This window comes from Candidatus Sphingomonas phytovorans (assembly GCA_029202385.1).
Lineage (GTDB): Bacteria > Pseudomonadota > Alphaproteobacteria > Sphingomonadales > Sphingomonadaceae > Sphingomonas > Sphingomonas phytovorans.
This window is the reverse complement of record CP119314.1, coordinates 4,515,001-4,572,671: the sequence shown is the minus strand read 5'-3', so window position 1 is coordinate 4,572,671 and position 57,671 is coordinate 4,515,001. Positions and strand designations below refer to the sequence as shown.

General features: G+C 65.7%; 37 protein-coding genes, 1 tRNA gene and 2 rRNA genes (1 of these 40 running past the window's edge). 17 read left to right on the top strand and 23 right to left on the bottom strand.

The window, feature by feature from the left end; all coding sequences use genetic code 11:
• From P0Y59_21120 to P0Y59_21085, 8 genes are all read right to left on the bottom strand, one after another.
• Positions 1–281 carry the beginning of an SGNH/GDSL hydrolase family protein gene (locus P0Y59_21120; GenBank protein ID WEK02646.1) on the bottom strand. Its footprint begins 949 nt before the window's first position, so only the first 281 of its 1,230 coding nucleotides appear in the window; the start codon lies at positions 279–281; the stop codon falls past the left edge of the window.
• A gap of 19 nt (positions 282–300) precedes the next feature.
• Positions 301–1,416: an endo-1,4-beta-xylanase gene (locus P0Y59_21115; protein WEJ99391.1), complete on the bottom strand. Its 1,116-nt coding sequence runs from the start codon at positions 1,414–1,416 to the stop codon at positions 301–303.
• Positions 1,413–2,879, bottom strand: a complete 1,467-nt coding sequence (locus P0Y59_21110; GenBank protein ID WEJ99390.1) for a mannitol dehydrogenase family protein — start codon at positions 2,877–2,879, stop codon at positions 1,413–1,415. The genes P0Y59_21115 and P0Y59_21110 overlap by 4 nt, the downstream gene beginning before the upstream one ends.
• Before the next feature lie 91 nt (positions 2,880–2,970).
• Positions 2,971–4,383 (bottom strand): glucuronate isomerase, encoded by a 1,413-nt coding sequence (uxaC, locus tag P0Y59_21105; GenBank protein WEJ99389.1) that lies wholly within the window; start codon positions 4,381–4,383, stop codon positions 2,971–2,973.
• The gene (locus tag P0Y59_21100; GenBank protein ID WEJ99388.1) at positions 4,380–5,726 is read right to left on the bottom strand and encodes an MFS transporter; all 1,347 of its coding nucleotides are present in this window, start codon (positions 5,724–5,726) and stop codon (positions 4,380–4,382) included. The genes uxaC and P0Y59_21100 overlap by 4 nt, the downstream gene beginning before the upstream one ends.
• A 22-nt stretch (positions 5,727–5,748) precedes the next feature.
• The gene (locus tag P0Y59_21095) at positions 5,749–6,960 is read right to left on the bottom strand and encodes a D-galactonate dehydratase family protein (GenBank protein WEJ99387.1); all 1,212 of its coding nucleotides are present in this window, start codon (positions 6,958–6,960) and stop codon (positions 5,749–5,751) included.
• 11 nt (positions 6,961–6,971) lie between these two features.
• Entirely contained in the window at positions 6,972–9,314 is a 2,343-nt protein-coding gene (locus tag P0Y59_21090; GenBank protein WEK02645.1) for a glycoside hydrolase family 3 N-terminal domain-containing protein, read from the bottom strand.
• Positions 9,315–9,340: 26 nt separating this feature from the next.
• Positions 9,341–11,743 carry a glycoside hydrolase family 3 N-terminal domain-containing protein gene (locus P0Y59_21085; GenBank protein WEJ99386.1) on the bottom strand — a complete coding sequence of 801 codons (2,403 nt, stop codon included), beginning with the start codon at positions 11,741–11,743 and terminating at the stop codon, positions 9,341–9,343.
• A 149-nt stretch (positions 11,744–11,892) separates the two neighbouring features.
• Between P0Y59_21085 and P0Y59_21080 the strand changes: the two genes are divergently transcribed.
• From P0Y59_21080 to P0Y59_21070, 3 genes are all read left to right on the top strand, one after another.
• Positions 11,893–14,052, top strand: a complete 2,160-nt coding sequence (locus P0Y59_21080; protein WEJ99385.1) for an alpha-glucuronidase family glycosyl hydrolase — start codon at positions 11,893–11,895, stop codon at positions 14,050–14,052.
• A 154-nt stretch (positions 14,053–14,206) separates the two neighbouring features.
• Positions 14,207–17,347 carry a TonB-dependent receptor gene (locus P0Y59_21075; protein WEJ99384.1) on the top strand — a complete coding sequence of 1,047 codons (3,141 nt, stop codon included), beginning with the start codon at positions 14,207–14,209 and terminating at the stop codon, positions 17,345–17,347.
• A 198-nt stretch (positions 17,348–17,545) separates the two neighbouring features.
• On the top strand, positions 17,546–18,622 hold the full coding sequence (locus P0Y59_21070; protein WEJ99383.1) for a LacI family DNA-binding transcriptional regulator: 1,077 nt from the start codon (positions 17,546–17,548) through the stop codon (positions 18,620–18,622).
• Positions 18,623–18,657: 35 nt separating this feature from the next.
• Here the strand turns inward: P0Y59_21070 and P0Y59_21065 are convergent, their stop codons facing one another.
• Positions 18,658–19,350 (bottom strand): DUF4336 domain-containing protein, encoded by a 693-nt coding sequence (locus P0Y59_21065; GenBank protein ID WEJ99382.1) that lies wholly within the window; start codon positions 19,348–19,350, stop codon positions 18,658–18,660.
• Between the two features lie 155 nt (positions 19,351–19,505).
• Between P0Y59_21065 and P0Y59_21060 the strand changes: the two genes are divergently transcribed.
• The 3 genes from P0Y59_21060 to P0Y59_21050 all read left to right on the top strand — a co-directional run bounded on the left by P0Y59_21060 (position 19,506) and on the right by P0Y59_21050 (position 25,951).
• The gene (locus tag P0Y59_21060; protein ID WEJ99381.1) at positions 19,506–21,284 is read left to right on the top strand and encodes a dihydroxy-acid dehydratase family protein; all 1,779 of its coding nucleotides are present in this window, start codon (positions 19,506–19,508) and stop codon (positions 21,282–21,284) included.
• 209 nt (positions 21,285–21,493) lie between these two features.
• On the top strand, positions 21,494–23,119 hold the full coding sequence (locus P0Y59_21055; GenBank protein WEK02644.1) for a glycoside hydrolase family 43 protein: 1,626 nt from the start codon (positions 21,494–21,496) through the stop codon (positions 23,117–23,119).
• 690 nt (positions 23,120–23,809) lie between these two features.
• Positions 23,810–25,951, top strand: coding sequence for a TonB-dependent siderophore receptor (locus tag P0Y59_21050; GenBank protein ID WEJ99380.1), 2,142 nt, complete (start codon positions 23,810–23,812; stop codon positions 25,949–25,951).
• A gap of 114 nt (positions 25,952–26,065) precedes the next feature.
• Here P0Y59_21050 and P0Y59_21045 read toward each other — a convergent pair whose 3' ends face one another.
• Positions 26,066–27,541, bottom strand: a complete 1,476-nt coding sequence (locus tag P0Y59_21045; protein WEJ99379.1) for an MFS transporter — start codon at positions 27,539–27,541, stop codon at positions 26,066–26,068.
• A gap of 110 nt (positions 27,542–27,651) precedes the next feature.
• Between P0Y59_21045 and soxR the strand changes: the two genes are divergently transcribed.
• Entirely contained in the window at positions 27,652–28,107 is a 456-nt protein-coding gene (gene soxR, locus P0Y59_21040) for a redox-sensitive transcriptional activator SoxR (GenBank protein ID WEJ99378.1), read from the top strand.
• A gap of 16 nt (positions 28,108–28,123) precedes the next feature.
• Here soxR and P0Y59_21035 read toward each other — a convergent pair whose 3' ends face one another.
• The 6 genes from P0Y59_21035 to P0Y59_21010 form a co-directional block, all read right to left on the bottom strand.
• Complete coding sequence (locus P0Y59_21035; GenBank protein WEJ99377.1) at positions 28,124–28,972, bottom strand: aldose 1-epimerase; 849 nt, start codon at positions 28,970–28,972, stop codon at positions 28,124–28,126.
• Position 28,973: 1 nt separating this feature from the next.
• A complete protein-coding gene (locus tag P0Y59_21030) occupies positions 28,974–30,380 on the bottom strand; it encodes a sugar porter family MFS transporter (protein ID WEJ99376.1) in 1,407 nt (468 codons plus the stop codon).
• Positions 30,381–30,416: 36 nt separating this feature from the next.
• Positions 30,417–31,319: an SMP-30/gluconolactonase/LRE family protein gene (locus P0Y59_21025; GenBank protein ID WEK02643.1), complete on the bottom strand. Its 903-nt coding sequence runs from the start codon at positions 31,317–31,319 to the stop codon at positions 30,417–30,419.
• Positions 31,303–32,103 carry an SDR family NAD(P)-dependent oxidoreductase gene (locus P0Y59_21020; protein ID WEK02642.1) on the bottom strand — a complete coding sequence of 267 codons (801 nt, stop codon included), beginning with the start codon at positions 32,101–32,103 and terminating at the stop codon, positions 31,303–31,305. Before P0Y59_21020 ends, P0Y59_21025 begins: the two co-directional genes overlap by 17 nt.
• Positions 32,104–32,117: 14 nt before the next feature.
• A complete protein-coding gene (locus tag P0Y59_21015) occupies positions 32,118–33,272 on the bottom strand; it encodes a fumarylacetoacetate hydrolase family protein (GenBank protein ID WEJ99375.1) in 1,155 nt (384 codons plus the stop codon).
• Between the two features lie 114 nt (positions 33,273–33,386).
• The gene (locus P0Y59_21010; protein ID WEJ99374.1) at positions 33,387–34,313 is read right to left on the bottom strand and encodes a crotonase/enoyl-CoA hydratase family protein; all 927 of its coding nucleotides are present in this window, start codon (positions 34,311–34,313) and stop codon (positions 33,387–33,389) included.
• Between the two features lie 135 nt (positions 34,314–34,448).
• On the opposite strand from P0Y59_21010, the gene P0Y59_21005 reads away from it, so the two are divergent.
• Entirely contained in the window at positions 34,449–36,923 is a 2,475-nt protein-coding gene (locus tag P0Y59_21005) for a DegT/DnrJ/EryC1/StrS family aminotransferase (GenBank protein ID WEK02641.1), read from the top strand.
• Positions 36,920–37,987 (top strand): glycosyltransferase family A protein, encoded by a 1,068-nt coding sequence (locus P0Y59_21000; GenBank protein WEJ99373.1) that lies wholly within the window; start codon positions 36,920–36,922, stop codon positions 37,985–37,987. The genes P0Y59_21005 and P0Y59_21000 overlap by 4 nt, the downstream gene beginning before the upstream one ends.
• A gap of 9 nt (positions 37,988–37,996) precedes the next feature.
• Here the strand turns inward: P0Y59_21000 and P0Y59_20995 are convergent, their stop codons facing one another.
• From P0Y59_20995 to P0Y59_20985, 3 genes are read right to left on the bottom strand one after another with little or no spacing between them, the layout of a single operon-like run.
• Complete coding sequence (locus P0Y59_20995) at positions 37,997–38,905, bottom strand: PEP-CTERM sorting domain-containing protein (GenBank protein WEK02640.1); 909 nt, start codon at positions 38,903–38,905, stop codon at positions 37,997–37,999.
• A gap of 17 nt (positions 38,906–38,922) precedes the next feature.
• Positions 38,923–42,018, bottom strand: coding sequence for a TonB-dependent receptor (locus P0Y59_20990; GenBank protein WEJ99372.1), 3,096 nt, complete (start codon positions 42,016–42,018; stop codon positions 38,923–38,925).
• An 18-nt stretch (positions 42,019–42,036) separates the two neighbouring features.
• Complete coding sequence (locus P0Y59_20985) at positions 42,037–43,383, bottom strand: dicarboxylate/amino acid:cation symporter (protein ID WEJ99371.1); 1,347 nt, start codon at positions 43,381–43,383, stop codon at positions 42,037–42,039.
• Positions 43,384–43,601: 218 nt separating this feature from the next.
• Between P0Y59_20985 and P0Y59_20980 the strand changes: the two genes are divergently transcribed.
• From P0Y59_20980 to P0Y59_20960, 5 genes are all read left to right on the top strand, one after another.
• Positions 43,602–45,389 (top strand): ATP-binding protein, encoded by a 1,788-nt coding sequence (locus P0Y59_20980; GenBank protein WEJ99370.1) that lies wholly within the window; start codon positions 43,602–43,604, stop codon positions 45,387–45,389.
• Complete coding sequence (locus P0Y59_20975; protein ID WEJ99369.1) at positions 45,389–46,768, top strand: sigma-54 dependent transcriptional regulator; 1,380 nt, start codon at positions 45,389–45,391, stop codon at positions 46,766–46,768. The genes P0Y59_20980 and P0Y59_20975 overlap by 1 nt, the downstream gene beginning before the upstream one ends.
• Before the next feature lie 297 nt (positions 46,769–47,065).
• Positions 47,066–49,768 carry a TonB-dependent receptor gene (locus P0Y59_20970; GenBank protein ID WEJ99368.1) on the top strand — a complete coding sequence of 901 codons (2,703 nt, stop codon included), beginning with the start codon at positions 47,066–47,068 and terminating at the stop codon, positions 49,766–49,768.
• Positions 49,769–49,779: 11 nt separating this feature from the next.
• Positions 49,780–50,490 carry a hypothetical protein gene (locus P0Y59_20965; protein WEJ99367.1) on the top strand — a complete coding sequence of 237 codons (711 nt, stop codon included), beginning with the start codon at positions 49,780–49,782 and terminating at the stop codon, positions 50,488–50,490.
• A complete protein-coding gene (locus P0Y59_20960; GenBank protein WEJ99366.1) occupies positions 50,436–51,206 on the top strand; it encodes a PepSY domain-containing protein in 771 nt (256 codons plus the stop codon). The genes P0Y59_20965 and P0Y59_20960 overlap by 55 nt, the downstream gene beginning before the upstream one ends.
• A gap of 7 nt (positions 51,207–51,213) precedes the next feature.
• On the opposite strand, the gene hutC is transcribed toward P0Y59_20960, so the two are convergent.
• Positions 51,214–52,011 carry a histidine utilization repressor gene (gene hutC, locus P0Y59_20955; GenBank protein ID WEJ99365.1) on the bottom strand — a complete coding sequence of 266 codons (798 nt, stop codon included), beginning with the start codon at positions 52,009–52,011 and terminating at the stop codon, positions 51,214–51,216.
• A 246-nt stretch (positions 52,012–52,257) separates the two neighbouring features.
• On the opposite strand from hutC, the gene P0Y59_20950 reads away from it, so the two are divergent.
• The 3 genes from P0Y59_20950 to P0Y59_20940 all read left to right on the top strand — a co-directional run bounded on the left by P0Y59_20950 (position 52,258) and on the right by P0Y59_20940 (position 54,004).
• Positions 52,258–53,037 (top strand): sulfite exporter TauE/SafE family protein, encoded by a 780-nt coding sequence (locus tag P0Y59_20950; GenBank protein ID WEJ99364.1) that lies wholly within the window; start codon positions 52,258–52,260, stop codon positions 53,035–53,037.
• Positions 53,038–53,080: 43 nt separating this feature from the next.
• Positions 53,081–53,281: a hypothetical protein gene (locus P0Y59_20945; protein ID WEJ99363.1), complete on the top strand. Its 201-nt coding sequence runs from the start codon at positions 53,081–53,083 to the stop codon at positions 53,279–53,281.
• 288 nt (positions 53,282–53,569) lie between these two features.
• Positions 53,570–54,004 carry a hypothetical protein gene (locus P0Y59_20940; GenBank protein WEJ99362.1) on the top strand — a complete coding sequence of 145 codons (435 nt, stop codon included), beginning with the start codon at positions 53,570–53,572 and terminating at the stop codon, positions 54,002–54,004.
• A gap of 115 nt (positions 54,005–54,119) precedes the next feature.
• Here the strand turns inward: P0Y59_20940 and P0Y59_20935 are convergent.
• The 3 genes from P0Y59_20935 to P0Y59_20925 all read right to left on the bottom strand — a co-directional run bounded on the left by P0Y59_20935 (position 54,120) and on the right by P0Y59_20925 (position 57,396).
• Positions 54,120–54,196 (bottom strand) — tRNA-Met (locus tag P0Y59_20935).
• Positions 54,197–54,287: 91 nt separating this feature from the next.
• A 5S ribosomal RNA gene (gene rrf / locus P0Y59_20930) occupies positions 54,288–54,402 on the bottom strand.
• 196 nt (positions 54,403–54,598) lie between these two features.
• Positions 54,599–57,396 (bottom strand): 23S ribosomal RNA (locus P0Y59_20925).
• Positions 57,397–57,671: the final 275 nt, after the last annotated feature.

Sequence of the window (57,671 nt, the reverse complement as noted above, 5' to 3'; positions counted from 1 at the left end):
ATGCTGCCCGCCGACAGCGCGACATGCGCCGCATCGATGCGCAGCGGTTCGGTGCCGAACGCGTTCGACAGCATCACCCGGATCTGTGGTCCCCCGGCACTGACCCGCACCACCTGGCGCAGCGTCGCGTCCCTGAGATCGGCTTCGGGCAGCGCATTGTTCGGTTCGGGAATCTGTTGCGACGAGGCCCAGCTCCGCAGCCAGGTTTCGCGCGCTGCCGGCGCCGCCGGGCCAGCCACCGTCACGCACAACAAGGATGCGGCGATCGCGCGCGTGATCATGCTCATCGGCCAAACCCTCCTATCGTATCGCCGCCGCGGCCAGCGCGGCCGCGACCGCCGTGCGAAGCGGCCTTGGCTCGTAGTTCATGCCGTACGGGCAGCAGCGCTTCGCCAACCCGTCGGGACGCGGCGTAAGGCCCTGCAGCCAGCTATATTTGTCGGAGATTCCCCAGAACAGCACGGTATCGAGCTGCGGATAGGCGAGCAGGGAATCGAGAAAGGCCCTGGCATAATCCGCCACGGCGCGGTCGCGGGTCGCGATGTCGGTCGACAACAGCTTGTCGTTCACGTCCATCTCGGTGACGACCAGCTTCAGCCCCATGCCGGTGACCGCATCGAGGAAATCGCGCCACGCCTTTTCGTCGCGTGTGCCGAACGGGGCACCCGCGCCCTGCCCCGGCGCGCCGATATGCGACTGGATGCCCAGCGCATCGACCGGGGTGCCACGCTTCTTCAGGGCTTCGAGCAGCTTGAGCACGCCGCTGCGATGGAGGTCGTTGCCTGGCTCCCAGCTCATATAATCGTTATAGACGAGCTGCATGTGCGGCGCCGCGGCGCGAGCGGTGCGGAAGGCGAGGTCGATGACATTCTCCGCGCCGAGCGGGGCGGTCAGCACAGTCTCGCGCAGGCCGCCGGTCTTCTCGTCGACCGCCTCGTTGACCACGTCGAAGCTCGGCAGCACCCCGGCATAGCGGCCAGCCACGGTCGAGACATGCTCGGTCAGCAGGCGCTCCGCCTCGGCGCGCGGGTTGGGGCCGAAATCATGCTCGACCAGCCATTTCGGATAGCGCTCGGTCTTCTGCCACAGCAAGGTATGCCCGCGCACGCCGAGCCCGACCAATGTCGCCCAGGCGATCAGCGCGTCGGCGGCGCGGAAATCGAAGGTCTTCGCGTCCGGGCGGACCGCCTGCCATTTCAGTTCATTCTCCGGCACGATCAGCCCGCACTGCGCCGCCACCAGCGCACGATAGCGGGGATCGCGCAGGCCCTTGCCGCCCAGGCAGGTCCCGAAGCGGACACCGCGCGCCTTGCCGATCGCGTCGAGCCCGGGCGACGCGGCCAGCGCACTCCCCGGCACGAGCAGGGCGGCCGCCGCCGCGGCGCCGATCGCCTCACGCCGTGTCAGGTCGGTCATGCAAAGGCCTCCACCGTGGCGCGCGCGCCGGTCGCGGCGAGTGCCGCCAGATGCCGCGTGAGCGTGGTGCGGAACACCGCGTCGGCAGCAAGTGCGGGCGGGAAGATCGCATCGATCGACAGCAGCGCGGCCACCTGCGCCTCAGCTTCGGCCACGCCATCGAGCCGCGCGGCGGTGACGGCGGCCAGTGGATCGTCAACCACATGGGCGGCCCCGCTATCGTCGCGCCCGCCCTGCCAGCGCATCCAGGCCGCGACCGCCAGCGCCAGCGCGTCGACGTCCAGCCCCTTGGCCCGCCGTGCCGCGATCGGCGCGAGCAGGCGCTGCGGCAGCTTCTGCGATCCGTCCATCGCGATCTGGCGGGTGCGGTGCTGGAGCGCGGGATTGGTGAAGCGCTGCATCAGCGCGCTGCGATAGGCAGCAACATCCAGCCCGGGCGGTGGCGACAAGGTGACCTCGGCCTCGTCCCACAGCGCCTCGACGAAGCGCGTAAAGGCCGGGATCGCGACAACTTCATGGACAAACTCGATGCCGGCCAACCCGCCGAGATAGGCGATGCCCGAATGCGCGCCGTTGAGCAGGCGCAGCTTGGCTTCTTCCCACGGCGCGACCGACGCGGTGATCTGCACGCCCGGCATCTCGAACGCGGGACGCGGGCCGCAGAAGCGATCCTCGATCACCCATTGCAGGAACGGCTCGGCCTTCACCATCGCCTGGTCGCTCATGCCAAGCGACGCTTCCAGCCCCACGATATCAGCCGACGTGGTCGCGGGGACGATGCGGTCGACCATCGTTTCGGGAAAGGCGCCCTCGGTTTCGATCCACTCCGCGAGCGCCGCGCCGTGTGCGCGGGCGATGGCCAGCACCGCCCGCTCAAGCCGTCGGCCATTGTGCGGCAGATTGTCGCACGAGATCGCGGTGAACGGGGGCAGGCCGCGATCGCGGCGCGCGGCGAGCGCCGCGACGAGGAACCCCGGCGCGGTCCTGGGTGCGGTCAGGTCGGTGCAGTCGGCAGCGACATCGGGGTCATCGGCTAGCAGCGCGCCGGTCGCCGGGTCGAGCTTATAACCCTTCTCGGTCACGGTCAGCGTCACGACATGCGTATCGGGATGCGCCAGCCGCTCGACCAGGGCTCCCGGGTTCTCGGGCGCGACCAGCACTTCGCGCACGACGCCCATGACCTTCAGGCTGTCACCCGATCCGTCCCGGGTGACGACGGTGTAGAGCCCGTCCTGCGGGTTCATCTCGTCGCGCACGCCGGCCGAGCGCAACGACGCCCCGGTGATGCCCCAGCGCAGGTCGCCGGATTCGAGCGCCGCCTCGAACACCACGGCCTGGTGCGCGCGGTGGAAGGCGCCGATGCCGAGATGGACGACGCCAGGTTTTACGGCGGAACGGTCGTAGGAAGGGACGGCGACGGTTGAAGGTAAATCGCCAATCGTCGCAGATGAGAGTCTTGTCATTTCTTTCCTTCCCCGGCGGAGGCCGGGGTCCAGTTACAACCGGCCCGATACTGGGCCCCGGCTTGCGCCGGGGAAGAGTAAGGAGACCTGCTCACAGCTTGTACGCCGCCTTCGCCAGATCATAGGAAAGCGCCTTCGCAAGCTGATGCGCCTCGTCTTCCTCGAGCCGGTGCTCGGCGACGAGCTGGGCCAGGAAAGTACAATCCATCCGCCGCGCGACGTCGTGCCGCGCCGGGATCGACAGGAAGGCGCGCGTATCGTCGTTGAAGCCGACCGTGTTGTAGAAACCCGCCGTCTCGGTCGCGCGCTGGCGGAAACGGCGCATGCCCTCGGGGCTGTCGTGGAACCACCAGGGCGGGCCGAGCCGGAGCGCCGGATAATGGCCAGCCAGCGGTGCCAGTTCGCGGCTGTAGGTATCCTCGTCAAGCGTGAACAGGATCAGGGTCAGGCGCGGATCATTGCCGTACGCGTCGAGCAGCGGCTTCAGGTTGTGGACGAACTCGCTGGGCAGCGGGATATCCGCCCCCTTGTCGCGGCCGAACCGCGCCAGCACGCCCGGATTATGGCTGCGGAACGCGCCGGGATGGAGCTGCATCACCATGCCGTCCTCGATCGACAGGCGCGCCATCTCGGTCAGCATCTGGCCGCGGAACAGTTCGGCTTCGGCGGCGCTTGCCTGGCCTGCCCGCACCTTCGCGTAGAGCGCCTCGGCCTCGGCCACCGGCAGGTTCGCGGTGAAGGCGCTGGGATGGCCGTGATCGGTCGAAGTCGCCCCCGCCTCGCGGAAGCGCGATCGGTGAAACTGGTGCGCGCGCAGATAGCCGGCGAAGGTGGAGATATCCTCCCCGGCCGTTTCGCCGAAGCGCGCGATATTCTCGAGGAAACCGGCGGCCTCCGGGTCCATCACGGGGTCGGGACGATAGGCGGTCATCACCCGGCCCTGCCAGCCGCTCTCGCGGATCGCGCGGTGGTGGTCGAGCGGGTCGAGCGGGCTCTCGGTAGTGGCGATCGCCTCGATGCGGTAGCGTTCGAACAGCGCGCGCGGGCGGAAGGCCGGTGTCTTCAGCGCCGCGTCGATCGTCTCGTAATAATGGTCGGCGGTCGCCGGCTCCAGCCGCACGTCGAGGCCGAAGCATTCGACGAACACCCAATCGAGCCACATCGACGATGGCGTGCCGCGAAACAGATGATAGTGCTCAGCGAAGATTTTCCAGATCGCCCGCCCGTCGGTCTCGGTCGGCGTGCCGTCCCGGGTGGGCACGCCCAGCTTTTCCAGCGGAATGCCCTGGCTGTAGAGCATGCGGAAGACATAGTGATCGGGTACGATCAGCAACTGGGCCGGATCGGCGAAAGGCTGGTCATAGGCGAACCAGGACGGATCGGTGTGGCCGTGCGGGGAGATGATCGGCAGATCCTTGACACCGGTGTACAACGCACGCGCGATGTCGCGCGTCCGGCCCTCGGCAGGGAACAGGCGGTCGGGGTGGAGCGTCAGCTTCGTCATTGGTTGCCTTCGTTATGTGCGAGAACGGCCGGCTCCCAGCGCGGCACGATCAGATGGACGACGAGCAGCGCGAGCAGGTAGGAACACGCCGCGAGGATGAAGATCGGCTGGAAGCTGCCGACGGTGGCGAGGATATAGCCGGCGTATTTCGCCATCAAGGCGCCACCGATCGCGCCGGCGAGGCCGCCGAGCCCGATCACCGACCCTGCCCGCCAGCGCGGAAAGAGATCGCCCGGGATGGTGTAGACATTGGCGGAGAAGCCCTGGTGCGCGGCGCAGGCGAGCCCGATCAGCCCGGCCGCGACCCACATGTTCGGCGCGGCGGTGGCGAAGGCGATGGGCAGCGCGAACAACGCCATGAAGAACATCGCCGTCTTGCGCGACCGGTTGATGCTGTAGCCCTTGCCGATCAGCCGCGACGAGATCCAGCCGCCCGCCACCGAGCCGACATCGGCGATCAGATAGATCATGACCAGCGGCGGCCCGAAATCGAGCATCTTCACATGATATTGCTTGTTGAAGAAGTCGGGCAGCCAGAACAGGAACGTCCACCACACCGGATCGATCAGAAAGCGGCCGGCCATGTAGGCCCAGGTCTGGCGATGGCGGAACAGCGCGCGATAGTCCTGGACCAGCGCGACCACACCCTCGACGAAGCCGCGCTTCACCCGCACCTGTTCGGGCTGGGCCGGATCGGATTCGATGAAGGCAAGCTCCTCCGCCGACACGCGCGGATGCTTTGACGGTCGGTTGTAGAAACCGAGCCAGGCGACCAGCCAGATCACGGTCAGCAGGCCGGTGAGGATGAAGGCCCAGCGCCAGCCAAACGCGATGGTGATGACCGGCACGATCAGCGGGGTGACGATCGCGCCGATATTGGAACCTGCGTTGAAGATGCCGATCGCGAAAGCGCGCTCGCGCTTCGGGAACCATTCGTTCGCGGCGGCGAGCGCCGAGGGGAAGGTGCCCGCCTCGCCGAACGCCAGCGTCAGCCGCGCGATCATCATGCCGGTCGTGGTGGTGAACAGCACATGGCCCATATGGCCGATGGTCCAGAGGGTGACGGCGATGGCATAGCCGATCTTCGCCCCGACCCGGTCGACCAGCCGGCCGAAGATCACATAGGCGATGCCGTAGGTAAGCTGGAACGCGACCGCGAGATCGGCATAGCCTTGCTCGGTCCAGTGATATTGCGCGGCGAGATCGGGCTTCAGCACCGACAGGACAAGGCGGTCGATATAGCTGAGCACGACCGCCGCGAAGAGCAGGCCGCAGACGATCCAGCGGACCTTGCCCGACGGCTTGGGCAGGATCGGCGCTTCCGCGCCGGCGGTCGCGTTCATTGAAATCCCCTCACCTGTCGACTCACCAGTTGGTCATGGTGCCGTCTTCGAGACGGTTCACCGGGAGATAGGCGCGGCTATATTCGTATTTCGCGGCGAGGACCTCATCGAGGTCGACGCCGAGCCCAGGCTTGTCGCCCGGGTGCATCAGGCCGTTGTCATAAGTGTAGGCGTGCGGGAACACCGCGTCGGTCTCGTCGGTGTGCCGCATATATTCCTGAATCCCGAAGTTCGGCACCGACAGGTCGAAATGAAGCGCCGCCGCCATGCACACCGGCGACAGGTCGGTCGCGCCGTGACAGCCGGTGCGGACATTGTGCAGGTCGGCGAAGCTCGCGACCCGGCGCAGATGGGTGATGCCCCCGGCATGGACCACGGTCGCCCGGATATAGTCGATCAGCTGCTCTTCGATCAGCTGCTTGCAGTCCCAGATCGAATTGAAGATCTCGCCCACCGCCAGCGGCGTGGTGGTGTGCTGGCGGATCAGGCGGAAGTTCGCCTGGTTCTCCGCCGGCGTCGCATCCTCGAGCCAGAAGGGCCGGTATTGCTCCAGGTCCTTGCCGAGGCGGCCTGCCTCGATCGGGGTCAGCCGGTGGTGGATGTCGTGCAGCAGGTGCACGTCCCAGCCAAGCGCCTCGCGCGCCTTTTCGAACAGGGGTGGCACCGAGCGCAGATACTTCTCGCTCGACCAGACATTCTCGGTCGGCAGATCGGCATCGGCCGGCTCGTAGAAATAGCGATCCTTCGACACGCCATAGGTCGAGGCTAAGCCCGGTACGCCCGACTGGAGCCTGATCGCCTTATAGCCGAGCGACTGGTAATGAAGCGCGTTGTCGATCGTCTCCTCGATCGTCGCGCCATTGGCATGGCCGTACACCATCACGCCTTCGCGGTTCGCCCCGCCGAGAAGCTGATAGACCGGCAACCCCGCGATCTTACCCTTGATATCCCACAGCGCCGTATCGACTGCGGCGATCGCCGACATCGTCACCGGACCCCGCCGCCAATACGCCCCCTTGTACAGGAACTGCCACACATCCTCGATCCGGTGCGCATCCCGCCCAATGAGGCACGGCACCACATGATCCTGCAGATAGCTCGCGACGCTCAGCTCCCGACCGTTCAGCGTCGCATCGCCAAGGCCGTACACCCCCTCGTCAGTCTCGATCTTCAGCGTCACGAAATTCCGCCCGGGGCAGGTCACGATAACGCGCGCACTAGTAATCTTCGGCATGATGCTTCCCGTCAGGCGATCGTGAGGATCGCGGATTGCAACTTGGCCGAGCTGTTTCCGACCATGATTTCGACTCGACCGGGCTCGACGACTTCCTTCATCGCGACGTTCCAGATGCGGAAAGCCTTGGGCTCGAGCGTGAAGCGTACCATCCTGCGCTCGCCCGGCGCGAGCGTGATGCGCTCGAACCCCTTCAAGGCCAGCACCGGCTGCGTGACCGACGCGTCGAGGTGGCGGATATAGAGTTGGACCACCTCATCCCCGGCCCGCGCGCCCGTATTGGCGACCTCGACCGACACGATCACGCTGACGTCCCGCGCGATCGTCGAGGCGGACAGTGTGGGCGCCCTGACGGTGAAACTGGTGTAGCTCAACCCGTGCCCGAACGGGAAAAGCGGCGCCGCATCATCGAACAGATAGCCGCGCCGCGCACTCGGCTTGTGGTTGTAGAAGAACGGGATCTGCCCCGCGTCGCGCACGATGGTGACCGGCAGCTTGGCGCCCGGGTTGATGTCGCCGAACAACGCGTCGGCCATCGCGGTACCGCCCTCCTGCCCGACATACCAGCAATCGAGGATCGCGTTCGCCCTGGCGGCAATGGTCGGCCAGCTCGCCGGTCGGCCATGGATCGCGACCACCACCAGCGGTTTGCCCAGCGCGTGAAGTGCCTCGAACAGCGCGTTCTGCTCGCCCAGCAGGTCGATCCCGGTCCGGTCACCGAGATGGTTTTTCGCAAAACCCTCACGGCTGGTCAGTTCATTGTCGCCCACCGCAAGCACGATCACATCGGCCGCCTTCGCCGCCTCGACCGCCTCGGCGATCAGCGCGCGGTTCTTCGCCGGATCAGCGAGGATCACCTCATTGTCGGTCGGGTTCTCGCTGGTGGTGATGAACACGCCCTGGGCATGGATCACCTCCGCCCCGCCAAGCTTCGCCCTGATGCCGTCGAGCAGGCCGATCTTCTGCTTCGGCACGCTCGAATAGCCGCCGAGCCGTGCGACCACCGCGTTGGGGCCGATCACCGCGATCCTTTGCGCGCCGGCCTTCAGCGGGAGAATGCCATCATTCTTGAGCAGGCAGATGCTCTTGCGCGCTGCCTCAAGCGCGAGCGCACGGGCCTCTTCATTGCCGGTAATCCGCGCAGCCAGCTTCGCATCGCCATAAGGATTTTCGAACAGCCCGGCGCGGAACTTGAGCGTCAGCAGGCGGGACACGGCGGTATCGATCGCCGCCTCGCTCACCCGTCCGGCGCGCACCTCGCCAGCCAGCAGGCGAAAGGCGAGCCCATCGGGCAGTTCGCAATCCACCCCCGCCGCCAATGCCAGCCCCGCGCCCTCGGCCTGATCCGCCGCGACATGATGGATCTTGTCGAGTTCCTGGACCGCGCCATAATCGCTCGCGACCACGCCGTCGAAACCCCATTCGCCGCGCAGCACATCGTGCAGCAGCCATTTATTCGCGTGGCTCGGTACGCCGTCGATCTCGTTATAGGACGGCATCACCGCGCCGATCGCGGTGCGCTCCACCACCTCGCGGAAAGGCGGGAAGAAATTCTCGCGCAGCTCCCGCTGCGATATCTGGGCGGGGCCGACATTGGTGCCCGATTGCGGCTGGCCATGCCCGGTCATGTGCTTGAGCGTGGCGAACACCTTGTCGTGCCCCAGCCGCTCGCTTTTGCCGATACCCTGCAGCCCCTCGACCGCGGCAACGCCCATCTCGCCACAGAGATAGGGGTCCTCGCCGAACGTCTCCTCGATCCGGCCCCAGCGCGGATCGCGCGCGATATCGACCACCGGCGACAGCACATAGGGCACGCCCCGCGCCCGGGATTCCCGCGCGATCACCGCATTCACGCGGCGCACGAGATCGGTGTCGAAGCTGCCCGCCAGGGCGATCGCCTGGGGGAAGCTGGTCGCCTCGGTCGCCATGAAGCCGTGCAGCGCTTCTTCATGGAACAGCACCGGAATGCCGAGCCGAGTCTTTTCCAGCGCCCAATGCTGCGCGGCATTGTTGAACGCGATATTGTCGGCCGGCGTCCGCCAGCGCGCACCGGTCCCGCCCTCGGTATTGACGATGCCCGGCCCGCCGCGCTTGTCCGACGGACGGCTGATCTGGCCGATCCCTTCAGGATAGGCAGCACTCGCCTTGGCTGGATCGAACGCCAGCCCGTCCATCACATCCGCCTTGGTCGCCCAGAGCGCGATGGTCTGCGCGACCTTCTCCTCAAGCGTCATGCGCCCGAGCAGGTCCTTCACCCGGGCGATGATCGGCGCCCGCGCGTCCTTGTACAGCGGCGTCGGCGCGCGCGCGAAAGCTACGCCCGGCGTCAGCGCCGCGGCGCTGGCCGAGGACAGCCAGACCAGCAGCTGGCGCCGACCGATCACTGGGCCACCGTCAGGGTTGCGGACTTCACATCCACCGAGTTCGCACCGGCCATGATCTCGAACTGGCCCGGCTCGACCACGCGCTTCATGTCGAGGTTCCACATCTGGAACGCCCGCCGATCGAGCGTGAAGCTCAGCGTCTTCGCCTCGCCCGGCTGCAAGGTCACGCGCCGGAACGCCTTCAGTTCCTTCACCGGCCGAGTCACCGAACTCACCATGTCGCGAACATAAACCTGCACCACTTCGTCGCCCGCCCGCTTGCCGGTGTTGGCGACATCCACCTTCACCTCGACCTGCCCATCGGTCCGGATCGTTGCCGCCGAGAGTTGCGGCGCGCCGATGGTGAAGCTGGTGTAGCTCAGCCCGAAACCGAACGGGAAAAGCGGTGTCGCCTCGCTGAACAGGTAACCGCGATGCGCGGACGGCTTGTGATTGTAGAACATCGGCAACTGCCCGACCGAGCGCGCGATAGTGACGGGCAGCTTGCCGCCCGGATTGACGTCGCCGAACAGCGCATCGGCCACCGCGTTGCCGCCCTGCTCGCCGAGATACCAGCCCTCGATCACCGCATTGGCCTCGGTCGCGACCTTGTTGATCGACAGCGGCCGGCCGTTGATCATCACCACAACGACCGGCTTGCCCAGCGCCTTCAGCGCGTCGAACAGATCCTGTTGCTGCCCGACCAGATCAAGGCTCGACCGGTCGCCGAGATGATTGTTTGCCCAGGCCTCGCGGCTGGTCTGCTCGGTATCGCCGATCGCCAGCACGATCGTGTCGGCGCCCCTGGCAGCCTCCACCGCCGCAACAATGCGCTTCGCATTTTCGGCCGGATCGGCCAGCGTGACCTTGTCCTCCCACCAATCGTCATTCTCGGTGATCTTCACGCCTTCCGACGTGACGATGTTGGCACGCGTCCCGACCTTGGCCCTGATCCCGTCGAGGATCGACACGGTCACTGGCGGCTGGCCATAATAGCCGCCGAGCCGCGCCACCGCCGCGCTCGGTCCGATCACCGCGATGGTCGGTTTTGCCGCGCCTGCTATCGGCATGGCGAACGGCAGCGTGCCGTCATTCTTGAGCAGCACCATCGACCGTGCCGCCGCGGTCCGCGCCAGCGCGCGCGCCTCGGCATTGTTGGTGATCTTCGCCGCGGCCGCAGCATCTGCATAAGGATGCTCGAACAGCCCGGCGCGGAACTTGATCTCGAGCATCTTCCGCACGGCCTTGTCGATCACTGCCTCGGAGATCTTGCCGGCGCGCACCGATTCGACCAGCGTCTTGTAGCTGTCGCCTTCGGGCAGGTCGGAATCGACGCCCGCGTTGATCGCCAGAAGTGCCGCCTCGGTCCGGTCGGCGGCGATATGATGAATCGACCGAAGCTGGTCGATCGCGTCGTAATCGCTGGTGATCGCACCGCTGAAACCCCATTCGCCGCGCAGCACGTCCTGCAACAGCCATTTGCTCGCATGGCTCGGCGTGCCGTCGATTTCGTTATAGCTCGGCATCACTGCGCCCGGCGCGGCGCGCTCGACCGCCTGTTCGAACGGCGGGAAGAAATTCTCGCGCAGCTCACGCTCGGAAATCTGGGCCGGGCCGATATTGGTCCCGCTTTCGGGCTGGCCGTGCCCGGTCAGATGCTTGAGCGTGGCGAACACCTTGCCCGGCGCGAGCTTCTCGGCCTTGTCGCCCTGCAACCCCTGCACTGCCGCGACGCCCATCTCGCCGACGAGATACGGGTCCTCGCCGAACGTTTCCTCGATCCGCCCCCAGCGCGGATCGCGCGCGACATCGACCACCGGCGACAAAGCGAGCGTCACGCCGCGCGCGGCAATCTCGCGCGCGGTGACGGCGTTGATCCGGCGGATCATGTCGGGGTCCCAGCTCGACGCGAGGCCGATCGGCACCGGAAAGCTGGTTGCGTCCCGTGCGGCGTAACCGTGCAGGCCTTCCTCGTGGAACAGGATCGGGATGCCAAGCCGTGTGCTCGTCAGCGCATAGCGCTGCAGCGTGTTGACCACGTCGATCGTGCCCCTCACGTCATGACCTGGCACCACGCGCGGCGACCCCGCGCCGAGCGTATCTGACGGACGAGCGAAGCCGCCAAAGCCGTGGGGGAAAAGCGCGGCGACCCTGGCCGGATCGATCCGCTTCTTCGCGTCGAGCATCTGGGCCTTGCCGCCCCATACCGTCAGCAGCTGGCCGACCTTCTCCTCCAGCGTCATCCGCTTGAGCAGATCCTCCACGCGTGCGGCAATGGGCGCGGTAGCATCCTTGTAGAGCTGGCTGACCTCGACAACCGGCGAAGGCAGCGGAGCTGCCCCGGCAAGCGCGACAGGGGCGACGCAGGCAAGCAGAATCGCCAGGGTGCGATGAGATGAACGCGACGCGACTGATGGCATTCCGGCTCCCCTCGGTGGCGCTGATTCGTCGGCCAACAACCGCGCCAGCACCTTTTTCTGATAGCGCTACCATGATAAGTCGGGCAAAGACTGTCAATCGCCGATGGCCCCCAGAAGGACCAGGGCGCACGAGTTTGGAGAGGAATGACATGGGTCGGTTGATCGCCTGGTGCGCGGCATTGTTTCTGACGCTGGGCGCCGTGCCCGTCGCCGCGCATGCCGAGGACGGCTATGATCTCTGGCTGCGCTATCGCTCTCTTCCCGCTGAGATCCAGTCACGCGATCGCGCCCGCGCGACGGCGGTCGTCTTCGACGTCGATCAGCACGATATCCCGACCCTCAAGGCGGTCGACGAGATCGAGCGCGCGCTCGAAGGCATGCTCGGCGCAGCCGTGCCGACCTACAGCCAGGCAGTGCAGGCCAACGCCATCGTGCTCGGCACCAGCGCCGAACCGCGGATCAAGGCACTCAACCTCCCGCTCGGCCAGCTCGGCACTGAGGGCTATGTCATCCGCAGCGCGACGATCGACGGCAAGCCGGTCACCGTCGTCGCGGGGAACAGCGGCGTCGGCGTGCTTTATGGCAGCTTCGCGCTGATCCAGCATCTCCAGCGTGGGCTCGGCCTCGACCGGCTCGATATCGTGTCGGCGCCGAAGCTCAAGCTTCGCCTGCTCAACCATTGGGACAATCTCGATCGCACGGTCGAGCGCGGCTATGCCGGCCAGTCGATCTGGGACTGGTGGAAGCTCCCCGACTTCAGGGACCCGCGCTATACCGACTATGCCCGCGCTAATGCCTCGATCGGCATCAACGGCACCGTGCTCAACAACGTCAACGCCAAGGCCGACAGCCTGACCGCGCCCTATATCGCCAAGGCAGCGGCGCTGGCCGATGTGTTCCGCCCCTATGGCATCAAGGTCTATCTCTCCGCGCGCTGGTCCGCCCCGATCGAGATCGGCGGGCTCAAGACCGCCGACCCGCTCGACCCGCAGGTCATCGCCTGGTGGAAGGCGAAGGCCGACGAAATCTACAGGGCAATCCCCGATTTCGGCGGCTTCCTGGTCAAGGCCAACTCGGAAGGGCAGCCCGGCCCGCAGGATTACAAGCGCAACCATGCGGAAGGCGCGAACATGCTCGCAGCCGCGGTGCGCCCGCATGGCGGCATCATCATGTGGCGCGCCTTCGTCTACCAGCACGAGAATCCGGAGGACCGCGCCAAGCAGGCCTATGACGACTTCAAGCCGCTCGACGGCAAGTTCGCCGACAATGTCATCGTCCAGGTGAAGAACGGCGCGATCGATTTCCAGCCGCGCGAACCCTTCCATCCTTTGTTCGGCGCGATGCCGAAGACACCGCTGATGATGGAGTTCCAGATCACCAAGGAATATCTCGGGATGGCGACTCATCTCGTCTATCTCGGGCCGCTTTACGAGGAGGTGCTGCAAGCCGACACCTTCGCGAAGGGCAAGGGATCGACCGTCGCCCGGGTGATCGAGGGCGCGCTTGACGGCTACAAGCTGACCGGCATGGCCGGCGTCGCCAATATCGGCACCGACCGGGACTGGAGCGGATCGACCTTCAACCAGGCCAATTGGTTCGTCTATGGTCGCATGGCGTGGAACCCCGAGGCATCGGCGAAGCAGGTCGCGGGCGAATGGTCCGAACTGACCTTCGGCCCGGATCCCGCGGTCACCCCGGCCGTGGTGAACATCATGACCGCGTCGCGCGAAGCGGTGGTCAACTACATGACGCCGCTGGGGCTCGCCCATCTGATGGCGACCAGCCATCATTATGGGCCGGGGCCCTGGGTGAAGGATCTCGCCCGCCCCGAATGGAACCCGGTCTATTACCACAGGGCCGACCGGAACGGGATCGGCTATGACCGGACGAGGACGGGCAGCGACGCGGTCGCGCAATATGCGCCCGAGGTCGCGCGCATGTTCGCCGACGTGAAGACCACGCCCGAGCGCGACCTGCTGTGGTTCCACCATGTCGGCTGGGACGATCGGCTGAAGTCCGGCAAGACGCTGTGGGACGAGCTGATCGCTCGCTACACGCTGGGCGTCGGCGAGGTTGCCGACATGCACCGGGAATGGCGGACACTCGCCCCCCATATCGACCGCGAGCGCTTCGCGAAGACCGACGCGTTCCTGTCGATCCAGCAGAAGGAGGCGCATTGGTGGCGCGACGCGAGCCTTGCCTATTGGACCAGCGTCTCGGGCCGCCCGCTCCCCGCCGGAGAGGCAGCGCCGGCAAAAACCCTCCTCGAATATGAAGCCATCTCCTGGCCGCACGAACCCGGGAGATAAGCGATAACATGATGGATAACCGAAATAAAATTAGACCGAAGCGGGAGGATTGACAGTTCCGTAACATCAGCATACCCCTTTGTGGGATCGCTACCATCCATCGTGGAGGGTGCGATCTCACGGGCCCGCAGAGGCCCGGCACAGGAGGGGTGAAATGGCTATCGAACTGTCCCGTACGGTCGCGCCGCGTCGATTCGCGGCAATCGGCGCACTCTTGCTCGCGGGCACGGCCTGGCCGGCGCTGGCGCAGAGCGGGCCCGCCGCGCAGGCCGACACTCCCGTCGGCGTCGCCGGCCAGGCTGAGGAAGACATCGTCGTCACCGGCTATCGCGAGAGCCTCCAGAGCTCGACCAACGCGAAGCGTAATTCCACCGGCTTCACCGATTCGATCTTCGCCGAGGATATCGGCAAGTTCCCCGACACCAATATCGCCGAGACGTTCAACCGGATCCCCGGCATCCAGATCAGCCGCGAGACGACCGGCGAAGGCCTGAACATCGCGATCCGCGGCCTCGGCACCAACTTCACCAAGATCCTGCTGAACGGCGCGCCCGTCGCAATCGCCTCGACCGGCCGCACCGATGCGCAGAGCACCAACCGCGAGGTCGATCTCGACCTGTTCCCGATCGAGCTGTTCACCCAGCTCACGGTCAACAAGTCCCAGGCGGCCGACATGATCGAGGGCGGCACCTCTGGCGTGGTCAACATGCGCAGCGCGCGGCCGTTCGACAAGCCGGGCATGCACCTGACCTACGCGCTGCAAGGCGTTGAGAACACCAGCGCCGGCAAGCTCGGCGCGCGCGGATCGCTGATCGCGAGCGGCACCTTCGGCGACTTCGGCATCCTGGTCGGCGCGGCTGGCTTCCGCAACAAGGTCCGCACCGTCGGCTATGAAACGATCGGCCTGACCAACCCGAATCTCAGCGCCGCCCAGTTCGGCGCGGCGAGCGGCGCCAATGCGACGGGCGGCGGCAACTGGACAATTCCAGGCACCGTGCCGGCCAATGCCGGCAATGGCCTGACGACGGGCGCGACGATCGACAACGCCTTCCTGCTTGCCCGCAACCCCGGCGCGAATATCGGCCAGATCGACAACGGGCTGATCCCCCGCCTCGGTCGTCCGTCCGACGAATTCGGCACCAAGGACCGTTATAATTTCATCGCGAGCATGGAATATCGCCCGAGCGACACCCTGCATTTCTATGTCGACGGCATGTACGGGCGGAAGAAGAACAACCTCCAGCGGATCGACATGAACTGGGTCGGCCGCAACGGCGCGACGATCCCGCTCAACACGCAATATGACCGGTCCGATTGTTCCACCGGCTGCGTCGTGACCAAGGGCACCTATGCCAATGCGCAGTTCTTCCTCGAATATCGCCCGTTCATCGAGGACACCGAATTCTGGGGCGTGAACCCGGGCGGCGAATGGAGCATCACCGACAAGCTCAAACTAACCTTCCAGGGCAATTATACGAAAAGCACGTTCCACCGGGAATCGCCAACCGTCCTGGTCATCACCCCGCCCAACGCAGGCATCACGGTCAATTACGACTATAATGGCGGCGGCGTGCCGATCATCGGCGCCACCGGGGTTAATCTCAACGATCCGACCGCCTTCGGCTGGAACGGCGGCCGAGTGAACATCCAGGACGAACGGCGGCGGACGGAGACCAAGGGCTTTCGCGGCGACATGACCTGGGGTGACACGCGCCTGAACCTGAAGGTCGGCGGCGCCTATGACGATGTCTCTCGCCGCATCCAGGGCTTCGACAACAGTCAGGCATGGCAGAACGCCGTGTGCGGCAACAGGCCGAGCATCTTCGTGCCGTCGCCGAACACGCAACCCCCCTGCCTCGGCCAGTCGGTGACGGGCACCGGCGCGGCGCTCAATGCACTCGACTCGCGCTATCCGCTTTATCCGGGTTACGGGACCAATTTCACGGCAGGGTCGACGACACCCTATACCTATGCCGGCTCGCTGATCCCGCAGACCGCGCTGGCCGGCTATCTCAAGCCTGGGCCCGACGGCTTCGTCACCCTCGACTGGGACAAGTTCAAGGCAGCGTCCAATTATGACGCGTTCCATAACGCGGCCCCGGAATCGAGCGGCACCAACACCGGCGCGAGCGGCGGCTATGTCCGCGAAAAGACGACCGGCGCCTTTGCCGAGGTGAATGGCGACCTGCCGATCGGCGACAACCGGGTTCAGTTCAACGCCGGCCTGCGCTGGGTCCATACCAACCAGACGATCGGCGGCTTCGTGTCGCTGCCCGATCCGCGCAACACGCCGGCCGCGCCCGCGGTGGCACCGGCGGACGGCGGCAAATATCCGAACATCGTCAGCTTCGTGTACCGCGAAAACAGCTATGACAACTGGCTGCCCTCGGCGAGCGCGGCGTTCCATATCGGCAGCAGCGCCGTGGCCCGCGCCTCCGTGTCGCGGACGATGACCCGGCCCGATCCGAATGCTCAGCTGCCGGGCCTCAGCTTCTCCAGCCCGTCCGCCGATGTCGGCTCGATCGGCAACTCCGCGTTGCAGCCCTATCTCGCCACCAATTTCGATCTCGGCTTCGAATATTATACCGGCAAGGAAGGCTATGTCGGCGTCGCCGCGTTCCGCAAGGCGATCACCGGTTTCACCACCAACGGCACCACGACATTGCCCTTCGCGGCGCTGGCCGCGTACGGCGTGACCTATGACACGCTGTCGCCGACGCAGCAGCAGGCGATCACCGCCCGCGGCGGTCCGAGCGCCGCCACCGTGGTCATCAACCAGCAGGTCAACGCGGCCGGCACGCTCAAGATCAACGGCCTCGAATTCAACTGGGTACAGCCGCTCGACTTCGTGCTGGGCAAATATCTCGGCTTGAACGGGTTCGGGTTCAGCGCCAACCTGACCCTGATCGACCAGAAGGGCGAGGGAGCCGCGGCGACCTCGGCGGTGGCCCTTGGCGTGGCGCCGGTATCCTACAACGTCACCGCCTATTACGAGAATCACGGCCTGACGGTCCGCGCGTCGACCACGTTCAACCGGGGATCGCAATCGTCTGGCCTCAACCAGAACGGCATCCCGCTGGCGGCGCTCTTCACCGACGATTACCAGCAGTTCGACCTGTCCTCGAGCCTCGACCTCAACAAGGTGTTCGGGTCCGAGGGACTGCCGCAGCTTACCTTCGACGTGGTCAATATCTTCAACGCCGAACAGCGGTCCTACTTCCAGTTCAAGAACGCGACCTTCACCTCCTACAAACCGGGAACCACTTTCCTGTTCGGCCTGCGCGGTCGCTTCTGATGCGGATGGCGGCGGCGAGAGGGACGCCCGCCGCCATTCCCTACCGGCATGGGCGCTCCTGGCTGCCCATGCCGGACCATCTCCCCTGGGGCGGCCGGCGCGACCGGCCGCCTCTCTTTTTGATTGCCGGCGCCCGTTAACGTCAACATTGCGGCCCGCACCGCAACATCGTAGCCATAATGCCGAGGAGCACCACGCTTGAGCCAACCGACGTCCCGACGGCAACGCACCAATGCGACGATCACCGATGTAGCGCGCAAGGCCGGCGTGTCCCCGATGACGGTATCCCGCGTACTCAACGGCGAAGGCAATGTTCGCGAGAGCACCCGCGACATCGTCAACGCGGCGATCGCGGCGCTCAGCTATTCGCCCAATCCAGCGGCGCGCAGCCTGGCCGGTGCCGCGCCGGTGCGGATCGGCCTGCTCTACAGCAACCCCAGCGCCGCCTATCTGAGCGAGTTCCTCGTCGGCAGCCTCGACTATGCCAGCCGTGCCAACATCCAGATCATCGTCGAGAAATGCGATGGGCCCGAACAGGCGCAGGAAGCCGCCACCCGCCTGCTGCGCGGCGGTGTCGAAGGGATCGTGCTGCCACCGCCGCTCTGCGATTCGCTGACCCTGCTCGAGGCGCTGCGCGAGGCCAATGGCCTGGCCGTCACCGTCGCCAGCGGCCATCCCGCCCCCGGCTTCTCCGCCGTCAGCATCGACGATCACCGCGCCGCCTTCGAGATGACCCGACATATCGCCGCGCTCGGCCACCAGCGCATCGGCTTCATCATCGGCAATCCCGACCAGACCGCCAGCGAACGCCGCCTCGCCGGATACCGCGACGCGCTCGACGCGGTCGGCCTCCCCTATGATGCCGACCTCGTCGCCCAGGGCCTGTTCACCTATCGCTCCGGCCTCGACGTCGCCGAGCAACTGCTCGACCTTGCCAATCCGCCTTCCGCCATCTTCGCCAGCAACGACGACATGGCCGCCGCCACCGTCGCCGTCGCCCACCGGCACGGCCTCGACGTCCCCAACGACCTCACCGTCTGCGGCTTCGACGACACCGCCCTCGCCACCACCATCTGGCCAGAACTCACCACCATCCACCAGCCCATCACCGACATGTCCCTCGCCGCCGTCGAATTGCTGGTGCGGGAAATCCGCAGCCGCCGCGCCGGGCACCGCGACCCCGCGCAACATCGCCAGCTCGATTTCCAGCTCGTCCGCCGCCAGTCCGACGCAGCTCCCCGCCGACGCCCGGCTGTGGCGCCGCCAAGGGCCTGATCCGCACGGCCAGCCCGCCATTCGAGGAATCGGCATCATCGTGACAGCCAGCGGAATGCGCGGCGTATCAGCGCCCGACCGTCTTCGCTGACCGGCGTTCCGTGCGCCATCAGCACCTTTTCAGCCGGCCATGAAAGAACATGGCCGATCGCAGCACGCGCAGCGCGCCGGCCGGTAAAGGCAAGACGGAATTTCCGGGGCACCGCCGGTTCCGGACCCGTCATCAGGTCCCATCTGGCGACCAGCGCGCGCCAGCCGGAGAAGCGGCTCGCGGAAAGCTGTTGCAGGAGATCCGTAAAAAGCACCGTGCCGCTCGGGACATGGAAGAACACCACCTCGGTGGTGATGACATTCCCCCGCATCACGACCTGGTCGATCTCCCCGGCCCAATCCAGCATCGGCCCGTCGGCAAGCTCATGGTCGAAGGCGAGATCCCGGCGCTTCTCCCGCAGCCCGGGCGGGGCATGGAGGCGGGCCTCGGGAAAGGCGCGTTTCCAGTCGGCGAGGAACAGGTGGTGCAGTGAATTGGGCGCGATCAGGTGGCTGACCGTCCCGAGCGACTCGACGGCGGCGCGGAGACCGTCGGTCAGCGCTGTCGGCGACCAGATGAAAAGATCCCCGCCAGCCAGTCGAATGACCGCCATGCGTGTCGGATAATGAAAACCAAGCGCCGCGACTACGTCGGTCCCATCGGCAATCCAGATACCGGAGCCAAATTCCTTCAGCATGGCCGATCCATGCCACCGCTACCGGGTCGATGGCTACTCCGGACAAGGTACGATCGATCCGATCCGACGGCCCCGCGCCGGTTTGCACACTGCCTTCGTTGAAGGTAACGGAACTTTGCGTTAGCGTTACCATAGACTTGAATCAGGAGAGGCGAGTGCAGCGTGAACCCGTAAGGGCCTTCCGGTCGCGAGACTGGTTCGCCGATCCGGAACGGTCGGACATGACGGCGCTCTATCTCGAGCGTTTCATGAACTACGGCATCACCGCGGCCGAGCTGCGCAGCGGCCGGCCGATCATCGGCATCGCGCAGACCGGCAGCGATCTTTCCCCGTGCAACCGGATCCATGTCGACCTTGCGCGGCGCACGCGCGAGGGCATTCGCGACGCGGGCGGAATCCCCATGGAATTCCCGACTCACCCGATCTTCGAGAATTGCCGCCGCCCGACCGCGGCGCTCGATCGCAACCTCGCCTATCTCGGCCTGGTCGAGATCCTCTATGGCTATCCGATCGACGCGGTCGTCATCACCACCGGCTGCGACAAGACGACACCCTCCGGCATCATGGCAGCGTCGACCGTCGACATCCCGGCGATCATATTGTCGGGCGGGCCGATGCTCGACGGCTGGCACGAGGGCGAGCTGGTCGGGTCCGGCACCGTGATCTGGCGGTCGCGCCGCAAGCTCGCCGCGGGCGAGATCGACGAGGAGGAATTCCTCCGCCGCGCGACCGACAGCGCCCCCTCGGCGGGCCATTGCAACACCATGGGCACCGCATCGACCATGAACGCGGTGGCCGAAGCGCTCGGCCTGTCGCTGCCCGGGTGCGCCGCCATTCCGGCGCCGTACCGCGAGCGCGGGCAGATCGCCTATGAGACCGGCCGCCGCATCGTCGACATGGCCTATGAGGATCTGCGCCCGTCGAAGATCCTGACGCGCGCGGCGTTCCTCAACGCGATCCGCACCATCACGCTGATCGGCGGTTCGTCCAACGCGCAGCCGCATCTGATGGCGATGGCGCGGCATGCCGGGGTCGAGCTTCACCCGTCCGACTGGACCGAGCACGGCTATGACCTGCCGCTGCTCGCCGACGTCCAGCCGGCCGGGCGTTTCCTCGGCGAACGCTTCCACCGCGCCGGCGGCGTGCCCGCTATCCTGTGCGAGCTTGCCGAGGGCGGCGTGCTCGATGGCGACTGCCTGACCGTGACCGGGCGCAGCATCGGCGAGAATATCGCCGGCCGCCAGTCGCGCGACCGCGAGGTGATCCGTCCGTTCGCCGAGCCGCTGAAGGAGAAGGCAGGCTTCCTCGCCTTTTCCGGCAACCTGTTCGACTTCGCGATCATGAAGACGAGCGTGATCTCCGAGGAATTCCGCGCGCGCTATCTGAGCCACCCCGGCAAGGAAGGCGTGTTCGAGGGCCGCGCGATCGTGTTCGACGGATCGGATGATTATCATCATCGCATCAACGACCCAGCGCTCGACATCGACGAGAACTGCATCCTGGTGATCCGCGGCGCCGGGCCGATCGGCTGGCCCGGATCGGCCGAAGTCGTGAACATGCAGCCGCCGGACGCACTGATCCAGCGTGGCATCGCCTGGTTGCCGACGCTGGGCGACGGGCGCCAGTCGGGCACGTCGGACAGCCCCTCGATCCTCAACGCCTCGCCCGAAAGCGCGGTCGGCGGCGGGCTCGCCTGGCTGCACACCGGCGACGTCATCCGGATCGACCTGAACACCGGCCGCTGCGACGTGCTGGTCGACGAGAACGAGATCGCCCGGCGCAAGGGTGGCCCCGCCCCGACCTTCCCGTCAAGCAACACGCCGTGGGAAGAACTGTACCGCGAGAAGACCGGGCAGCTGGAGGACGGCGCCGTGCTGGAGATGGCGGTCAAATATCGCGGCATTGCGGCCAAGACGCCGCGGCATAACCATTGATGCGCGTCGGTAGCCCTGCCGATCGAGCCTCCGCCGCTTCCCGGACGAGGGCCAAGGTCGAACCGGGCAGGTCGATTCAACGAAGCGCCGCGTCCGCCACGGGCCGTCCCCGACTGGACCCCGGCCTCCGCCGGGGAAGGAAAGGGTGGCGCGCAACCATCGCCGCGAGTCTGCGGGTCGCGATCACCGCTCTGCTGGCGGTGCCGCTGATGGGCGCGGCCAATCCCGCGCCGGTCGCGCGCTTCGCCTGGTTCGACTATCGCGGCGAGGACCCGGTCGACCGGGCGATGAAAGCCGGAGCGAACGACTATCGCAACCCGATCCTGCAAGGCTTTTATCCCGATCCGTCGATCCTTCGGGTCGGACAGGACTATTACCTCGTCAATTCGACCTTCACCTATTTTCCCGGCCTGCCGGTCTTCCACAGCCGCGACCTGGTCAACTGGACCCAGATCGGCAATGCGATCGACCGGCCAGGCCAGGTCGATTTCAAGAATATCGGGCTGTCGGCCGGGATCTACGCGCCTGACCTGAGCTACCGCGCCGGAACCTTCTATCTGGCCGGAACCTGCGTCGCGTGCGGCGGGAATTTCGTGATGACCGCGAAGACGCCCGCCGGCCCATGGTCCGATCCGAAGTGGAACGCCATCGACGGGATCGACCCGTCGCTGTTCTTCGACACCGACGGATCGGCGTGGATCCTCAACAACGGCCCGCCCGAGGGCAAGTCGCTCTACAGCGGTCACCGGGCGATCTGGATCCAGCGCATCGATACGACAACGCTGAAACCGTTCGGCCAGCGCAGGGTAATCGTCAACGGCGGGGTCCGCCTCGCCGACAAGCCGATCTGGATCGAGGGACCGCACCTGTTCCGCAAGGACGGCTGGTATTACCTCATCGCGGCCGAGGGTGGCACTGCCGAGAACCACAGCGAAGTCGTGTTCCGCAGCAAAACAGTCACCGGCCCCTATGAGCCTGGACCAGTCAATCCGATCCTGACCCAGCGCACGCTCGATCCGGCGCGGCCCTTCCCGATCACCTCGACCGGCCATGCCGCCTTCGTGACGACCCCGAAGGGCGACTGGTGGAGCGTGTTCCTCGGCACCCGGCCGTACAAGGGCGATTTCTACAACACCGGGCGCGAAACCTTCATGCTGCCGGTGCGCTGGCGCGACGGCTGGCCCGAAGTGACCGCGCCGGGTGCGACCATTCCCTATGTCCATGCCCGCCCCGCGCTGCAGCGAGGCAAGACGGCGCCGGTGCCGAACAGCGGCGCCTTCCACGTGCGCGACGACTTCGCCGGGGCGAGGCTCGCGCCCTATTGGGTGCAGATCCGCGCGACCGATACCGGCTGGCGCCGCCTGTCCGGCGGGGCGCTGGCGATCGACGCGCGGCCGGTCGCGATCGGCGGCGCTGGCCAGAGCGCCTTTCTCGGCCGGCGGGTGCAACATGGCTGGGCCACCGCGGAGACGTCGGTCGATTTCGCGCCACAGCGCGAGGGCGATCGGGCGGGCATCGCGGTGGTACAGGACACCGCCTATTTCTACGCGCTCACCCTTGCCCGAACCGGCGCGGGGACTGTGATCGCGCTGGAGAAGCGCAGCGGCCCGAAGGACCCCGCCGACGGCTTGACGGTTGCCTCGGCACCCTATGCCGGTGCGGCGGTGCGGCTGCGCATCGTGCTCCGCGGCGACCTGTGCGACTTCCTCTATGCGGGTGCCGACGGCGGCTGGCAGGTGCTCGCGAAGGACCAGGATGCGACCATCCTGAGCACCGGGACCGCTGGCGGCTTCATCGGCGCGATGGTCGGGCCATTCGCCCGGGCGGGCGAATAGGGCAGCAGCGCAGCCCCGGTAAGATGAGGGACACCGGCAAATCCGATCCCGCAGCGACGGGGACACCATGGCCGGCGCCTGAAGTAATGCTGTTGGACGCAACGGCGTAGCGCGCAATATTCGCGGATTTTCGCGACCCACCTGCCGAGAGGGCAGGAATCGACCGTTATTGCCAAGCTGCGGCACCAGCAGAGTATCCGTCAGTAGAGATGCTGGAACCTCGCGAAGCGATCCACGAATAGATATCGCGTCCTGACTGGACGATGACTTGCCGAATTTCGCGACCCCTATCGATTCGTGGGTAAGCCGTAGTGGCGAATAATCGCGGCTGAAAATCTGTATTGGCATGCGGAGGCCCCTGGACTCGCCAGCATCGATTGCCGGACCAGCCAGCATAGCCTGCGAGAACGAGCCAATGAATCGCGCGCGCGGCGCGAAGGCAGGATCCTTGCAACGGTCAATCTTGCAATAGCCACCCTTGCAATTGCTAATTAATCGCATTAGCGGCGCTGGCCTCGGGAAGGCCGATCATCGGCTCCATCGTCGCGACCTGGTGTCGCTCGCGTCATTCCCCGGATCCTGCCGGTCCGCCTCGCGGCATCCGGCCCTGGTCCGGGCCGATCGACTGCGGGCGTGTCCGGCGCGACGGGGAGCTGGGGGCACCGGGGACGACATAAAAGGGGGACAATGATGCGCCGTTCATTTCGCTTGCTGCTGGCCGGCTCGGCCTGGGTACTCACGCCGGCGCTGCTCCACGCCCAGCAGGCCCCGCAACAGGACATCGCGCCCGAAGAAGAAGGCAATGATGAGATCGTCGTGACCGGCTATGGCCGAAGCAACCAGCCCACCACCGCCACCGGGCTTCGCCTCACGCCGATCGAGACACCGCAGACCATCAGCGTCATCACCCGGCAGCAGATCGACGATCAGGCGCTGATATCGATCAACGACGCGCTCGATTTTGCCGTGGGCATTTCCAAGAAGGACATCGATCGCGGCCGCAGCGCGATTTCCGCGCGTGGTTTCGAGGTGCAGAATTTCCAGCTCGACGGCGCGCCGTTCGTCAACGGCAATGTCGGCTTCGGCGAGACGAGCACGGCGATATACGACCGAGTCGACCTGGTCCGCGGTGCCGCTGGCCTGATGCAGGGGGCGGGAGACCCGTCAGCCGTCGTCAACCTGATCCGCAAACATGCGGACGCCACCAGATTCTCCGGCCAGGTCAGCCTGGAAGCAGCGTCATGGAACCGCGTCGCCGGGACGGTGGACGTCCAGTCGCCGCTCAATGCCGACGGGACCGTGCGCGCCCGCGCCGTCGTCCAGGCGTCTCGGCAGGACGGTTTCGTCGATCGCGAGGAAAAGAAGGGCGTTGTCCTCTACGCCGTGGTGGACGCCGATCTGGGCGAGCGCACGAAGCTGTCCGTCGGCGCCAGCTACCAGCGCGACGACCGCAACGGGGTGATGTGGGCGCAACTGCCCTATTGGTATACCGACGGCACGCGGGCCCGCTGGCCGCGATCGAAGACGACCGGCACCGACTGGAATTTCTGGGACACCACGGAGATTTCGGCCTTCGCCACCCTCACCCGCGACCTGGGCGGGAAATGGAGCATCCGGGGGGATCTCGGCTATCACAAGGGACTGGAGAATTCGCGGCTGTTGTGGCTCGACGGCGTGCCCGACCGGGTGACGGGCCGCGGCGTGGCCACATCCGGCTATTGGTTCAACGCGAATCCCGAACAATGGCACGGCAGCATCCAGGCCAATGGCCCGTTCTCCCTGCTGGGCCGCGAGCATGATCTCGCGATCGGCGCGATGGTGAGCCATCTCAACGATGGCTGGACCAATCGCGATCCGGTCTCGATCGACCCGATCAACGATTTCAACCGCTGGGACGGCGAACTCGCCCAACCCGAATGGGGACCCCGCTATCTGTCGAGCGGGGGCAATACCACCCAGATGGCGCTTTATGCCTCGACGCGGATCAACCTGCTCGACCGGCTGAAGCTGATTGGCGGCGGGCGGCTGAGCTATTTCAGGCGCAACGAGGACGCGGCCGGTGCGACCCCGGCCTATAAACTGACCTACAAGGGCACGATCACGCCCTATGCCGGGCTGGTGTTCGACATCCTGCCCAACCTGTCCGCCTATGCGAGCTACACCAATATCTTCAAGCCGCAGGGCAATGTCCGTGACCGCACCGGGCGCCTGCTCGATGCGCTGGAAGGCAAGAGCTACGAGGCAGGGCTGAAGGCCTTGCTGCTCGACGGCAAGCTCCTGGCGACGGCCGCTATATATCGGATCGAACAGGATAATCTCGCCGTGCCCGATCCCGGGCAATTCGTGCCGGGCACCTCGAACCCGGCCTATGTCGGCGCGAAAGGAACCGTCTCCAAAGGCTATGAACTCGAAGTCGTCGGCAAGGTCACCCGGCAATGGGACCTCAGCCTCGGCTGGAGCCACTATAGCGCGAAGGATGCCGACGGCGCCAATGTGCTAAGCCACCAGCCGCGCGAGGCGTTCAACCTCGCGACCAAATATGCCTTTGCCGGCGCGCTCGACGGGCTGAGCGTCGGCGGCGCGGTGAAATGGGAAGGACGGCCGCCAGTCACGGCGCAGAATCCCGGCACCGGGATCATCGAGCCGATCGGCCAGCCCGCCTATGCCATCGTCAATATCATGACGCGCTACGCGCTGAGCAAGCAGGTGTCGCTCCAGCTCAATATCGACAATCTCTTCGACAAGACCTTTTACAGCGGCAACAGCTGGTTCCCCGGTTTCGTCTATGGAGAGCCGAGAAATGCGCGGGTTACGCTGAAATACGGCTTCTGACGCCGCGCCGGACACCCGGCGCCACATCCGAACCACGCCGTTCGTGCCGGATAGCAATGTCGATACGGGCGCGCCCGTTCGATCGCTACCCGGCACGAACAGATGTGGCGCGGGTCAAACGCTCCGGGAGCGGACCACTCTCCCCGCGCTGAAGAGACAGAGAAGCGGTGCCAGGGCAAAAATGCCGAACAGCCAGCGCGCGGCATGCGAGGCGCCGACCACGCCGCCGGGATCGACCAGGCCCCCGGCGTTGACGACCAGCCCGGCAAGCGCGGCGCCCGTCGCGGTCGCGAACAGCTGAATCGTCGTGATCGACGCGCCGGCCAGTTCCTGTTCGTGAGGAGGCGCCGCTTTCAGAATGGCGGTCAGCAGATGAGGCCAGGCAAGTCCGACGCCGAAGCCGATCACGACCAACAGGGGACAGAGCGGCGCCAGATCGCGCCAGGTACCGGCGCTCGCGTTCGGCATCAGCACGCATAGGATCACCATGCCGATCAGTTGCAGCGCTGGTCCGAGCAGGATCGACCTTCGGGCACCGCGATCAGTGGCGCCTGAACCGAAGACCGAGCCCAGCGTCCAGCCCGCCGCCATCAGCGCCGCGAGATACCCGGCCAGCAGCGGCGACTGGTGATGAAGCACCTGCAGGAAGAGCGGCACAAAGACCTCGCTGCTCGTCACCGTGACGGCCAGCAGGGAAATCGTCAGGTAGAGCGCGGCGATGGGCGAGCCGGGGTTCAACGTCTCCGACGGGAAGAGCTTTCGCCGTGAGCGGCGCTCGGCGCGAACCAGCAGGGCCACCAGAAAAAAGGCCGCGACGACGCCGACAAGGTTCTGAACCGGATTCGAGGAGGTGCTTCCCACCGAAATCGCGAGAACGGCCATGACGAGCAGCGACAATTGCATGGCGGGCACCGCCACTGGTTCGGAAGGCTCGCCATCCCTTCCCGGCAGCACCGTCATCGCCAGGATCACGAACAGCACCGATACCGGCACCAGCACCCAGAAAGCGGCTCGCCACGCGTCCATCTCGGCAAAGACACCGCCGATGGCCGGGCCGATCAGGGTCGCGACGCCCCACATGCCCGACACGAGCGCCATGCCGCGGGGCCACAGCGTTTCGGCAAAGGCGATCCGGATCATGGCATAGGCCAGCGCGAACAGGAGCCCCCCGCCGCACCCCTGGATCAGCCGGCCGACCAGCATGATCGGCATCGACGGGGCCACGGCGCAGCCCATGGCGCCCAGCGCGAAGATCGTCGCGGCCACGGCATAGGCTCCTCTCGGCCCAGCCAATCGAAGCAGCTTCGCCGAAAACGCCGACCCGATGATCGACGCGACCACGAAGATCGTGGTGTTCCACGCATAGAGATCTAGTCCGCCGATGCTCCGAACCACCGAAGGCAGGATGGTCGTCGCCAGATAGACGTTGATCGCATGGAGCGCGACGCCGCCGGCCAGGACAAGCGAGCGCACCCCGTTTGTGCCGGACAATAATGCCGCCCATTCGCCCGTCGCGGGTCGGGCAGGTGTGTCCGAACCGGGCTCGCCGGATACGACAGGCGAATCGAAAGTGTCAGTCTGGTCTTTCACGTCAGCTCCATTCTCAGGCCCCGGCAATAGCGCGATTCGTGCCCTTGCAGGGACAGGCTGACGCCTCCCATAGAACCTCATCCATAGATGAGGTCAAGGACGATGCCGCCATGCCGGTCAACGTAACGATTCCCCTCTCCGTCGGGGATGTCGCGCGCCGGTGCGGTGTGACGATCGCGACGGTCCATTTCTACGAAGCGAAGGGGCTGATCCACGGATGGCGGAGCGGCGGCAACCAGCGTCGCTATGCCCGCGACGTCCTGCGTCGCGTCGCGATCATCAAGATCGCGCAACGGGCCGGGATCACCCTTCAGGCCATCAAGGCCGGGCTTGATGCGCTTCCCTCCGATCGGACGCTGACCGCGCGCGATTGGGCACGGCTGTCGACACGCTGGCGGGACATGCTCACTGAACGGATCGGGAGCCTCGTCCAGCTGCGTGACCAGCTCGACGGCTGCATCGGCTGCGGTTGTCTTTCAATGGCTGACTGCCCGTTGCGGAATCCCGACGACCGGCTGCACGCGTCGGGAAGCGGCGCCGTCCTGCTCGAAGCAGCAAAGGACTGACGCGCGGGGCCGCGCCTCAATTCTGCTCGACCGCGATCCGGATCGTCAGCACCAGCGAGCCCCCCGGCGGCAGCAGATCGAACACCGCATCCGGCCGATTGAACGCATCGGGCAGATGGCTGACCGGCTCAAGGCAGCAGAAGCTCTCGCCTTCCGGATGGAAGAGATGAAGGTCGCGCGCGCCCTTGGCGGTCAGGCTGACGATGCGATCGCCCTGGTCGAGCGTGGCGAGACCGTCCCATCCTTCGTAGCTGTGATCGATGAACCCGGCGTCGGAGATGGAGGCGCCGGCCGCCCAGTCGCCGAAATGGCCGGCGGCGACCGCCTCGCTCGGGATCTGGTCGTCGTCGGTCAGCCACACCCGCGCCGCGTCAAGGCTCAGCCGGGTCCCGGCGTGAATGGCGAAATAGGGATGGAGACCAATGCCGGCGGGCATCGGCTCGCGGGCGGCGTTGGCGAGGGTCAGCGTCACGCGCAGCCCGTTCTCGCCAAGCTCGAACTCCTGCTCTGCGCGATAGCGCCATGGCCAGCCGCCGCCACCGTCATGGACATGGGCGAGCCGCGCCCGGTCCGCGCCCGCTTCCACCACGTCCCAGGCGCGTTGCCAGCCGAAGCCGTGCAGCGTGTTGGGATGATCCCCGAAATTGAGCGGCAGCGCGACGTGGCGCCCGCCGAAGCTGAACCGCCCGCCCGCAATGCGATTGGCATAGGGGACGAGCGGGAAACAGGCGCTTTGTAGCGGGTCGGTGGCGCCGTCAGCCGTGGGACGCAGAATGTCGATACCCTTGTGGCGCAGCGCGCCGATCGCGCCGCCGAGCGCGGGGAGGAGAGTCAGCGCCCACCCCGCGCCCGAAAGCTCGATCATGTCAGCCTTCCATATCCTCGAGTTCGCGGCCGCGCGTCTCGTTCACCAATGCCTTGACGAAGAAGAAGGAGACGAATGCGCTCGCGGCGTAGAAGCCATAGGTGACCGGCAGGCCGATATTCGCCGCCATCCAGGGGAAGCTGACGCTGATCAGGAAGTTCGCGCCCCATTGCGCGAGGCCCGATACGGCGAGGCCCGAGCCGCGGATCTGGTTCGGGAACATCTCGCCGAGCATGACCCACATGATCGGGCCCCAGCTGAGGTTGAACAGGGCCGAATAAGCGAGCGCGCTGGCGAGGGCGATCTTGCCGATCATCGGCGACATTTCCGGCCCGTGCGCGCCCACCGTCGCGGTCGAGAAGGCATAGGCCATCAGGGCGAGTGTCACGGCCATGCCGACCGAGCCGATCAACAGCAACGGCTTGCGGCCGATCTTGTCGACGGTGAAGATCGTCACCAGGCAGGCAGCGATCGAGACCAGGCCCGAGATGATGTTGATGATCAACGAGTCATTCTCGCTGAAGCCGACCTGCTGCCACAGCACCGACCCGTAATAGAAGACGATGTTGATGCCGACGAACTGCTGGAACACGGCGAGACCGATGCCGGCCCAGACGATCGGGCGGACCTTGCCGTTCGCATCGAGCAGGTCCGCGAATTTCGGCCGGTGATGATCGGCGGCGAGGCTCGCGCGGATCTCGGCGACCTTCGCACGAGCGGCGTCGGCGCCGAACAGCTTCGTCAGCACCACTTCGGCTTCGGCATCGCGACCCTTCATCGCCAGATAGCGCGGGCTTTCCGGAATGAGCAGCAGGGTCAGGAGATAGATCACCGCGGGGATGACCTGCAGCCAGAACATCCAGCGCCACGCCGGATAGTCGAACCACAGATTCTGGGTCGATCCGCCCGCGCTGTGGGCGAGCGCATAATTGGCGAAGAAAGCGCCGGTCAGGCCGGTGATGATCATCACCTGCTGGACGCTCGACAGCCGGCCGCGGATGTTCGCGGGCACGACCTCGCTGATATAGACGGGCGCGAGCACGCTGGCCGCGCCGACGCCGAGGCCCCCGATGATCCGGGCAAGGATGAACACGACCGAGGAGTCAGCGGCGCCGGCACCGAGCGCGCTGAAGACGAACAGGACGGCCGCGATCATCATCACCGAGCGACGGCCGATGACATCAGCGAGGCGGCCCGCGATAAAGGCGCCGGCGGCACACCCAAGCAGGATCGCCCCGACATTCAGGCCAGTGCCGAGCTTCGACAGGTCGAAAGCCTTTTCGAGGCCAGCCTGCGTGCCGTTGATCACGCCGCTGTCATAGCCGAACATGAATCCGCCGATCGTCGCAACCGCGACGATCAGCGCGATAAAGGCCATATTGACCCGCCCCGCGCTTGGTGTTGCCATGGTCTTGTCCCTCTCCGTTCTCGTTCTTGTTGTCGTCTAGCGGGCCGGTATCGCCGCCTCTGTCACGGGCAAGCCCGGCACGTCGACATCGAACGCGAACAGGTCCCCGGCCTCAGGCTGCCCCGCCAGCGCGGCCGCGTCCAGCCCTTTGCGCGCCGTTGTGACAAACGCTGTCATCAGATTGGGTCCGCCGAACGCGATCTTGGTGACGTTGGACACCGGGAGCCTGACCGTTTCGAGCAAAGTTCCGTCCGGCGCGTAGCGGCGCACGCCCCAGCCGAGGAACAGGCCGGTCCAGAGACAGCCCTCGCTATCGACCACCGGGCCGTCGGGATAACCGGCACGGTCCTCGATCGTCGCGAACACGCGCATCGTGCCGAGCGTGCCGTCGTCATTGACCTCGACCGCGTGGATGATCCTGCCGAGCGTATCGGTATGATAGAGCGTCCTGCCGTCGGGCGAGACGGCCGGGCCGTTGGTGATCGACACCGGCGGCAGGCCGGTATCCGCAACCCCGGTCGAATCGAGCGCGTAGAGACGGCCGGTCGGATCGCCCTCGCTGTCGTCCATCGAGCCGAACAGGATCCGCCCGCGCGCGTCGGTGGTGGCATCGTTCAGCCGGTTGCCGGGCAGATGCGCCTCAGGGGCGACCAGCGCGGTGAAGACGCCGCTCGCAGGGTCGAAGCGCTCGACCCCGCGCTGCAGGCCGACGACGAAGCCGCCGCCGCGTTCGGGCAGCACCCAGCCGACCTGCGAGGGCGCGCTCCAATGCTTCAGATCGCCGGTCGCCGGATCGAAGCGGTAGATCAGCTTCTCCTTGATATCGACGAACCACAGCGCGTTCTCGCGCGCGACCCAGACGGGTCCTTCGCCCAGCGTCGCCCCGACGCCACAGACCCGGCGCGCCGCGCCCGCGACCATCTCAGCGCCAGCCGGCATCGACGAAATAATCATGGCCGGTGCACATCTTCGCGTCGTCAGACGCGAGGAACAGCACCAGGGCGGCGACGTCCGCGGGCTGGATTCGGCCATCGAGGCACTGCGCCGCGACGATCTCCGCCTCGCCTTCCGGCGTGTACCATTTCATCTGCCGCGGCGTCTGGACATTGCCCGGCACGATCGTGTTGACGCGGATGTTGGAGCGGCCGAGATCGCGCGCCAGGCTGCGCGTCAGGCCCTCGATCGCCGCCTTGGCGGTCTGGTAGAGGACGAGCTCGCCGAGCGCGAGATGCCAGCTGATCGACCCGAAATTGAGGATCACGCCCTGCCCGGCCCGCTTCATCGCCGGCACCACCGCCTGCGCCGCGAAGAACTGGTGGCGCAGGTTCACCGCCATCCGTTCGTCCCAATAGGCCGGGGTGACCTCATCGATCGTGTGCCGGTCGTCATTGGCGGCATTGTTGATGAGGATATCGACGCCGCCAAGCTCCTGCTCCATCGCCGCCATCGAGCGCTTGAGCAGGTCGATGTCGGTGATGTCGCAATGGCGGAACACCGGCGCATGGACAGCGTCCGGCGTCAGGCGATCGACCACCGCGCGGCTGGCGTCCTCGACGATGTCGATGAAGGCGACGCGGGCGCCCTGCGCGACGAACGCCTCGACCAGACCCTCGCCGATGCCGCTGCCACCGCCGGTCACGATAACGCGTTTGCCGGCCAGGCTGGGATAGAGTGCGCCGGTTGCCCCGGCGGCTTTTGCCTGCAGCACGGATTCAGTCTCCATTATGGTAGTGTCGATCATGACGGGGCCAGCAGCCCCCGGCCAGCGAGGTTGCGCATCAGGTCCCCGATGCCGAACCGCCAGGGCGCCGCCGCCTTCGACGTCGTCACACGGTTGACCAGACGGCCGATGCGCGGCGTCGAGATGCTGACGACATCGCCCGTCTTGTGGGTGAAGCCGTGCTTGGGCACGTCGCGATCCTGGGTCGGCGCGAACAGCGTGCCGAGGAACAGCACGAAGCCGTCGGGATATTGATGCTCGCTCATCGTATGCCTGAGCAGCGCCTCGGGATCGCGGCTGATCTGGTTCATCGAGCTGACGCCGGTCAGGCGATAGCCCTCGGGTCCCTCGATCAGCAGCTCGACCTCGGCCTGGCGGACATCGTCAAGCGTGAAGCCCTGGTCGAACAGCCGAATGAACGGGCCAAGCGCGCAGGAAGCATTATTGTCCTTCGCCTTGCCAAGCAGCAGCGCCGAGCGGCCTTCGAAATCGCGCAGATTGACGTCGTTGCCCAGCGTCGCGCCGACCGCGGCGCCGGTCGAATCCGCCAGCATCACGATTTCGGGCTCCGGATTGTTCCAGGTCGAATCGGAGCGAACGCCGATCTCCCCGCCATGACCGATCGTCGAGAGCACGGGGGACTTGGTGAAGACCTCGGCATCCGGGCCGATCGCGACCTCGAGATATTGCGACCACATGCCGTCCTCGATCAGCGCGTTCTTCATCGCGGCTGCTTCGGGCGAGCCCGGCACGACCGCCCGCAGGCTGCCGCCGATGATGTCCTCGAGCCGGGCGCGCACGTCAGCGGCGGCACCGGCATCGCCCCGGGCGCGCTCCTCGATCACGCGTTCGAGCGCCGAGACGGCGAAGGTCACGCCGGCCGCCTTGACGCATTGCAGGTCGATCGGGCTCAGCAGGCGCAGCGCCGACTCCGGACCGGTGCCGAGATCGAGCGAGTCGAGCGCCCCAAGCGCCTTGCCGGCGCTCGCGTCGAACGCCTTATCCTCGACAAGAGCCGAAACGGTCGGCGCCACCTTCGCCATGTCGTGAACCACGCCGCCGGCGATCAGGACCGGGCTCGGCCCCTCCGCGCTGGCGATGCGACCGACAAACAGGCCCTCACGCCAATCCGCTGGCAGCGCATCCGCCACCGCAAAGCCCCTCTCAGCCATCCCGCTCCGCTCGACCACATTATTGATAGCGCTACCATCGAGTGCCGCCGGGGCCCTGTCAAGGTCCCGAATAACATGGAATCACGAGAGGGATGTCGAAAAGCTATAGGATGCTCAGCGGTAACGTGGCCCTTCGAACCAGTCAGCGAAATCGCCCCACGCTTCGGACACGCGATCGGGAAAGGCAGCGGGTCGCTTTTCGAGGAACGACCCGACGCCCTCGCGCGCATCGGCGCTGGCACCGCGCAGCCACATGACGCGGCTTTCGAGCCGGTGCGCCTCCATCGGATGAGTCGCGCCGAGGCCGGTCCAGAGCATCCGGCGCATGACCGATATGGAGACCGGCGCGCTCTCCCCGGTCAGCGTGCGGGCAAGAGCGCGGGCCGCGGCCAGCAGGTCGCCGGGTGCATGGACGCTGCGGACCAGCCCGCCGCGCAACGCCTCCGCCGCATCGAACAGACGGGCCGAGTAGCACCATTCCAGCGCCTGCCCGATGCCGACGAGCCGGGGCAGGAACCAGGTCGAGGTCGCCTCGGGCACGATCCCGCGCCGGGCGAAGACGAAGCCGAAGCGCGCCGTATCGCCGGCGAGGCGGAAATCCATCGGCAGGGTCATGGTCGCGCCGACGCCGACCGCCGGCCCATTGATCGCGCCGATCACCGGCTTGCGCGAGTCGAAGATGCGGAGCGACAGGATGCCGCCGCCATCGCGCACCGCCGGGTTCGACCAGTCGACGCTGCCATCCTCGTTCACCGGCGAGTCGCCATCGGCCCAGCGGCCGCCGCGCTTTTCATAATCGAAGGTCGCGCCGCCTTCGGACAGGTCGGCGCCGGCGCAAAAGGCCCGGCCGCTGCCGGTGACGATCACCGCGCGAACGGCATCGTCGGCGTCGGTCGCGTCGAATGCAGCGAGCAGATCGTAGAGCATCGCCCGGTTGAACGCGTTGAGCTTGTCGGGCCGGTCGAGCGTGATCGTGGCGATGCCGTCCTCGCCGGTCTCCAGCCGGATCGTCTCGAAACGCGGGTCCTGCCGTGCCGTCATCCTGCCTGTCCCTGTTGTCACCCGATCGAGACTAGGCCCGCCACGGGGAAGCCCGCAATCGGGTGTAACGGCTTTTTAGCTGGTGCGGGACCATAGGTGCGCGGTTCGAACCCAAGTGGACAGGCCGTCTATTCCATGCATCGCTTCCCGCTCATCGCCCCCAACCCGCCGCGTCTCAGCGAGCATCTCGACGCATTGAAGCGGGTCGAGCAATCGGGCGTGTTCAGCAACAACGGCCCCGAGGTCCGCGCCTTCGAGGCCGAGGCCAACGAGCATCTGTTCGGCGGCCATGGCGCGACCCTCGCCGTCGCCAATGCGACGCTTGGCCTGATCGTCGCGATCCGCGAGGCGGCCGGAACCGGCGCGCCCGGGCGGTTCGCCCTGATGCCGGCGCTGACCTTCGCCGCGACGGCGCAGGCCGCGCTCTGGGCCGGGCTGACCCCGCTGATCTGCGATATCGACCCGGAGGACTGGGGCGCCTGCCCGGCCGCCGAAGAACGGCTCCTGCGTCACTATGGCGACCGGATCGGCGTGATCGTGCCTTATGCGACCTTCGGCAACGCGATCGACCTGGATCGCTATGCCTGGCTGCAACGCCGTCACGGAATCGGCGTGGTGGTCGACGCAGCCGCCTCGCTCGGCACGATCGACGATTGCGGCCTCGGCTTCGGCGCCGATGCGCCGTTCGCGGTGGTCTATTCGATGCACGCCACCAAGACCTTCGCGGTGGCGGAGGGCGGCTTGGTCCATTCGGGCGACGTCAGGCAGGTCGAAGCGCTCCGCGCGATGATCAATTTCGGGTTCGAAAGCGGGCGCAGCGCCACCGTGCCGGGCATCAACGCCAAATTGCCGGAGGTCCTGGCCATCATGGCACGGGCCAAGCTGACCGAGATCGATTCGATCTGCGACAATCGCGCTGCGATCGAGGACGCCTATAAGGCATCGCTGACGGGCATGACCTTCCAGCGCGTTTCCGGGCGCCGCCGGGCGAGCCAGTTCATGCCGGTGGTGCTGCCCGAGGAGCAGATCGGACGTCGCGAATCGATCACCGCCGGCCTGGCCAAGGCGGGCATCGGCTGCGGACGCTATTTCAGCCCGCATCTGGGCGAGCAGCCCCTGTTCGGCTCGGTGGCGACGATCGAGCCGACGCCCGTCGCCGATTCGATTTCCGCGCGCCTGCTGTCGCTACCCGTAACCGATGCGATGACGCCGGCCGATGCGGAAACCATCGCCGGAGTCTTCAACAGCCTGTCAGCGCCCCGCGCCCATGCCCGCGCGGCAGCCGCCATGCCGATCGCGTCGATGCTGCTGGTCGGCGGGGGCCCCGCCGGTACCGCGCTGCTCACCGCCGCGACCAAGCAGGGCCTGTTGCCGCAACTGGCGCAATCGGGGCTGGTCGTGGTCGAGCGCGAGAACGCGATCGGCGGCGGCCGGATCGGGCGCTATGCGATCAATTCCGACAGCACCGCCACGACCTTCCTGAGCGCGGTGAAGGACAATGTGCACCCGGAGATCGCGGCGATCGCCAACGGCCCGATCGGCCGCGCGGTGGCGAAGCATGTCGGGATCGACGGCGTGCCGCTGGTCGAAGCGGGCCGGCTGGTCCGCGCCACCGGCGACCGGCTCGCTGGCATCGTCACCGCCAATGGCGGATCGGTCCTGACCGGGCACGAGGTGATCGGCACTGTCCGCACCCGCGAGGGCCTGTGGCGGACGACGCTGCGCCGTCTTTCCGACGGGACGACGGTGGAGCGGCTTTCGAGCTCGGTGGTGATCGCGACGGGCGGCCACCAGCCACTCGACCGCCTCGCCGCGCAACAGGTCGCCGGCGTCTCGCTTGTTTCCGAAGTCGGCGACCGGCTGATCCAGTCGGACGAGGTCCTGGCCGAGGGCGGCATGGACAAGCTCGGCGACCTCCTTTCCGGCAAACGCAATCCGCGCATCGCGGTGATCGGCGGATCGACCAGCGCGCTGGCGACGATCGTACTGCTGCTCAAGAGCAGGCCGGCATTGCCGTTCGGCGCGGGCGGGGTCACGCTGCTGCATCGCCGCCCCCTGAGGCCCTTCTATCATTCAGTCGAGGCGGCGCATGCCGAGGGCTTCACCGATTTCGGCCCTGACGACATCTGCCCGGTCAGCGGTTTCGTCTATCGCCTTGCCGGCTTCAGGCTCGAGGCCCGCGAGCTGGTGCTGCGCATGCTTCAGGTCGACGGCCGCGCACCCGATCCGCGCGTCGCGATCCACCAGGTCACCGGCGACGACGACCTGGCGGCGCGCGCGCATCTGGCGGAGGCCGACCTGGTGATCGCAGCGCTCGGCTATCGCCCGCGCGCGCTGCCGGTCAGCGACGCGAGCGGCGTCCCGATCCCGCTCGCCGCGCAGAGCGGCGCGCCGATGGTCGATCGCCATTGCCGCGTCTGCGACGCGCACGGCGCCCCGATCGCCGGGCTCTACGGCATCGGCCTAGCGGCGGGGTTCGTACCCTGGGGCACGCTGGGCGGCGAGACCAGCTTTCGCGGACAGGCCAACGGCCTGTGGCAATGGCAGAACGATGTCGGGCTGATGATCGTCAACCAGGTGCTCGACACCGGCGAAAGGGCCGTCGCATGACCGGCCCCGCGATCAGTGTCGTCATGGCTGCCTATAATGGCGCCGGCCTGATCGTGGAGACGCTCGAAACGCTGAAGGCACAAAGCTTCGGCGATTTCGAGGTGATCATCGTCGACGATTGCTCGACCGACGACACCATCGCGGTGATTCGCGGCTTCGACGATCCCCGCATCCGGCTGATCGCGGCGGAGAAGAACCAGGGTGTGGTCGCCTCGCGCAACCGCGGATTCGTCGAGGCGCGCGGGCGTTATATCGCGGCGCTGGACCATGACGATCTCTGCCATCCGCAGCGTTTCGCCAAGCAGGTCGCCTATCTCGAGGCGAATCCCGAAACCGTGCTGGTCGGCACCGCCGCCTCGATCCTGGAAAATGGCGTGGTCCTGCCGGGATCGCTCGCCCCCGTCACGACGCCGGCACTCGTCGAATGGCTGTTGCGGATCGAGAATCCACTGGTCTGGTCGTCAGTGATGATCCGCGGCGACGCGGCGCGGAAACTCGACCCGTTCACCCGGCCGGACATGGTCTTCGCCGAGGATTACGACCTCTACCACCGGATCGGCAGGCTGGGCAGGATCGCCCGGCTCGACGAGGAACTGGTGACGTATCGCCGCCACACCGGCGGCGCCTCGCAGCGCCATATCGATGCGATGACCGGCCGGGCGACCGACGTGCTGACCGAGGCCTATGCTGGCCTGTTCGGCGACGATGCCAGGGCGACCGCCGACCTGGTGGTCCGGCACGTCATGGGCCAGCGTCCCGTACCCGACCGCGCGACCTTCCGGCGGCTCGGCGACGCGCTGGTCACCCTGCAGGACGATTTCCTCGCGACTCACCGCCCCGACCCGAACAGCCGAAGCCTGATCCGCTGGGAGACCGCGCGCCGCTGGGCACGGATCGGGCGGATCGGGCTGCGCACCGGCCAGCTCGACCTGGGTGACGCCGTCGCGGTGCGGCCCGACCATCTCGGGCTTGGCTATGCCGGGATCGACGATCTGGTGATGTCCCGGCTGGTCGGCACCGCCCGGTCGGTGCAGCGCAAGCTGGCAGCGCGCGCCGCAAGCTGAGCCACGATCTCAGCGCTGGGTCTTCTCCGCCTCGATCTGCCTGAAGGCCACATTCTGGAGCGCGACCGCCTGCCCTTCCGACAGGCCGAGATCGTCCGCCGCCCTTTCCTTTGCCCCGAGTATCCGTGGGTCACGCCCGGTCACCTTGCCGAAGATCATCAGGGCTTCGAGATAATAGCCGGCGACGCTCCCGTGATACTGGTCGTAGGTCCACAGATCGAGCTTGCCGAAATCGATCCCGTCATAGGGATTGGGATCGGCGACCTTTTCGGCAAAGGCCCGGTTCCAGGCCTCGCCTACCGCGATGATCCCGTCGACCGAGCGGTTCGCCAGCGCCAGATTGGCCCCGGCGCGCAGGTCGAGCGCCATCGCGGCGATCGGCTTGCCGTACCAATGGCCCTTGGGCAGATAGGTCTCGTCGGCGCGCGACCAGGTCGAGTTCAGCTCGATGCGCACGGCTGGATTGCGCTGGCGGAACATGCTCGCGAACAGGCCGGAATAGCGCAGCAACAGCCCCGGATCGCCCGGCCTCGCCCGATCGAGCGTGCTGAAATCCTGCAGCACCACGATGTCCCATTTGCGGTCGAGCAGCGCGCGCCTGGTCTCGTAATGGAAATCCAGCCCCTTGCCGCCCTGAGTCTCAAGGCTGACCTCGTAGGAGAGGCCCGCCTGCTGGGCCATCAGCTTGAAGATCGCTGGCACGCCGCCGGTGCCGTCACCGGTGAGATCGGTGACGGTGTCGGTGCGGTAGCGCCGCACCGCCGAATGCGCGCCCTGGGTAAAGCTGTTGCCGACGAACAGGATGGTCTTCGTCGCCGCCCGCGCCACCGGCGGGGCCTGCACCTGCGCCCTGGCGACGGCGGCGACGGGCGCCAGTGTCGCAAGCGACGCTGCCACCAGGAAACCGATCTTGCCCATCCTCATGCGTCTTTTCCTCAGAACTTCTTGCCGACCGATACGTACCAGTAGCGGCCATAGGGGTTGTAGAGCGACCCGAAATAGCCGTCAGCGGTGATCGGCGGCTGCTTGTCGAACAGGTTGCGCGCGCCGATCCGGATCCGCGTATCGTTCAGCGCGCCGCCCTTGAAGCGATATTGCGCGTAGAGATTGAAGATCGTCTGGCCCTGGATGACATAGGGGTTGCCCGACGAATCCAGGAAATTGGTGTCGTTCACGTCGCTGGTGTAATTGGCGAACCCGCCGAGCTGCACCTGGCCGAGAGTCCAGGTAAGCGATCCGGTGACCCGCCATTTCGGCTTGCCGCGAACCTCGATCAGGTCGCTGCCGTCAGTCAGCGGGGTCGCCGCGTTGATCGTGCCCGCAGCGCGCGCATCGAACAGCGTCTGGACCATCGGCGGATTCTCTCGGGCATATCTGGTCAGCCGCGCCGCGTTGATGTTGAGATCGAAATCGCCGATCCCGGTATGGTCGATGCGGTAGAGCAAGGCGAGATCGACACCTTGCACCGTCTGCGGCAGTAGGTTGGTGAACTGATCCTTGATCTGGAGGATCGCCCCGGCCGGCGCGAGACCCGATCCGGCGAACACCGCCGTGTCGTCCGGCGTCACCGCGGCACGGATGACATTGGGGTTGCTCGATCCCTGCAGGCGAAGGAGATAATCGAGCACCAGAGCATTCTGCGCGCCGAACTGGCCAACGATGCCGACCTGGTGGATCGACCAGAAATCAGCCGTCAAGGTCAGCCGGCCGAAGCGCCGCGGGATGAACTTCGGCTCGATCACCGCGCCCACCGTCCAGTTGGTGCTGTCCTCGGGCTTCAGGTCGGGATTGCCGCTGATCAGGATGGTGTAGCTGATGTTGCGCGTGCAGGTATTGAAATTGGCGATGGTCGCTTTGCGCACATCAGCTTCGCAGCGATAGAAATCCTGGTTGATCACGCTGCTCGAGCTGAGCCGCGAATATTGCACCGTCTTCGTCTGTTCGAGGTTCGGCGCGCGGAAGCCCTGCGACCAGGAACCGCGCAGGCGCAGGCCGTCGATGATATCCCAGGCGGCGGCGACCTTCGGCTTCGCGACCGAGCCGAAATCGCTGTAATGCTCGTACCGGCCGGCAAGCTGGAGGTCGAGGCGGCGGACAAGCGGGATGTTCATGTCCGGCGAGACCAGCGGCACCGCGAGCTCGCCAAAGGCGGAGGCGACGAAGCGATCGCCCCGGGTCGACGGCGTCGGGCTGACCGCCGCGACATTGCTGACCGAGACCTCTCCGGTCACGGCATCGACGAACTGGATCGACCCGTCGAGGTTCGGGTCGCGATCGTCGCGCTGAGTCTCGCGGCGGCCCTCGACGCCCGCAGCGATGCCGACATCACCACCGGGCAAGGCGAAGAGATGGCCGTTGGAGACCTTGAAGTCGCCCAGCGCCAGCGTGGTCTTGTCGTGCCGGCGCAGCTTGAAGCGGATCGCATCGATCGCCGCCTTCGACGAGGGCGAGCAATCGCCGACACTCGGGTTGGCCGAGCAGCCGCCGCTGAAGGGATTATACGCATCCGGCGTCGAGAGCGCGAGGCTCTGCTGAAGCCTGGTCATGTTGATCGCGTCCGACAGATCGGTCGCGATCGCCTCCGAATAGAGGAACGCGGTGTCGAAATCGAAGCTGCCGATCTTGCCCCTGGCCCCGGCGAGGAAGCGCGACTGGGAATTGGTTACATCGACATATTGCGGACCGGTATCGACGAAGCGATAGGTCGACAGCCGCACCGGCAGGCCGGCGGCGGGCACGTTGGTCAGCCCGGGGATTCGGTTGGGATTGACCGTGCCGTTGGCGAAGACCGCCGCGCCGAACGGATTCCAGTAATTGCTCGCCGGAACGACGATCGCGTTGAGGTTGATCGTCGGCGGCTGGATGGCGTGGCTCTGCGCGCGGTAATAGCCGAGTTCGGTATAGAGCGTGAGCGAGTCGGAGACGTCGTAATGCGCGCTCAGGAAGCTGTTGAACCGGCTGATCCGCGGCGAGACGGTGGTGTCGACCGCGTTGTCGAAACGTTCGTTGCGCAGCGTCGTGCTGGTGGCGCGCGTGCCGGTACCGAAACAGGTATCGGTACTGATCGTATAGACGCAGCCCGGATCGAGCGCCGACTGGGAATGGAAGAGACCGGTCGAGCTGGTGAGCGCTGTCGTGCCGCGCCGGATCGTGCCGGGGCCGCCGACGACCGCGAGGTTCGCCCAGGGCGACTGGGTCGCGCGGCCGTCCGGATTCGCGTTGGCGGCAAAAGCGGGATTATTCGCGAAGAGCGGGCGCAGATCGTTGGTCGCGGTATAGGCCTCGTCCCCGGAAAGTTGCGCGGTGCGCCGGGTATAATCGAGATAGAGCGACACATTGCCGCGACCCTGGGCGAAATCGGTGCCGGCGAAACCGGTGATCTGATATTCCTTGCGATGCGTGCCCTCGGCGAAGCCGAAGCGCCCGTCGATCGAAACGCCCCTATAATCGCTCTTGGTCACGGTGTTGACCACGCCCGCCACCGCATCGGCACCGTAGATCGCCGCCGCGCCGTCGCGCAGCACCTCGAGCCGCTCGATCCCGGCGACCGGCAGCGAGTTGGAGTTGAAGCCGAGAACGGGGACATTGCCCTCGCCGGCCTGGCTCACCGGATGCGAGACGAGGCGGCGGCCGTTGAGCAGGACCAGCGTATTGCCGACGCCGAGGTTGCGCAGGTTGATCGAATTGACGTCGCCGCGCGCCGCGTTGCTGGTCTGCGGGTTGTTCGACGGGTTGAAGGTGACGTCGCCCATCTGCGGGATGGCGCGGATCAGGTCGTCGCCGGTAAGCGCGCCGGTCGCGTCGATCTGCTTCGCGTCGATCACGGTGACGGGAAGCGCGGCGGTGACGCTCGAGCCGCGGATCTGCGACCCGACGACGACGATGTCCTTGGCGAGCTCCGCTGACTCATCAGCCGCAGCATTGTCCTGCGGCGATGCAGCGGGCGCCTCCTGCGCCCAGGCGCTGGCCGTCGCAAGTGCCGCGAAAGCGCTACCGGCGAGCAGCACCGCCGATCGGATTGCAAGGTTCATCGTCTCTCTCCCCATTTGTCATTCTGCCGGCGCCGTTGTGACGTCCGGTGCGATCACCGTTTCGAGCGGTAATGGATGGCCGGCGAGCGCGGCGTCGAGCCGGGTGCGATCGAGCGCGCCTTCCCAGCGCGCGACCACCACGGTCGCCACCGCATTGCCGATGAAATTGGTCAGGCTGCGGCATTCCGACATGAACCGGTCGACGCCGAGGATCAGCGCCATGCCGGCGACCGGCACACTGGGCACGATCGACAGAGTCGCCGCCAGGGTAATGAAGCCGGCGCCGGTCACCCCGGCCGCCCCCTTCGAGCTGAGCATCGCGACGAGCAACAGGGTGATCTGCTGCCACAGCGACAGATCGACGCCGGTCGCCTGCGCGATGAACAGCGCCGCGAGCGTCATGTAGATGTTGGTGCCGTCGAGGTTGAACGAATAGCCGGTCGGCACGACCAGCCCGACCACGCCCTTGTCGCAGCCGGCCGCCTCCATCTTGCCGATCAGGCTGGGCAACGCCGCCTCCGACGAGGAGGTGCCGAGCACGAGCAGAAGCTCGGCGCGCAGATAGACGATCAGACGGACGATCGAGAAGCCATGGACCCGCGCCACCGCGCCGAGCACGACCAGCACGAAGAACAGCGAGGTGAAATAGAAAGTCGCGACCAGCGCGCCGAGATTGACCAGCGACCCGACGCCGTATTTGCCGATGGTGAAAGCCATCGCGCCGAACGCGCCGACCGGTGCCGCGCGCATCAGGATGCCGACCAGCCGGAACACGACCAGCGCCAGCCGCTCGATCATGTGAAGCACCGGCTCGGCCGGCTTGCCGACCAGCGACATGGCGATGCCGAACAGGATCGCGACGAACAATGTCTGCAGGATCGAGCCGTCGGTCAGCGCGGAAACCATCGTCGTCGGGATGATCGACATCAGGAAGCCGGTGATCGTCGTCTCGTGCGCTTTGTGGCTATAGGTGGCGACCGCCCCCTGATCGAGCGACGCCGGATCGACATTCATCCCCGCGCCCGGCTGAACGACATTGGCGACGATCAGGCCGACGATCAGCGCCAGGGTGGAGAAGACGAGGAAATAGGCGAAGGCCTTGGCCGCCACGCGGCCGACCGAGGAAAGCTGGCGCATCCCGGCGATGCCGCTGACCACCGACAGGAAGATCACCGGGGCGATCACCATCTTCACCAGATTGATGAATCCGTCCCCGAGCGGCTTCATCGCCGCGCCCCAGGTGGGCCAGAAATGGCCGAGCGTGACGCCGGCGATGATCGCGACGAGCACCTGTACATAAAGGTGCCGCCAAAGCGGTACGCTGACGGGAGGCTGGTCGGTCGTGGTGGCGACGGTGATCGTCATTCAGTCCCTCTCGGCGCGCGGACGCGCTGGTCGGCCACTTTCTGGTGAGCGGCTGGTGTGAAGATACGGCTCCAGAAGGCCGGCAGGAGAAATTTCGATATTTCCGGGCAAGTAGCTGGTAAAACGTGACTAAATGGGCATCGGGCAATCAGCGGGCGAAATTCTTTGTGCGCATTTCCGCCCATAACAGAGTGCATTTGTGTGGTATGTCGCCCATGATGGCTGATCGACCAGGCCCTATCAGAATCCGGCTGATCGCGGCAGCGTTGCTGTTGCTGGCAACCAGTGCCGCGCTGCTCTGGGCGGGCACGCGCTGGGCACAGGCACAGGCGGACGCCGCCGCCGACACCACGGCCAGCCAGACCGCGCGGAACCATGCCGGTCTGCTCGCCAGCGAGCTGCAGAAATTCCGGCTGCTGCCACTGGTACTGGTCGAATATCCCGACGTCTCCACCGCGCTCGCAACGCATGCGCCCGCCGCCGTCGCCCGGCTCAACCGGACGCTCGAACTCCTCGCCGACCGAACCGATGCCGCCGTGATCTACGTCATCGACGCCGACGGCCTTACGGTCGCGGCGAGCAACTGGCGGCTGCCGACCAGCTTTGTCGGGCAGAATTACAGCTTCCGCCCCTATTTCCGCGACGCGATGGCGCGCGGCGCCTCCGAACTGTTCGCGCTTGGCACGATCAGCGGCCGGCCCGGCCTGTTCCTTGCCCGGCGGCTTGAGGTCGGCGGTCGCGCGGCTGGCACGGTGGTGGTCAAGGTGGAGTTCGATCGGCTCGAGGCGACCTGGGCGCGCGCGGCGGGGCCAAGCTTCGTCACTGACGCGCACGGCGTGATCCTGATCACCAGCGTGCCCGACTGGCGTTTCCGCACCACCCACCCGCTCGACGCGGCGACGCTGGCGCAGGCACGGGCGACGCTCCAGTTCGGCAGCGGACCGCCCCGCGCCGCGCCGATCGCTCTGTCGGGCGGATCGGCCACGGCTCCCTTGGCAGGCGGCACCGCACAGTATCGCGTTGCGTCGCTGCCAGTACCACTGGCCGGATCCCGGCTGATCCATCTCGAACCGCTGGCCGCCCCGCTCGGCGCGGCGACGACCAGGGTACGACTCTGGGGCCTGGCCATCCTGATCATCCTCGGCGCGATCGCCGGCCTGACCTGGCGCGCACGCGAGAAACGGCACCTCCAGCGCGAGGCGCAGGCAGCGCTGGAACAGGAGGTCGCCCGCCGCACCGCCGAGCTGAGCGAGACCAACCGTCAGCTCACCATCGAATCGCGCGAGCGAATCGAGGCGGAACGCCGTTTCCGCGCGGCGCGGGAGGAGCTGGCCCAGGCCAACAGGCTCGGCTCGCTGGGCCAGATCACCGCCGGCGTCGCGCACGAGATCAACCAGCCGGTCGCTGCGATCCGCACCTTCGCTGAAAATGCCGAGACGTTCCTGGATCGCGACCAGATCGGGCCGGTGCGCGGCAACCTGGCGCAGATCATCGATCTGACCGCGCGGATCGGATCGATCACCGCCGAACTGCGCACCTTCGCCCGGCGGAGGACCCCGGCGCGCGGCGCCATCGGGCTGGGATCAGTGGTCGACGGCGCGCTGCTGATCCTCGGCGAGCGCGCGCGGGAAATCGTCACGGTCGATCTCCCGCCCGTCATGCGCGACACGCGGGTCGCGGGCGACCGGGTGCGGCTTGAGCAGATCGTCGTCAATCTGCTGCAGAATGCGCTCGACGCGGTCGAGGGCGTTGCCCGGCCCCGCATCCTGATCGCGGCGGCCGCATCGGGCAATGACGTGACCGTGACGGTCGGCGACAATGGCCGGGGCGTCGATCCGGCGATCGCCGACCAGTTGTTCGCGCCGTTCGTCTCGGCCAAGCCGGAAGGGCTTGGCCTTGGCCTCGCCATCGCGCGCGACATCGCTCGCGAATTCGGCGGCGAGCTCGAAATCGGCACTTCGGCGCTCGACGGTGCTGCCTTCCTCCTGAAGCTGAAGCGCGCCTGATGCTGTTTCCGACCGAGCAGAACATCTTCTTCGTCGAGGACGATGCCGCCCTGCGCGCGGCGACGATCCAGACGCTCGAGCTTGCCGGGCTCAGCGTGCGCCCCTTCGCCAGCGCGACCGACGCGCTGCCCGAGATCCGGCCGGACTTTGCCGGCATCATCATCTCCGACATCCGCATGCCGGGGATCGATGGGCTGCAACTGCTTGAACGGGTCCGTGCGATCGACCCCGACATTCCCGTCATCCTCATCACCGGCCATGCCGATGTCGCCATGGCGGTCGGCGCCCTGCGGGACGGCGCGTTCGATTTCCTGACCAAGCCGTTCGCGACCGACCATCTTGTCGCCGCCGCCCAGAAGGCGCTGGAGAAGAGGCTGCTGGTGATCGACAATCGCCGCCTGCGCGCGGCCGCGGCCGCGGTCGACGAAACCGGCCCGCTGATCGGCGACAGCGCGGCGATGGTTCAGCTGCGCGGCACGATCCGCCAGCTCGCGCTCGCCGATATCGACGTGCTGGTCGAAGGCGAAACCGGCACCGGCAAGGAGCTGGCCGCCCTGCTGCTTCACCGGCTCGGCGCGCGGCGCGGCAGGCCGTTCATCGCGGTGAATTGCGGCGCCCTGCCCGAGACGCTCGCCGAGGTGGAGCTGTTCGGCCATGCCGCCGACAGCGTGCCGCATACGCGGCTGGCGCGGATCGGGCAGATCGAGGCATCGAGCGGCGGCACCCTGTTGCTCGACGAGATCGACAGCATGGCCCTTCCCCTCCAGGCGCGGTTACTCCGCGTGCTCGAGGAGCGCGAGGTCCAGCCGATCGGCGACACGCGGCCGCGCGGCGTCGACCTTCGCGTGATCGCGACGACCAAGACCGATCTCGCGCGCGCCGCGGCCGAGGGACGATTTCGTCCCGACCTCTATTATCGATTGACCCTGGTGCGGCTGCGCGTGCCCCCGTTGCGCGAGCGCGGCGAGGATATCGCCACGCTGTTCGCGAGCTTCGTCGAGGAAGCCAAGCAACAGGCGGGCATTGCCGACTTCCTGCTTACCGACAATGTGCGCGGCCACCTGCGCGCGCATGACTGGCCGGGTAATGTCCGCGAGCTGCGCAACTTCGCGTTCGGCGCTGTACTCGGCCTGGCGGAGCCGCCGCCTGCTGGCCCGGCCGGCGAGCGCCCGAGCCTGCCGGTACGAGTCAACCAGTTCGAGGCGGGCGCGATCGAGGAAGCATTGCGCGCGACCGGCGGCAGCGTCGCGGCCGCCCTCCCGCTGCTCGGCATTCCGCGCAAGACCTTTTACGACAAGGTCGCCCGCCTCGGCATCAGGATCGAGGATTTCCGCCCCCGGTCGGCCGGGGCACCGACGATGCGGAAACCCGCCGAATAGGGTGATCCGGCCGGGCGATAGCATCGCCCGGGTCGAGGGCCACGATTCAAACCAGACGGGTCGGATTCCCGGCGGCCGGTGCTGCGGCGCCCACGATATGCCGCCAGCCCATTCCCGCCGGCCAAGAATATCGCGGGATGCATGAGGGGTAGTGCCCGACAATGCGTATCATCATGGGGCAATGCATCAACAAACCAGAACTAAGCTATTGTTTCAGTTATATTTTTTCCATTGACCTGTATATACAATTGATGTTTCCTAGGGGTCAGGGATCAACGAGATAAACGGGGGCACGACATGAAGACCGCGAGCGCATTGCTGGCCGCAACGATGTTGACGGCTGTATCACCTCAGGCATGGGCGCAGGCTGAGCCGGCCGGGCAGACCCAGCCGGAAGCCGAGGCGCCGGATGAGATCGACGTGGTCGTCACCGGCAGCCGGATCCGCCGCCAGGACATTGCCGGGGTCGGCCCGGCGACCGTCGTCTCCGCCGAGCAGATCGAGAATACCGGCATCGTCAACATCGAATCGCTGCTGCAGCGGCTGCCGGCCAATGCCGGTTTCGCCGGCAACCAGACATCGGCCTATTGGACCGGCAACGGCTATGGCACCGCGCAGGTCAACCTGCGCGGCCTTGGTATCAAGCGCACGCTGGTACTCCTCAACAACCGGCGCCTCGTCGCCGGCGGCACCGGCGCGAACTCCTCGCCCGACCTCAACATGATCCCGGTCGTCGCCCTGGCGCGCACCGACGTGCTCAAGGACGGCGCATCGGCGATCTATGGTGCCGACGCGATGGCGGGCGTGGTCAACCTCGTCACCCGCACCGACTATAACGGGTTCGGGATCAGCGCGCGGAGCGGCATCACCGGGCGCGGCGACGGCGGCGACGTGACGATCGACGGCCTGTGGGGCGTGCGGGGCGACCGGGGCGGTTTCCTCGCGGCGGCGACCTACCAGAAGACCGAGGCGGTCAACATGGCGAGCCGCGCACCCTGCTCCCTGTCCGAGGTGACCAAGGGCTCGCTGAGCTGCGTCAACAGCGCCTCGACGGTCGGCGGACGGGCCGTGCTGCCCAACGGCCAGCAGATCAACTTCAACCAGGTTCCGGGCGGCAACGGCAATTTCTACGAGCCGTACAATGCCGCCAAGCATAATTTCAATTCGAACCCGTTCCTCAACGCGGTCAGCCCGATCGAGCGGATCAGCACCGCGTTCTTCGGCGACTACCGGCTGACCGACGGAATCCAGGCGTTCGGCGAATTCCTCTACACGCACCGCAAATCGACCCAGATCGCCACGCCGGGCACGCTGCGCAACCTGGCCATCTCGGCAACCAACCCCACCAACCCGACCGGCCAGGATATCGTGCTGATCCAGCGCAGGCTCGCCGAGCCCGGGCCGCGCCAGTTCTTCCAGAAGACGGACACGTGGCAGGGCACGATCGGTTTCCGCGGGAAATTCGCCAATGGCTGGGCGTGGGAAGTGGCCGGCGCCTATGGCCGCAACACCGCGATCGACGGATCGACCAACGTCGCCAACCTCGAGAAAGTCCGCAACAGCATCGACACGACCAAGTGCAGCGTCGTCCCCGGTGCCGCGATCCCGTGCGCCGATTATCTCGGCTTCGGCGATCTGACGCCCCAGGCGCTGAACTATATCCTGTTCACCTCGACCGATCGCGGCGGCAACGAGCTCGCCTCCTTTACCGCCGACCTGAACGGCGACCTGTTCCGTCTGCCCGCCGGCGCGGTCTCCTTCGCGGCGGGCGTGGTCTATCGCCGCGAGAAGGGCTGGCGGAATCCCGATCCGCTGACCGTCGCCGGTGTCGCCAACACCAACCAGCAATCGCCCATCTCCGGATCGACCACGGCCAAGGAAGCCTATCTCGAACTGTCGGTGCCGGTCCTCGCCAACACGCCATTCTTCAGGGCGCTGACTCTCGACGGCGCGGTCCGCTATTCCAATTACGACCTGTTCGGCAGCGACTGGAACTACAAGGCGGGCGCCGACTGGATGATCACTGACGGCGTGCGTCTGCGCGGCACCTATGGCACCGGCTTCCGCGTGCCGAACGTGCCGGAGCTGTTCGGCGGCGTGTCCGAAGGGAACCTCACCACCAGCGACCCGTGCAGCCGCTATTCCACCAGCACCAATGCGACGCTCGTCGCCAATTGCCGCGCGTCGGGCGTGCCCGCCAACTATGTCCAGCTCGGCACCACGATCCTGACGACCGTCGGCGGCAACAAGAACCTCAAGGCGGAAAGCTCGAAGAGCTGGACGATCGGCACCGTCGTACAGCCGCGCGGGATCGTGCCCGGCCTGACGCTCACCGCCGACTGGTTCGACATCGAGATCACCGGCGCGATCCGTGCCATTCCCGGCTCGACCAAGCTGGCGGTATGCTATGCCAGCGCCAATCTCTCGAGCCCGTTCTGCCGCGACTTCACCCGCAGCACCCTGACCGGCGAGGTGACCACGCTTACCGCCCAGCCGATCAATACGGGCCGCGAGCGGATGAGCGGTCTCGACCTGGGGCTGGTCTACAGCCATAGCCTTGGCCCGGTGGATCTCTCGGTTGACCTCAACGCGACCTATCTCGACCAATATGTCGTCGAACCGTTCCCGGGCGGCGCGCCGATCATCTTCGACGGGCATATCGGCGGCGGCAATGGCGGCTATCCGAAGTGGCGCGGTTACGGCGTGGTCACCGCGAAGAAGGACTTTGTCAGCCTGACCTGGTCGACCCAGTGGATCGGCAAGGCGACCGATTTCAACGCGGCGCCCGGCGCGATCGGCTATCGCGCGCCGAACGTCTTCTACCACAATGCGCAGATCGCCTTCGAGATCGCCGCCAAGACTCGCTTCCAGCTCGGCGTCGACAATCTGTTCGATCGCAAGGCGCCCTATATCGCGAGCTTCACCGACGGTAACACCGACACCATGACCTATGATCTGCTGCGCCGCAGATTCTATGTCGGGTTCCGGCACTCGTTCTGACGGGCGCGGCGATGAAGATCCGCTGGCCGCTCGTCGTCAGGCGCACGCACAAATGGCTCGCCCTGCTGGTCGGGCTGCAGGTGGTGCTGTGGACGGCCACTGGTTTCTACATGGTGGTCGTCCATATCGACACGATCCATGGCGACCATCTGGTGCGGCCGGTCACGGCCGCACCGGTCGACCTGGCCGGGGCCGTGCCGCCGTCGCGCATCCTGGCGGCACAGCCCGGCACGTCCGAACTGAGCCTGCAGCGGCGGCTCGGCCGCCCGGTCTGGCGTGCCGAAGGACCGCACGGCACCAGCGTCTTCGACGCGGCGACCGGGCAGCCGCTTCCCCCGATTTCGGAAGCGGAAGCACGTAGCCGCGCCCGTTCCTATTATGCAGGCGAAGGCGATATCGTCTCGGCATCGCTGCTGACGACAGCGCCGCGCGAAATGGGATCGCGCAAGCCACCTTACTGGCAGGTCGAGTTCGAGGGCTGGAACAGGCCGACCCTCTACATATCCCCCGTGACCGGTGATCTGCTTGCGAAGCGCCATCTGCTCTGGCGCGCCTTCGACATCGCCTGGATGCTCCATATCATGGACTATCAGGACCGCACCGACGTCAACAACCCGCTCCTGCGCGTCGCCACCTGGAGCGCCTTCGCCATGGCGATCAGCGGCGCATGGCTCCTGATCTGGTCGTTTCCGCGCCGCAAGAAGAAGAAGGCCAGTTCATGAAGCGCCTCCGCCTCTCGCCCCTGCTGTTCCGCCGGATCCATAAATGGGTCGGCCTGGCGCTCGGCCTTCAGTTCGTGCTGTGGACGCTGAGCGGCGCGGTCATGGCGCTGCTCCCCGCCGATTCGGTCGGCGGCCATGGCGGTGGCGGCGGACACGGCCATGCACTCGCCGCAGGCCCCTATGTCGACCCTGCCCGCCTGAGTGCCGGACAGCCGATCTCCGGTCTCGTCCTGCGCGACCTGGGCAGGCGGCCCGTCTATGAAATCCGCGAGGCATCGGGCATTCGCCTGGCCGACGCGACGACCGGCGCACCGGTCAATATCGATCGCGCAACGGCGATCGCCGTCGCGGGAATGACCTCCAATGCCCCGGTCGCGAGCGTCGAGGCGATGGCCAGGCCGAACCTTGAATCGCGCGAGCACAAGGGCGCGATGTGGCGGGTGAACCTGGACGATCCGGAGCATTCAAGCGCCTATGTCTCGGCGGTGACCGGACGGCATCTCGTGACCCGCGGCGATAGCTGGCGGACCTGGGACTTCTTCTGGATGCTGCACAACATGGACTATGCGAACCGGGCGAGCTTCAACCACCCGCTGATCATCGTCGTTGCGTTCGGCGTGCTGTGGTTGTCGGGCACCGGCTTCTACCTGCTCTTCAAGAGCTTCCGCCAAGCCGACTTCAAATGGCTTCGCCGGCGGCGGCGCCCGGCGCTCTGAGGCTGGATCAGCCGGTATCGACCGAGAAGGCGGCTGAAAGCTCGAAGCTCCTGCCGGGATGAGTCAGCACCGCATGCGAAACGAGTCTTCCGCGGCTCCACGTCCGGCGGGTCATCACCAGCACCGGCTCGCCTTCGTCGATGCCGAGCAGCAGGCGCGTGCCCGAATCCGGCATGGCAGCCCGCACCCGGTGCTCCACCCGCTCGAGCGGCGCGACGCGGGTGAGATATTCGTTCGGCGTGGTCTCGTGGAAATCGATCGCACCATAGTCGGGCGCCGCGGCGGCCAGCACGAAACGCTCCTCGAGCTGGATCGGGAACTCGGCCTCGTGATGGACGATCACCGACCGGAAAAGCCTGGTGCCGACGGCAACCTCGAGCAACGCCGCCGACCGCTGGTCTGCCCGGATCGCGATATTGTCGATGACACGCGCGCGATAGGCCCGCCCCCTGGCGCGCACCTCGTCGGCGATGTTGCGGATCTCGATCATCTGCCCGATCGGTCGCGGCTCGGCGATGAACGATCCGGCGCCCGCGCGGCGGACGACGACCCCGGCATTGCTCAGCTCGCGCAGCGCCCGGTTGGCGGTCATCCGCGATACACCGAAGCGCGAGACCAGTTCAGCCTCGGACGGCACCCGGTCGCCGGGCTTCAGCGCGCCCGACCTGAGCGCTCCGACGATTGACTGCTTGATCTCGACATAGCGCGGCGGATCGCCATTCTGTGCCCGGCCGCCCTGCCCAGCCCCCTGCCGCGTCCGTTCGTCAGTGGCCGCCATCGCACCAGCTTCAGCATGATCTTTCATGCGGCTGTCTATACAATCGGAAGCGTTCCGCGCCATGCGATTGCGGCGCCGGATCGGTCTTATCGTGCATCGGCCGGTCGCGTCAGGCGCCGTTCAACAGCTTGATGATACCCGGCACGAGAAAAACTTCCTCGCGCCACCCGCCGTTTGCGACGAGGCTCTTGCATAAGGCCAGGTGAACGGGCGAACTGGCGAGCATCCGGTTCGGCGGGGTTCAAACGCCGGCAACTGACGAGTGCGCCGATGATGGTCGAGATCAACCCGCTCTATTCGATCGCTGGCGTCGCGGTCGGGGCTCTTGTCGGTCTTACCGGCGTGGGCGGCGGGTCCCTGATGACGCCGCTGCTCGTCCTCGCCTTCGGCTTCCATCCCGTCACCGCGGTCGGGACCGACCTGCTCTACGCATCGGCAACCAAGACCGTCGGCACGGCGGTGCACGGCTTCAGCGGCACGGTCGACTGGAAAGTGGTGCGGCGCCTCGCCATGGGCAGCGTGCCCGCGAGCCTGGCGACCCTGGTCGCGCTTGCTTATGCCGGCGCCAAATTCGACGGGACTCAGCACGTCATCACGATGACACTCGGCCTGGCGCTGATCGCGACGGCGATCGCCATGGCCTTTCGCCGCCAGATCCTCGCCTATTACGCCGATACGATGGAGGCGATGTCGGATCGCCGGATCATGCGGCTGACGATCCTGCTCGGCCTGATCCTCGGCGTGCTCGTGTCGCTCTCGTCGGTTGGCGCCGGCGCGCTCGGCATGACGGCGCTGCTGGTGCTGTATCCAAAGCTGCCGATCAATCGGCTCGTCGGCTCCGACATCGCCCATGCCGTGCCGTTGACGCTGATCGCGGGCATGGGTCACTGGGCAATGGGCTCGGTCGATTTCGGGCTCCTGCTGTCGCTGCTGATCGGATCCGTGCCGGGGATCATCGTGGGCAGCCTCGTCTCGACCCGGGTGCCCGACAATGTGTCGCGCGCCATCCTCGCCGGGACGCTCGCGATCGTGGGCGGCAAGCTGATCTTCTAGAGCCGCTCGACGATGAAGGGCACGGGCGTGATCCGCAGGCCCTATGACCAGCCCTGACGCGAGCCCTCCATTCTGCAATGCGGCTGCCGGTACACGCCAGGAGAGCGTCCGCGCCGACATGCTGGCGCGGTATCCGGCCAGCTTCATCACCAATTCGTCCACCTTCGGCCGCCCCTTGGCGGCGATCGGCGAGCAATCCTTCGTGCTCGATCCCGGCCTCGGTGCACTGCTTCCCGGCGCCTGAGAACTGACACCGTTCGAAACACCCCAAGGTCGAGGTCGGCGCAGGCCGCCGGACACAAAAAAGCCCGTCGACCTGGGTCGACGGGCTTTGGGATCTGGCCGGCATTCGCTGTGGGCGGCGGTTTACGCGCCTGAGCTGCGTCCGGCGACCATTTCCGAGACGGCGTCGGAAGGTACGGTCCCTCCACGCGCACGTGCCTGCCGCCTGAGGCAATGCGCGCGCTGAGCGTATTACCCTGCGGGATTTTCACCCCGATTTGCTTCACCTGTCCCGATCACAGGAGAGATCATGAGAAAGACAATGATAGTCGCCAGCATTGCGGCGGCAGCGCTGATTGCGATGCCTGCGGCAGCCTGGACACCGGCAAGCACTAGCTTTGCATTGAATGGCACGGTCAATGGCTGCTTGTTCAACGGCACGGTCGTGACCAATGCGAGCGGAACCACTGCGACCGTCACGGCCGCCACGCTGTCAGGCACGCCGCCGTTCTGCGCTGCCCTGTTCGCCAATTTCCCTTATGCGATGACGGCGCTATCGACGACGTCCATCAAGATCAGCAACGTGCTGATCCAGAACGGGGCGGTAATCTGCCAGGGAAATCTTCTCGGGTCGTGGAACAACCTGACGGGCACGATGAGCTTCAACGCCGTGCTTCCCGGCAACGGTTCGCTTTCGTGTCCGATTGTTGGTTCGGTGACGACGAGCCCGCAATTGTACATGTGAATCGGCATGCGGTGAGGGGCTCGGACCGCACGAAAGCCCGCTTGCCTTATGGGCGGCGGGTTTTTGTGGTTGTCGCATACGACGATAGGCACCGTGAAGTGCCGAAGGTTACCGTTGGTTGCGGGGACAGGATTTGAACCTGTGACCTTCAGGTTATGAGCCTGACGAGCTACCGGGCTGCTCCACCCCGCGCCAAGGTTCACACCCGCTGGTGGGCGGGTGTTGTGACATGTGAATGGGTTCTGCTGGATCTGTTTTTCGTGATTGTATCACCGGCTTCAATGCCTGGCGACGACCTACTCTTCCATTGCTTGAGCAATAGTACCATCGGCGCAGTCAGGTTTCACGGCCGAGTTCGGGATGGGATCGGGTGGGGCACTGACGCTATAGCCACCAAGCAATGAGGCCGGTGAGACAGACCGGGCTGCCTTGCGGCTGTCCGGCCAACCCTTGCGGGTTGTCTCGAAAAACGGTTCCAAAATCGATGCACGCTTTACCTGTTGTTACAGGTGGTTGTTCTTAGGCGTTGCAATTTGATCATCCGACGCTCGCGGACAAGGCTGGTTTTCCCAGGATTGTCGTTGATGGTGGGACTCTCAAGCGCAAATAGAGCAATTAGTATCGGTTAGCTCCATGCGTTACCGCACTTCTACATCCGATCTATCAACGTCGTGGTCTCCGACGGCTCTATGAAATCTTATCTCGAGGGAGGCTTCCCGCTTAGATGCTTTCAGCGGTTATCCCGTCCATACATAGCTACCCTGCTGCGCTCCTGGCGGAACGACAGGTACACCAGAGGTATGTTCAACCCGGTCCTCTCGTACTAGGGTCAACTCCTCTCAAATTTCGACGCCCACGGCAGATAGGGACCAAACTGTCTCGCGACGTTCTGAACCCAGCTCACGTACCACTTTAATTGGCGAACAGCCAAACCCTTGGGACCTGCTCCAGCCCCAGGATGTGATGAGCCGACATCGAGGTGCCAAACAACCCCGTCGATATGAGCTCTTGGGGGTTATCAGCCTGTTATCCCCGGCGTACCTTTTATCCGTTGAGCGATGGCCCTTCCACGAGGGACCACCGGATCACTATGACCGACTTTCGTCTCTGCTCGACTTGTCAGTCTCGCAGTCAGGCTGGCTTATGCCATTGCACTCTAACAGACGGTTTCCAACCGTCCTGAGCCAACCTTCGCGCGCCTCCGTTACTCTTTAGGAGGCGACCGCCCCAGTCAAACTACCCGCCACAGAGGGTCCCTGATCCAGTTTCATGGATCGAGGTTAGACATCAGAAAACAACAGGGTGGTATTTCACCTATGGCTCCACACCGGCTGGCGCCAATGCTTCAAAGCCTCCCACCTATGCTACACAGTTCTTTCCTAATGCCACTCTGAAGCTGCAGTAAAGGTGCACGGGGTCTTTCCGTCTAACCGCGGGTACTCCGCATCTTCACGGAGAATTCAATTTCGCTGAGCATGTCCTGGAGACAGTGGGGAAGTCGTTACGCCATTCGTGCAGGTCGGAACTTACCCGACAAGGAATTTCGCTACCTTAGGACCGTTATAGTTACGGCCGCCGTTTACCTGGGCTTCATTTCGCAGCTTGCACCACTCCACTTAACCTTCAGGCACCGGGCAGGCGTCAGGCCCTATACGTCGTCTTGAAGCCGACTTAGCAGAGCCCTGTGTTTTTGCTAAACAGTCGCTACCCCCTGGCCTGTGCCCCCTCAAAGTGCTTGCGCATAGTGAGGGCCTCCTTCTTCCGAAGGTACGGAGGCAATTTGCCGAGTTCCTTCAGGACACTTCTCTCAAGCGCCTTGGTATACTCTACCTGACCACCTGTGTCGGTTTCGGGTACGGTCTATACGGTGGGGCTATTTCCTGGAACCTCTTCGAAGCCCATCCAATCCAATAAGGATGAACAACTCACGAGATCCGTCACACACCACCAGGCCCACGAATATTAACGTGGTTCCCATCGACTACCCCCTTCGGGCTCGTCTTAGGGGCCGGCTCACCCTGCGCGGATTAGCCTTGCGCAGGAACCCTTGGTCTTTCGGCGAGAGGGCATCTCACCCTCTTTATCGCTACTCATGTCTGCATTCGCACTTCCGATACCTCCAGGACCCATTACCAGATCCCTTCACTGGCTTACGGAACGCTCCGCTACCGCGTGCATTGCTGCACACCCTAAGCTTCGGTGCGTGTCTTGAGCCCCGTTACATCTTCGCCGCAAAACCTCTTATTTAGACCAGTGAGCTGTTACGCTTTCTTTAAAGGATGGCTGCTTCTAAGCCAACCTCCTGGTTGTTTTGGAAGTTTCACATGCTTTCCCACTTAGACACGACTTGGGGACCTTAGCTGTAGGTCAGGGCTGTTTCCCTTTTGACGACGGACCTTAGCACCCGCCGTCTGTCTCCCGGATAGTACTCGCAGGTATTCGGAGTTTGGTTAGGTTTGGTAGATCTCGCGACCCCCTAGCCCATCCAGTGCTCTACCCCCTGCGGTATTCATCCGAGGCACTACCTAAATAGTTTTCGCGGAGAACCAGCTATTTCCCGGCTTGATTGGCCTTTCACCCCTAAACACAACTCATCCGGTAACTTTTCAACGTTAATCGGTTCGGACCTCCAGTGCGTGTTACCGCACCTTCATCCTGGTCATGCCTAGATCGCCGGGTTTCGGGTCTAATACATCAAACTTAGTCGCCCTATTCAGACTCGCTTTCGCTGCGCCTACACCTATCGGCTTAAGCTTGCTTGATACATTAAGTCACAGACCCATTATACAAAAGGTACGCAGTCAGGCCACATGAGCCCTCCTACTGCTTGTAGGCAATCCGTTTCAGGTACTGTTTCACTCCCCTCATCGGGGTGCTTTTCACCTTTCCCTCACGGTACTAGTTCACTATCGGTCGCATACGAGTATTTAGGCTTGGAGGGTGGTCCCCCCATGTTCAGACAGAATTACACGTGTTCCGCCCTACTCGAGTCCTGAAGTCTCACTTTCGCATACGGGGCTGTCACCCGCTATGGCCAGTCTTTCCAAACTGTTCTGCTAGTTGAACTCCAGGCACTGGCCTGGTCCGCGTTCGCTCGCCACTACTAACGGAATCTCGGTTGATGTCTTTTCCTCCAGCTACTGAGATGTTTCAGTTCGCCGGGTTCGCTTCACGAAAGCTATGTATTCACTTAAGTGATACCTAGCCCCATTTAGCTTGCCCCGCCCGGTAAACCGGTCGGCTCAAGTTAAACGGGATAGGTGGGTTTCCCCATTCGGAAATCTGCGGGTCAAAGGTTGCTCACACCTCACCGCAGCTTATCGCAGCGTGCCACGTCCTTCATCGCCTGTATGCGCCAAGGCATCCACGAATTGCCCTTACCTTACGCTTGAGAGTCCGCACCACCAACGACAACGCTGGGCCGACTTCCGAGGAAGCCAACCAAAACTCGGCAGAGCAGCAATGTCACAGTATCTTGGTGCGGATGATTAAAATGCTCAGCCTAATAACTTTTAGCACCGATCTGTCCGATCTGCTGAGGCGAACCCCATCATCTCGTTCAAACCGCTACCGTTACGGCATCGATTTTAAGAACCCATTCACAATGTCAAACAGGGAGCCACGCTCCCATTATCGGCGCCGTAGCGCCGAACTGGTGTCTTCATCA

What these genes read in the sequence shown, in the direction of transcription:
- P0Y59_21115 (WEJ99391.1), bottom strand. Translation starts at nt 1,416, where the DNA reads ATGACCGACCTGACACGGCGTGAGGCGATCGGCGCCGCGGCGGCGGCC.
- P0Y59_21110 (WEJ99390.1), bottom strand. Translation starts at nt 2,879, where the DNA reads ATGACAAGACTCTCATCTGCGACGATTGGCGATTTACCTTCAACCGTC.
- uxaC (WEJ99389.1), bottom strand. Translation starts at nt 4,383, where the DNA reads ATGACGAAGCTGACGCTCCACCCCGACCGCCTGTTCCCTGCCGAGGGC.
- P0Y59_21100 (WEJ99388.1), bottom strand. Translation starts at nt 5,726, where the DNA reads ATGAACGCGACCGCCGGCGCGGAAGCGCCGATCCTGCCCAAGCCGTCG.
- P0Y59_21095 (WEJ99387.1), bottom strand. Translation starts at nt 6,960, where the DNA reads ATGCCGAAGATTACTAGTGCGCGCGTTATCGTGACCTGCCCCGGGCGG.
- P0Y59_21085 (WEJ99386.1), bottom strand. Translation starts at nt 11,743, where the DNA reads ATGCCATCAGTCGCGTCGCGTTCATCTCATCGCACCCTGGCGATTCTG.
- P0Y59_21080 (WEJ99385.1), top strand. Translation starts at nt 11,893, where the DNA reads ATGGGTCGGTTGATCGCCTGGTGCGCGGCATTGTTTCTGACGCTGGGC.
- P0Y59_21075 (WEJ99384.1), top strand. Translation starts at nt 14,207, where the DNA reads ATGGCTATCGAACTGTCCCGTACGGTCGCGCCGCGTCGATTCGCGGCA.
- P0Y59_21065 (WEJ99382.1), bottom strand. Translation starts at nt 19,350, where the DNA reads ATGCTGAAGGAATTTGGCTCCGGTATCTGGATTGCCGATGGGACCGAC.
- P0Y59_21055 (WEK02644.1), top strand. Translation starts at nt 21,494, where the DNA reads ATGGGCGCGGCCAATCCCGCGCCGGTCGCGCGCTTCGCCTGGTTCGAC.
- P0Y59_21050 (WEJ99380.1), top strand. Translation starts at nt 23,810, where the DNA reads ATGCGCCGTTCATTTCGCTTGCTGCTGGCCGGCTCGGCCTGGGTACTC.
- soxR (WEJ99378.1), top strand. Translation starts at nt 27,652, where the DNA reads ATGCCGGTCAACGTAACGATTCCCCTCTCCGTCGGGGATGTCGCGCGC.
- P0Y59_21035 (WEJ99377.1), bottom strand. Translation starts at nt 28,972, where the DNA reads ATGATCGAGCTTTCGGGCGCGGGGTGGGCGCTGACTCTCCTCCCCGCG.
- P0Y59_21030 (WEJ99376.1), bottom strand. Translation starts at nt 30,380, where the DNA reads ATGGCAACACCAAGCGCGGGGCGGGTCAATATGGCCTTTATCGCGCTG.
- P0Y59_21025 (WEK02643.1), bottom strand. Translation starts at nt 31,319, where the DNA reads ATGCCGGCTGGCGCTGAGATGGTCGCGGGCGCGGCGCGCCGGGTCTGT.
- P0Y59_21020 (WEK02642.1), bottom strand. Translation starts at nt 32,103, where the DNA reads ATGGAGACTGAATCCGTGCTGCAGGCAAAAGCCGCCGGGGCAACCGGC.
- P0Y59_21015 (WEJ99375.1), bottom strand. Translation starts at nt 33,272, where the DNA reads ATGGCTGAGAGGGGCTTTGCGGTGGCGGATGCGCTGCCAGCGGATTGG.
- P0Y59_21010 (WEJ99374.1), bottom strand. Translation starts at nt 34,313, where the DNA reads ATGACGGCACGGCAGGACCCGCGTTTCGAGACGATCCGGCTGGAGACC.
- P0Y59_21005 (WEK02641.1), top strand. Translation starts at nt 34,449, where the DNA reads ATGCATCGCTTCCCGCTCATCGCCCCCAACCCGCCGCGTCTCAGCGAG.
- P0Y59_21000 (WEJ99373.1), top strand. Translation starts at nt 36,920, where the DNA reads ATGACCGGCCCCGCGATCAGTGTCGTCATGGCTGCCTATAATGGCGCC.
- P0Y59_20995 (WEK02640.1), bottom strand. Translation starts at nt 38,905, where the DNA reads ATGGGCAAGATCGGTTTCCTGGTGGCAGCGTCGCTTGCGACACTGGCG.
- P0Y59_20990 (WEJ99372.1), bottom strand. Translation starts at nt 42,018, where the DNA reads ATGAACCTTGCAATCCGATCGGCGGTGCTGCTCGCCGGTAGCGCTTTC.
- P0Y59_20985 (WEJ99371.1), bottom strand. Translation starts at nt 43,383, where the DNA reads ATGACGATCACCGTCGCCACCACGACCGACCAGCCTCCCGTCAGCGTA.
- P0Y59_20980 (WEJ99370.1), top strand. Translation starts at nt 43,602, where the DNA reads ATGGCTGATCGACCAGGCCCTATCAGAATCCGGCTGATCGCGGCAGCG.
- P0Y59_20975 (WEJ99369.1), top strand. Translation starts at nt 45,389, where the DNA reads ATGCTGTTTCCGACCGAGCAGAACATCTTCTTCGTCGAGGACGATGCC.
- P0Y59_20970 (WEJ99368.1), top strand. Translation starts at nt 47,066, where the DNA reads ATGAAGACCGCGAGCGCATTGCTGGCCGCAACGATGTTGACGGCTGTA.
- P0Y59_20965 (WEJ99367.1), top strand. Translation starts at nt 49,780, where the DNA reads ATGAAGATCCGCTGGCCGCTCGTCGTCAGGCGCACGCACAAATGGCTC.
- P0Y59_20960 (WEJ99366.1), top strand. Translation starts at nt 50,436, where the DNA reads ATGGCTCCTGATCTGGTCGTTTCCGCGCCGCAAGAAGAAGAAGGCCAG.
- hutC (WEJ99365.1), bottom strand. Translation starts at nt 52,011, where the DNA reads ATGAAAGATCATGCTGAAGCTGGTGCGATGGCGGCCACTGACGAACGG.
- P0Y59_20950 (WEJ99364.1), top strand. Translation starts at nt 52,258, where the DNA reads ATGGTCGAGATCAACCCGCTCTATTCGATCGCTGGCGTCGCGGTCGGG.
- P0Y59_20945 (WEJ99363.1), top strand. Translation starts at nt 53,081, where the DNA reads ATGACCAGCCCTGACGCGAGCCCTCCATTCTGCAATGCGGCTGCCGGT.
- P0Y59_20940 (WEJ99362.1), top strand. Translation starts at nt 53,570, where the DNA reads ATGAGAAAGACAATGATAGTCGCCAGCATTGCGGCGGCAGCGCTGATT.